We start from the raw sequence: 57,671 nt of genomic DNA, 5'->3' as shown, positions 1-57,671 counted from the left end.
GTGCTTCCGGGCAAGCGATTCAAAATATGAACCTGATGATGGGATGGGAGGAGAACCTCGGGCTGAACATGACACCGGTATATCCATAAGGGATTGGAATTTACGAGGAGCACTGGAACATTCGGTGTAAAGTGCTTTCTCGGAGTCAACTTAGGGAGAACGGATCAGGTTAAGCAGGCGATCATCAGCATATAGCTGAACGCATACGGGGGATATGATATGGGAACGAATGTGGAGCAACAAACTTTTACCGTGGTTGAGAACGGAACAATTGTAACCCCTGGGGGATTCACTGCTGGTGGACTTCACTGCGGATTGAAAAAGACATCACGCAATGACATCGGAGCGATCCGATGTGATGTACCAGCTACAGCTGCTGCTGTATACACAACAAACGTGTTTCAGGCAGCACCACTCAAAGTAACGCGCGAAAGCTTGAGCAACGGACGCCTTCAGGCTGTTATCGTTAACAGTGGTAATGCTAACGCATGTACAGGGCAACAAGGGGAAGAAGATGCTTATGCGATGCGTTCGGCCGCCGCGCGTGAGTTGGGTGTGGCAGAAGAAGACGTGGCTGTGGCATCCACAGGTGTCATTGGTGAATTGCTCAAAATGGATGCTGTACATTCAGGTATTACTGGTCTTCCAGCGCATATGGGCAAGGAGTCGAATGAGGCGGAGCAATTTTCACAAGCGATTCTGACAACGGATTTGGTGAAAAAGGAAGCCTGCGTCTCCGTTATGGTTAACGGTAAGACGGTTACGATTGCGGGAGCCGCCAAAGGCTCGGGTATGATTCATCCGAATATGGCGACAATGCTCGCTTTCATGACCTCTGACGCGGTCATTGGTGCAGAAGCGTTGCAGCGCCTGCTGCGCCAGGCAACGAATCATACATTCAACATGATTACAGTCGATGGGGATACAAGTACAAACGACATGCTGGTAGCCATGTCCAGTGGATATGCAGGCAATGAAGAGCTGACCACAGAGCATCCGGACTGGGACGCTTTTGCAGCTGGCTTCACCTATGTATGCCAAGTATTGGCCAAAGCCATTGCTCGCGATGGCGAAGGAGCAACCAAACTGGTTGAGGTAGAAGTTACAGGTGCGGTAAGTGATGAGTCCGCGCAAGCAATCGCGAAAACTGTCATCGGTTCCAGTCTGGTGAAATCCGCGATGTTTGGCGCTGACGCCAACTGGGGACGGATTATTGCAGCCGTAGGGCGTGCAGGACAACCGGTGAACCCGGATACCGTGGATATCCGTCTGGGAGAGATCTCGGTACTCGCGCAGTCACGCCCAGTCGTGTTTGACGAAGAAGCGGCATTGGCCTATTTGCAGACGGATACAGTTCGCATTGTGGTGGATCTGCACCACGGCGAAGGAACTGCAATAGCCTGGGGCTGTGACCTGACGTATGACTACGTCCGAATTAACGCCGCATACCGCACGTAATAAGAATAAGCATTTATTCTATTGAAGCTAACAGCTTCCCTATGAGAAGCTGTTTCGTAAATATATAGAAAATCTATAAGGATTGAACTTTATTTGGTCTTTGAGATAACTGGCGAAGGCAGTGGAGAAGACGGAATCGATTCTGTAGAAGCGAAGCGTTCGCCTTTGTCTCCGGGTTTTCCCTTTAAATAAGGGAATCAAAAAAACCTGGAGACAACAGCGATCAAAAGAACGATCCGGATTCGGAACGGTCTGCCACCGAATATCGCATCAATTAAGTGTTAAGCCTTTTAGAATATTTGAACGAAAGGAGCTTGCCCTCATGAATTCAACAATGCCAAACGAGAGTACCGCAACGGAAGCGAGCACAGAGAAACAGATGTTTGTCATGAAATGTGGAGGCAGCACGCTGGCAGCATTGCCCGAGTCTTTCTTTGCGGATCTGCGTGATTTGCAGTCTCAGGGCACGCAGCCAGTAATCGTGCATGGCGGAGGTCCTGCGATCTCAGATAACCTGGCGAAGCTTGGTATCGAAACCGAATTCGTTAATGGCCTGCGCAAAACGACTGAACCTGTGCTGGACGTAGTGGAGATGGTGCTCGCTGGAAGTATCAACAAGCAGATCGTGCGTCTGATTCAACGTGTGGGCGGCCGTGCACTAGGCTTGTCTGGTGTGGACGGTGGTCTGATTCAGGCTAAACCTGTTACAAACCACGCAGAGATCGGTTGGGTAGGCGATGTCACTGGTGTGAACGCAGAGATTATTCAAGGTATCGTGAACATGGGTTACATGCCGGTTATCGCACCAGTTGGCGTAGATGCAACAGGACAACGCTACAACATTAACGCAGATACAGCTGCGGGTGCAGTGGCATCTCATCTCGGCGTAAGCCGGATGATTGTCGTGACAGACGTTCCTGGCATCATGAAGAACGTAGGCGGCGAGAAAAAAGTACTGCCATCCGTATCTGTACAAGAGATTGAGGACATGATCCAGACCGGAGAAATCTATGGCGGCATGATTCCCAAAGTGCGTGCAGCTATCGCATGTATTCATGGCCAAGTACGTGAGGTCGTCATCGTAGACGGCAGCGAACCCCAAATCCTGAGCCGAGTGCTAGGCGGAGAAATCATCGGAACAAGAATCATCCGTATGCAATAATTTGCTCGATACGCTAGGGTCTTAATAGTCTTATTTAAATAAAAAAATATCTGCACGGCTTTTTTATATAAGAAATCTAATATTACACTCACAATAACGTAGGGTGCAGAACCAATCTGAAGAATAAAAATGCATAACGGAGAGGACAGAAATAACCTGAAGAAGCGGAGCGTGCGCCTTTATCACAGGATTTTCCCCATTGAAGGGGAATAAAAAAAATCCAGGGATAACAGCGATCGGAAGGTTGTTCTGTCATCGAAGTGGAGTATGCATACGTTCGGAAGATGGTTCCGCAATCGGAGTGATCTAGTGTAAATAAGAGCTCTTATATAATTGCCGTTGCACCAACCAATAAGGAGTGATATGGTCATGGAAAAAGGCAACGAACAGCCAGGTTCTGGCACAGCGGTAGCGGGCGCAACAGCAACAGGTGCAGCGGCACAGACGGAAAGCTCGCTTTTCCAAACGTATGCACGTTATCCAATCAGTCTGGTCAAAGGTAAAGGCAGCTGGTTATGGGACGATCAGGGGAACCGCTATCTCGATTTCATGTGCGGACTCGCTGTAACTAGCCTGGGCCATGCACCGGAGAAAGTTGGAGCCAAGCTGAAAGCTCAGATTGATGAGCTGTGGCATGTGTCCAACCTGTTCCAGATTCCGGGCCAGGAGAAGGCAGCAGCATTGCTGACAGCTAATACGTGCGCTGATGCAGTGTTCTTCTGCAACAGTGGTGCCGAAGCGAATGAAGCAGCTATCAAAGTTGCACGTCGTTATCACCAAAAGGTGAAAGGTACAGATCGCTATGAAGTAATCACATTTGCCCAGTCTTTCCATGGACGGACACTCGCTACACTGACAGCAACCGGACAGGATAAGGTGAAAGAAGGATTTTTGCCATTGCCAGCCGGATTTGTAACCGTACCTTTGCATGATATCCCTGCACTTGAAGCGGCAATTGGACCCAACACAGCAGCTATTATGCTGGAAATGGTTCAGGCCGAGGGTGGTGTATATCCGGTTGAACCGGAATTCGTCAAACATGTACGGAAATTGTGTGACGAGCACGGGTTGCTGTTGATTGTCGATGAAGTACAAACAGGAATGGGACGTACAGGTAAATTGTTTGCGCACGAACATTATGGCATTGAGCCAGACGTGTTCACCGTTGCCAAAGGAATCGGCAGTGGTTTCCCTGTAGGCGCGATGCTGGGTAAAGGGTTCCTGCGAGATGCATTCACGCCAGGTAGCCATGCGACGACATTTGGTGGAACACCACTTGCTTCATCCGTTGTAATTGCGACAATTGAAACGATGCTGGAAGATCGTTTGCCAGAGCGTGCAGCGGAGATGGGTGAATACCTGATGAGCTCCCTGCGGAATCGTTTGGCGGGTAACTCCTTTGTGAAGGAAGTACGTGGCTTGGGATTGTTAGTCGGTATTGAATGTGCTGAGCCAGTAGGTGATATTGTGCTTGCTGGGCAAAAACGCGGTATCTTGTTTGTCTCTGCAGGACCCAATGTGATTCGTTTGCTTCCGAACCTGTATGTGAGCAAAGAAGAGATCGACGAGGCGGTATCGCTGGTAGGCACATTGATCGAAGAGCACGTAGCGGCGAAAGCCTAATATAAAAATAGAGAACCTTTCTGTCTCGGGGCCATTACAGGCCTCGAAGCAGAATGAGATGATGAATCCCTGTAGCCGCGCGGTGAACTTGCGGAAGGTGGAAATGAATAAATTTGAGAAGCACGAAGCCAAAGTGTCAACGTTGCTATCTCTTCTGCCCATGCGGGTGCAGGGAACCGGAAATAAGGAGGACATTATACATGACAGCACAACAAACGGAAAAGATTCAGAAGATTGATTTGAGAGGCCGGGATTTTATCGAGTTCACGGACTACACGGCAGAGGAGATTCGTTATCTGCTTGATCTCGCAATTGAGATTAAAGGCAAACAAAAAAGCGGTGTACCTTTTCAACCGTTGAAAGGCAAAACGATCGGACTTATTTTTGAAAAATCATCCACACGTACGCGTGTATCCTTTGAAGTGGGTATGTTCCAATTGGGCGGACACGCGCTCTTCCTGAGCAAAAATGATATTCAGCTGGGTCGCGGGGAAACAACACATGATACAGCCAAAGTATTGTCGCGTTACCTGGACGGCATCATGATTCGTACCTTTGGACACCATAATGTAACTGAACTGGCAGAGCATGCGGATGTTCCGGTCATTAACGGCCTGAGCGATGCAGCGCATCCTTGTCAGGTACTGGCAGACTTCCAAACGGTGCTGGAGCACAAAGGCAAGCTGGCAGGTCTGAAAATGGCTTACATCGGAGATGGCAACAACATGGCGCATTCCCTGATGCTCGGTGCAGCGAAGATGGGTATGCATGTTGCTGTAGCAACGCCAGAAGGCTATGAGCCGGATAGTGCAGTTGTGGAGCAGGCACGCATTATCGCACAGGAGAGCGGTTCTGAAGTGACTGTAACGTACAGTGCACAGGAAGCAGCCAAAGATGCAGATATCGTGTACACGGATGTATGGGCTAGCATGGGCTTTGAAGAAGAGCAGAAGATTCGTGAGCAGGCATTTGCGGCATATCAAGTGGACGAGGAACTGATGAAAGGCGCGAAGCCGGACTACATGTTCTTGCACTGTCTGCCAGCACACCGCGGCGAAGAAGTGAGTGCCGGTGTAATTGACGGACCGAACTCTCTGATCTTTGATCAGGCGGAGAATCGCTTGCATGCACAGAAAGCATTAATGGCTGCATTAATGAGCGAATAGATGCTATTTGCCTTTATGGGTTGATTTTAGGCGCAGATTTCGCGATGATAGATTCATCTATAATGTACTTTAAAAAGTTAATTAAACAAGAAGCATACACAAAAACGAAGAGACAGAAAAAGCCTGAAGAAGCGAAGCGGTCGCCTTTATCCCCGGATTTTACCCTTTATCATAAAGGGATGAAAAAATCTGGGGATAACAGTGATCGGAAGGGTTTTCTGGCTCGTAGGATTCAGTGTATGAAGGCTCTGTTTAACTTAACTGATCTTGGGGAGGACCATTGAACATGGCTAAGGAAAAAATTGTACTCGCGTATTCAGGCGGGTTGGACACATCTGTAATTTTGAAATGGTTGAAAGAAACGTATGATGCAGAGATTATCGCGTTCACAGCGGATATTGGACAAAAGGATGAACTGGATGGCTTGGAGGAAAAAGCACTGGCAACAGGCGCTTCCAAAGTATACATTGACGATCTGCGCGATGAGTTCGCAAAAGATTTCATCTATCCGATGTTCCAGGCGGGTGCTCTTTATGAAGGACAATACCTGCTCGGTACAAGTATCGCTCGTCCACTGATCGCTAAACGCATGGTGGATATCGCTCGTGCAGAAGGTGCTACAGCCATCGCTCACGGCGCTACAGGTAAAGGAAATGACCAAGTTCGTTTTGAGCTGAACGCGGCTGCGCTGACACCAGACATTAACGTAATTGCACCTTGGCGTCTGGAAGAATTCCGTAACCAATTCCCGGGACGTGCCGAGATGATCGCTTACGCTGAAAAACATGGTATTCCGGTAACCGCATCAGCGGCTAAACCATACTCCACAGACCGTAACTTGCTGCATATTAGCTATGAGAGCGGTGTGCTCGAAGATCCTTGGTTCGATCCAAGCGCGGACGAGAACAAAGACATGTTCCTGCTGAGCAGTGCACCTGAAGATGCACCAGATCAAGCGGAATATGTTGAACTGGAATTCGAACAAGGTGACTGTGTTGCACTGAACGGTGAGCGCCTGAGCCCACTGCAAGTGATGGAGCAACTGAACGAGCTGGGTGGCAAACATGGTATTGGCCGTGTAGATATGGTTGAGAACCGTTTTGTTGGTATGAAGAGCCGTGGCGTATACGAAACACCAGGTGGAACAATCCTGTTCACCGCACATCGCAAAATGGAATCCATCACGATGGACCGTGAAGTGATGAACCTGCGTGATAGCCTGATCACACGTTACAGCACGCTCGTTTACAACGGCTTCTGGTTCGCACCGGAACGTCTGGCGCTGCAAGCATTGGTGACTGAAAGCCAGAAGAACGTTACAGGTACAGTTCGTGTGAAACTGTATAAAGGCAACATCATCGGCGCAGGCGTGAAAAGTCCTGTCAGCCTCTACAATCCGGACATCGCAACGATGGAAGCTGATCCAACGCAAGCCTACGATCAAGGTGATGCAACAGGCTTTATCCGCCTGAATGCACTGCGTTTGAAAGTAAACTCCGGCGTGGAGCAAAACAAAAACTAATTTCAACCTGCATCTATAGAGCTATATCAATATAAATGACAAGGCAGGCCGTTCTTGCACATCTGGCAGGAGCGGCTTTGTCCATGAGCGAAAGGGGAGTACTCACCGTGAGCAAGCTGTGGGGAGGACGTTTTACAAAACAAACCAATCATTTGGTTGAGGAATATACGGCATCGATCAATTTTGACAAGGCTTTGGCTGAGGAAGATATTCAAGGAAGTCTGGCTCATGTAACGATGCTGGGCAAATGCGGCATTCTGCCAGCGGAAGATGTAGAGACCATCAAAGAAGGATTGATCACCGTTCTGCACAAAATCCGTGCGGGCGAAGTGGAATTCTCCGTATCGGACGAAGACATCCACATGAATATTGAGAAAAACCTGATCGAGACGATTGGTCCTGTAGGCGGTAAATTACATACAGGCCGTAGCCGGAACGATCAAGTTGCAACGGATATGCACTTGTACCTGCGCGAGCGCGTGGTTGGGTTTGTGGGCATGCTGCACTCCTTGCAGGAAGCACTGATTGGACAAGCAAAAGATAACCTCGATACAATCGTACCGGGTTATACGCATCTTCAACGGGCACAGCCGATTCTGTTCGCCCATCACCTGATGGCGTATGTATCCATGTTCCAACGGGATGCTGAGCGTCTGATGGATAGCTACAAACGCATTAACATCCTGCCACTGGGCGCAGGTGCGCTCGCGGGCACAACATTCCCGATTGACCGTCATTTTGTCGCGGAACAACTGGGCTTTGATGGCGTGTACGAGAACAGTCTGGACGCAGTAAGCGACCGTGACTTTATCGTTGAGTTCCTGGCAGCCGCTTCGCTGATCATGACTCACTTGTCCCGTTTGAGCGAAGAGTTGGTACTGTGGAGCAGCACGGAGTTTGGTTTTGTGGAATTGGACGACGCATTCTGCACAGGCAGCAGCATCATGCCTCAGAAGAAAAATCCAGACGTTCCTGAACTCGTTCGTGGTAAAACAGGACGTGTGTACGGCAACCTGATCGGCTTGCTGACAGTACTGAAATCTCTTCCACTGGCATACAACAAAGACATGCAGGAAGACAAAGAAGGCATGTTTGACACGGTAGCGACGCTGGAGGGTGCACTGCAACTGTTTGCTCCAATGATCGCAACAATGACAGTGAACAAGGATCGGATGCGTCAAGCGGTCAACCAGGATTTCTCCAACGCTACGGATATTGCCGACTTCCTCGTGGGAGAAGGCTTGCCTTTCCGTCAGGCGCATGAAGTGATTGGTAAAACGGTACTGTACTGCATCCAGAACAGCAAGTACTTGCTGGATCTGACGATTGATGAATTCCGTCAGTTCTCACCACTGTTTGATGACCGGATCTATGATGTGCTGCAACCGGAAGCGGTAGTGAACGCTCGTAATGTTTACGGCGGAACTGCTTCGGGTCAAGTCGCTGAAGCCATCGGGCGCAGTGAGAAGGTACTGGAGATCACCGAGCAATGGATTACGAACCGCGGTTAATACCACCGCTACCATAAGGTACCCTTACAGATACAACAGTACAACAAAGAAGCAGGCCAGAGAACTTTGTTCTCAACGGCCTGCTTCTTTGTGTTTTACAGCGATTTAGATATATTCAACTCAACCACGAACGGAAGGTAGGTTTTTCTACTATCGGAGTACCAGTTTAGTTACTCGCGGTAGCTCCATTGCAATTCTCCACTAATCGCGCTTTTGTAAAGGCAACCATTTCAATACATCCTGAATCTTGGCATCCCAGTAGCCCCACTCATGTTCACCAGGCCCTTCCTCGTATGTCAATTCGAAGTTCGTTTGTTCACAGGCATGCCGGAAGGTTTGATTATCCTGATACAGGAAATCTTCCGTTCCGCAACATTGGTAGAGCAAAGGTCGAGGACTTTCGCTAGATTGATTTTCTTTTAACAGATGGATCAGATCGTTCTCTGTACCTGCCACCTCGGGTCCGAAAATCCGCTGTAACTCCGTCTGTTGTAATGCCGAGGATGCATTTCTATCCATATGTGCAGACATATCGAGTGCTCCGGACAAACTTGCAGCTGCAGCATATTGATCTGGTTTACGAAGGGCTAGCTTGAACGCACCATAACCACCCATGGATAATCCGGCAACGAAGTTGTCCTCCCGTTGATCTGACAGCGGGAAGAAAGAACGAGCAAGTGCCGGCAGTTCTTCACTGATAAAGCTCCAGTAACGTCCGCCTTCTACCATATCTGTATAGAAGCTGCGGTGTACCTGTGGCATAACAACGGCGATCCCGAGGTTGGCCACATAACGTTCGATGGAAGTCCGACGCAGCCAGATGGAATCATCATCAGACAGACCGTGCAGCAGGTACAGGGTTGGGTGCAGTCCTTTGCCAGTCACATTCTCCATACCGATCTGATTGTGGGTTTGTTGCGGCAGAATGACATGCATGCTGGTGCTAAGCCCGAGCGTATCCGAGTAAAAATCACATTTAATAAGTGCCATGAGTATAAGAAACCCCTTTCATAAGTTCGTTAACGACGTGTTCTGACATGAGACGATGGGATGAAAAATCGGATGCCTGAGCCTCCAAAGTGTTTATATGTAACAGGTTATACGCATTACTCTTCCATTGCAATAACAAGATCTACAGTAGAAAACAAAGAATTTCACACCAGTGGTTAAAGTGGAAATCTGTAATCTGATCATCGATTTTTCAATGTGGTTTACAACGTAACAATGTTATGTTACGCTCATTTCAATAAAAAGGGGGACCATATATGACGGATGATTTGATCTCCAAGAAAGAATTGTTGGACCTGACAGGAATCTCATACGGCCAGTTATACCGCTGGAAGCGGAAAAATCTCATTCCGGAAGAATGGTTCATTCGGAAGTCGTCCTACACCGGACAAGAGACCTTTTTTCCCAAACAACAGATTTTACTGCGCATTGACAAGATTCTCAATATGAAAGACGGATTATCGCTGGATGAGCTGGCAGACGTGTTCTCACCTACGTTGGGTGAAGTGGAGATGTCTGCAGAGCAATTGTTAGAGCGAAACATTGTTTCACAAATATCGCTGGATCTGTTAAAAGAAGCAGGTCGAGAACAATCGCTGTATGCTTTGGAGCAGATTATGATGCTCTACGTCCTTGATAAGCTGTTAATGAGCGGAGATATTACTCGGCAAGAGGGTGCGTTGCTGATCGAAGTGATGTCCGAACATTATTATCGTTTTACAGGCAAACCCAGCGAACTCGTGCTTATTCGTAAGATGGGTGTTCCTTCATTCATGCTGGTAACAGCAGGAACGGAGTTTTATTTTGACAATGGTGTGAAAGTGGTTCTTAGGCAGCCGATGGGAACATTTATGGAAGAATTAAAACTCAAATTGGGATAAGGAGAGGATCATCTATGGAAGAGCGGAATAAGCGGAATGATCTGAATGTGGCGGGCATAAGTCAAACGGCAGGCGGGAATTTTCACCGTGTATCTATTGATGGCATGGCTAAGGTGAACGGCAACCTGGACTGCACCTCTATGGAAGTGAATGGGACATTGAAGATGCACGGCGCTTTGACCTCCGAGAGTGCAGCGATTAACGGCATGTGCACGTTGAATGGACCTCTGACCAGTTCTCGTGTTCGGGTGGATGGTTTGACGACGATTAACGGAGATCTCCATAGCACTGAGCTTGAAGTGAACGGAAAGTGTACCGTACGTGGAAGAGTGGATGGGGAACGAATTGATATTGGCGGTGTGATCGATATTGAAGGGGATGTCCAATGTGAGTCCCTGAATGTACGGGGCAGTATTAAGATCAGCGGTTTACTGAATGCGGGAACAGTGGAGATCAGGCTGCATACATCTTCTTCGGCTAAAGAGATTGGCGGAGAGCGTATCGATATTCGTCGCAAGGAACAACAGAATGGCTTTTGGAAAAGTATTGGTCTGGGCGGGACCCCTTCATTTAAGACATCCTTAATTGAGGGTGATGAGATTGTGCTGGAAGATACCGAAGCTGACATTGTTCGGGGGAGTAACATTTTTATCGGTCGCGGCTGTAACATTAGGCTGGTCGAGTATTCAGGTGAACTTGAGGTAGATCAGGATGCCAAAGTGGGCAGCAGTCAGCGAATATAAAGTTTGGATATGGAGAGAAAGGGATGGGATGGACATGAATAACAATCCGGGGCGTTCATTGGACAAAAAAATGGATATCAGCATCGTTGGTGATGGCAGTTCTTCTGGTGGCGTGTACGGCAAGATCAAGGTTGCAAGGGACGCGTCCTTTAACGACAATCTATCTTGTGATCGATTCAAATGTACGGGTACATCGGTCATATACGGATCGCTTGAATCCACAGAGATTAAAATTACCGGAACCCTGACTCTGACAGAGCGAGAGGCCAGCAACGGTGGTGAGGATGGAATCCGGGCATCTGGCCTGCATGCCAAAGCTGAGCATATAAAAGTGGTCGGTGAACTTCATCTGTCAGGGGATTGTCAGGCGGAAAATATCAAGCTGAACGGCCGTTTGACGATAGCTGGGATGCTCAGCGCTGAACACATGACGCTCAAAATCATGGGTCCATCCGAGGTCAAGGAAATGGGCGGTTCCATCATCTCGGTGAAGAGTGGCCGGTTGAATGACTTGTTTACGGGGAATAAATCAATTCTCAAGGCACAGATTATTGAAGGTGATGACATTGAATTAGAGAATACGGAGGCCGAGATTGTCCGTGGCGATAAAATAAAAATCGGTCCTGGCTGCCGGATTGGTACAGTGGAATACCGTTCATCTCTGCAAATTCATCCGCAATCGGAAGTTTTGCTGCAAAGCAATCGGTCCTTGGACTGATTAACGCAGACTTCTTTTCGGATATACTAATGCAGTCATATGAATAGAGCGTGAATGGAGAGATTGAGTACAATGGTTGCACGTAAAAACAGTATTGGATTGGTGCTGGCAGGGTTACTGCTCAGCATATTAATGGCTTCGATGGATAATACCATCGTGGCAACAGCTATGGGGGATATTGTCGGGAAGCTGGGTGGGCTCGACAAGTTCGTCTGGGTTACCTCCGCGTACATGGTGGCTGAGATGGCAGGCATGCCGATCTTTGGTAAGTTATCCGATATGTATGGACGGAAGAAGTTTTTTGTATTTGGTATTATTGTGTTTATGCTTGGCTCAGCGCTGTGCGGAACGGCAACGTCTATTGTGGAATTGACGATGTACAGAGCGATTCAAGGTATTGGTGCGGGTGCCTTGGTGCCGATTGCCTTTACGATCATGTTTGATGTCGTTGCACCAGAATCACGTGGTAAATTGGGTGGATTGTTTGGAGCCGTCTTCGGCCTGTCCAGCGTATTTGGACCACTGCTCGGTGCTTACATTACCCAGTATGCGACATGGGAATGGGTATTCTATATCAACCTGCCGCTAGGCTTGATTGCATTTGTGTTCATTGCGTTCTTTTATAAAGAATCCCATCAGCATCAATCCCAACAGATCGACTGGCTGGGTGCTGTAACGCTGATCGGTGCTGTTGTCTGCCTGATCTTTGGTCTGGAACTTGGCGGCAAAACGTTTGCCTGGGGTTCGTGGCAGATTCTTGGCTTGTTTGCCGGATTTGTAGCATTGGCGCTGCTCTTCCTTTTTGCAGAAACAAAAGCCAAAGAACCAATCATCTCCTTCAGCATGTTCCGCAACCGGGTCTACTGGTCCAGTAACGTTATTGGTATGTTCAGTGGTGCGGCGTTCATTACAGCATCCGTGTACATTCCGATCTTCATACAGGGGGTACTCGGTGGCAAAGCGACCAACTCCGGTCTCGTACTATTGCCGATGATGCTTGGGTCCGTTGTGACGGCGTCCTTGGGCGGGGTGTTGATGACCAAAATCAAGTATCGTAATATCATGATTCCTACGTTGGCTTTACTTGTCATAGGACTTGGATTGTTGACTACGTTGGATGAGAACTCATCCCTTTGGACGATACGTATCTACATGGTGATGGTTGGTCTGGGTGTCGGTGCTTCGTTCTCCGTACTTAGCAATGCAGCCATGAATGCGTTTGAACCGCAAAGACGCGGTGCGGCAAGCTCCACACTTAACTTTTTGCGGTCCCTCGGTATGACGATGGGCATTACGATCTTTGGTATCGTACAGAGCCAGGTATTTACGCGTAAAATGAACGATGCTCTCGCTGGTTCAGCTGCGGAAGCAGGTGGTGCTTCAGCAGGTGGCGTGCCGCAGGGAGTGGATCTGACCGATCCACATGCGCTGCTCTCACCAGAACTTAGACAGGCGATTCCGCCTCAGGTGCTGGATACCATCACACATGCCTTGTCTTCTTCCATCGTGCAGTTATTTGCCTGGGCTGTGATTCCGGCTGCACTCGCGTTGGTCGCTTCCTTCTTCATGGGAAGAGAGAAGATGCTTGTAGGCGAAGAGCAAGGCGAATACACCGGCGGTCACTAAACCGTAATGCGGTAAACTAACTATAAGTTAAGGTAGTACAGCTGATCGTAGCTTGGTAAAACTCAATAACATATCTTAAACCATGAAAAGACACACTTCTCGCGTATCCTTAAAAGGGAAGGGAAGTGTGTCTTTTTGTTTTCGTAGGATCAGTTTATCCTAGAATGCATGAATTACGGATTGAACTCTTTTGGCTGCTTCAGAAAAGGAGCCTAAGGCTGTTTCGTATCGCTAATCCCGTCCTCGACCACAGAAGGCCCTTGCGGGTCTGGCAGGCTGCTATGACCGGAGCGGGCAATAAGACGATTCTGAGCTTTGTACGTATCCCGTGTAATCGTTTTGGATTCGACCACTTTGCCGTTTAGCCTCTTGGTTCGTACCGTCTCGACAATATATCCAGGCTGTCCGTCTTGCAGCACCTGCTGTGCACCATCAGGCAGTACCGTACTGGACACATACTTCACCGGAACACTTAATGTTTCAATGGTACGAGATTCAAGGGCATAGCTGACGTTCTCCGGGAAGGTGCCGAAAAATTTCACCATCAATTGGTGATTCTTTACCTCTGCATGAATGAGTAAGGATTTTCCAGTATTATTCTTGAAGCGAAAGTTGATGGCTCCCGAGGCAAAGGTGGCATCCAGTCCTTTCGGCAAATATTTGACCGGCAGGGAGTGGTTACGACGCTCAATAATATCAAGACCCGTCAATAGCGCTGCATTATACACTGTACTTGATACTTGGCAGATTCCCCCGCCAATTCCGGGGGTTAGTCTTCCATTAACAATGACCGGAGCCTCACGAAACCCATAATCTTTCTCAGCTTTACGGACGACCTTCTCATAATCGAATGTGGCATCCGGTGGCAAAATCATGCCGTTAATCGCTTCCGCCGCTGCACTGACATTATGTATCCGGCCTTCACTACTATTGCCCAGACCCGTGGAGAACTGGATGATCTTTCGGTCAATGCCTTCCTGGCGCAGCGAATCAAGAGTTACTTCAGGCTTCAGCGTATAGAGTGGTACCTGGATCAACAGTGGGGCGGGTTTCTCATCCGGGTTCAGTACACTGAAATCCCTGTGCAACTTCGTCTGAATGAGACTTGTGAGTGTATCCCAATCAATGCGGCGGACGCCTTTTTCCGGGATATACTGGACTTTGTCACTTGCGGTAATGCGGCGAACAGCGTCCGCAGGCGTACCGAAGGTTTCTTTTTCCCAGGCAGGGTTGAGACGTTCTTGAAGTGGTCTTGAGTTGTAGTTCATATCGAGAGAGAACTCTTTCGGAAAATGATAACGTGCATAAGCGCGTTCCCACAGGTTACCTTCCTCCAGTTGCTGTATCGCCGACTCAAAGCTGTTAACGTTGTAACTCACACCCACCTGAGCTGTGGTATACGTCATCGTCTTGGGGTCAGGTTCAGTCACTTCAAGAGTGACAGGCCAGTCCTCCAGCTTTTTAATCTTTTCATCCAATTCTTGTAATACGTTCTTGCGATTCTTCCCTTCCACCGACATACCGCCAACACGAACGTCTTTGGGTAGGGTAGGCTGATTCACGTACATATACAACAATCCGTAGGACGCGGAGCCGATCAAGAGGATGGAGAAGAGAACAATGACCGTCAAATGTATTTTTTTCATAACCGTACGCTCCTTTATACTTCTGTTGTTCCGCACTTTGTAACACTTTCTATATATATGATCCAATGCAGGAAAACTTTCGGGTACTCAATAGGTAACAAATTTGTTACAATAAACTTCATATGAATCCATGCTTCACCATCGAAATAGGATCGAAGTGGATTTTTCCTGATGAAATTCAGGTCTTTTTAAAGGAAATGCCGGGAATGTGTCGAAATGATAATGGCTAACTATGCGAGCAGGAAGTGATGATGTGATAGAAATGCAGGACGTGTGGAAGACCTACGCCAATGGGACCCACGCATTACAAGGGGTGTCGGTGAAGATCGACCGCAATGAATTTGTCTATATCGTCGGTCCGTCCGGCGCAGGTAAATCGACATTTATGAAATTGATGTACAGAGAAGAAGTTCCGACCAAAGGACAAATATCCATTAACGGATTTAATATTGGTAAGTTGAAGCCAAGAAAGATTCCTTATGTGCGTCGTAACATCGGCGTGGTGTTCCAGGATTTTCGTCTGCTGCCACGGATGACAGCATTTGAGAATGTGGCATTTGCCATGGAAGTTATTGAAGCACCGAAGCGTCATATCAAGAAACGAGTGATGGAAGTACTCGACTTGGTGGGACTGCGCAGTAAAGCAAATCGTGAACCTTCACAGCTCTCAGGTGGAGAACAGCAACGTATTGCCATTGCACGGGCTATCGTCAATAACCCCTCGGTTATTATCGCGGATGAGCCTACAGGTAACCTTGATCCGGAGACGTCATGGGGCATTATGCAACTGCTGGATGAGATTAATTTCCGGGGAACAACGATTGTTATGGCGACCCACAACAAAGATATCGTGAATACGATGCGTAAACGGGTAATCGCTATCGAAAGTGGACGGATTGTACGGGATCAGATGAGAGGGGAATACGGTTATGAATTTTAGTACTCTCTTGCGCCATCTGCGGGAGGGATTCAAAAACGTATTCCGCAACGGCTGGATGTCTGTGGCCTCCATCATGTCCATCATTGTGTCGCTGTTTATTCTTGGCGTGTTTATGCTACTGGTGCTCAATGTGAATTCCATGGCGAATCAGGTTGATAGCCAGGTGGAGATTAGCACGTTCCTCGAACTGAATGTGGACGAGAACCTGCGTAACACACTGGAGCAAGAAATCAGCGCGATGCCTGAAGTAAGTGAGATTCGTTTTGTTTCCAAGGAAGAAGGACTCAAGGAGTTCCGTGAGCGTCTTGGAGAGAGTGCAGATAACGTGCTTAGCGGTTTCGATGTGGACAACAACCCACTGCCGGAGACCATTGAAGTTGAGGTCATTGAACCGGAAACGGTCAATTTTGTGGCGCAAAAAATCGAAGCTTTGAACGAAAAACACCCGGAGAAGCCAATCATGAAAGTGAACTACGGCAAGGAAACGGTGGAAGTGTTGTTCAAATTTACGAAACTTGTTCGTAACATCGGATTTATTTTTGTCGGGGGACTGGGTCTGATGTCCATGTTCCTGATCTCGAATACGATTCGCGTAACGATTCTGGCACGTCGCCGGGAGATCGGAATTATGAAGCTGGTTGGCGCAACCAATACCTTTATTCGCTGGCCTTTCTTTATTGAAGGTGCACTCATTGGATTTATTGGCTCGGTCATTACGGTTGGTGTGCTGTTTGTTGGATACAGCCAGTTGATGAAGACGATTGGTCAGGATGTCTTCATGCAGATGCTTAACTTGATTCCGCTCGGCGAAATCTGGGGACTGTTTGGAACACTGTTGATCGGACTTGGTGTGCTGGTAGGTATTTTGGGAAGTACGCTGTCCATTCGGAAATCACTCAACGTTTAATTTTGTTTTCAACGATCGAATTGCAGAATATGTCGAAAAGAATGGTAAAGCAGGTTCATTAATGGACGCTGTTTGACGATATGTAGGAAAGACGGAGTCTTTTAAGATTGAAGAAAGCAAAGAACATGCTGTTCACCACCTGTGCAGGTTGCTTTCTTGTGAAATCATAGGATGGGGGATCATCATTTTGAAAAAAACCGCTTCGCTGCTGGCCTTTACGTTATTGGCCAGTTTGACGCTTCAACCTTCTGACGGATATGCCAAGAGTAGCATCAGCGATATTGACCAACAGATTCAGCAACTGGAGAGCAAGGCGGCTTCTGCCAAGCAGGAGCAAAAAAAAGCGGCTTCCAACAAAAAGGAAGCACAGCATTACAAGAACAAAACCAACGCTTATCTGAAGGTTGTCATGGAACAGATCAATGTCGTTAGTGATGAACTGGCGAGTGTATCCTTGCAGATCGAGAACACGGAGGAAGATCTCCGTACAACAAAAAAAGATCTGCAAGCGGCAGAAGAACGCATTGTTGCAAGGGAAAAATTGTTGGAGTCACGCGTACGCCTGATGTATACGGACGGTGCTGTATCCTATCTGGATGTATTGTTGTCCTCTACTAGCTTCACTGACTTCCTGACCCGTGCGGATTCACTCAAAACGATTGTGGATCAGGATCAGCATCTGCTGGATGAGCACAAAGCGGACAAGCAACTAGTCGTGGACAAAAAGGCAGAACTGGATGTGCAATATGCGGAAGCCAAGAGTCTGTATGCACAGAAGAAACAGCGCAAGTCCCAATTGAATGAAAAAGAAGCGGAAAAGCAAGTGCTTCTCGCTTCATATGATGCTAAAATTGAAGAGTCAGAAGAGCTGACACAAGAGCAGGAAGATGTATTAATGCAGATTGCCAGCAAACGTTCGGCACTTCTTCAAGAGAAAAATAAATTGCGTGAACAGCAGGCAGCTGCCGCAGCCAAAGCAAAAGCCGCAGCAGCGGCTCGGGCGAAAGCTGCAGCCAAGGCGCCTACTAGAGTGAGTTCGGATAGCAGCACGAGTGGTTCAACCAGTTCATATTCAGGCGGCAATGGCATATTTAGTATGCCTATCTCTGGTGGAAGGATTTCCTCGTCGTTTGGTCCACGTACACATCCGATTACCGGAGAAGTGGGCAAACTGCATGCTGGCGTTGACTTTGCTGTTCCGCAAGGAACGACAGTACGAGCGGCCTCCGGTGGTGTCGTGATTGTTGCTGAATGGATGAGCGGTTATGGTAATGCCGTAATTATCGATCATGGTGGAGGATTATGGACCTTATATGCTCATAACAGTAGTTTGAGTGTTAGTAAAGGCGATACAGTCTCACGTGGAGATAAGATCTCAGAATCAGGCAATACCGGTAATTCTACGGGACCGCACTTGCATTTCGAAGTACGTGAAAACGGGACTCCTGTCAATCCGATGAACTATCTGTAAAATCTGTTTAAGCACCGAATGGAAAAAACATATTCCGTACAAGCTAGACATATACTAAGCTGGCATGTTCAGGGAATGGATTCTGGCAACAATGGAATCGGACACGCTTCAAAACTAAAGGCGGTGACAAACGGATGATGAAGAAAAGATCGGCGCTACTGCTTGTCATTGTGGGTCTCCTGGGTGGTAGTTTGCTAACCCTGGTACTAATGACTTACCCGGGAATAGCAAACCAGACCACAGCGGGCGAAGGTTTGCTGGCTAGTGTAACCGGCAATACACAGCAGAAGAACGATTTGAAAAAGATTGAAACTGCGATGGATTTGATCTCCAGCAACTATTATAAAGACGTGGATCAGACCAAATTGATTGACGGTGCGATCAACGGCATGATGGAATCGCTTGGTGATCCGTACTCCAACTATATGGGGCAGGAAACAGCTGCTCAGTTTGAAGAGTCGATCGAAGGTTCATTTACCGGTATTGGCGCAGAGGTATCCTCACAGGATGGAAACGTCGTTGTTGTTTCCCCAATCAAAGGATCTCCTGCCGAGAAAGCGGGTATTCGTGCGAAAGACATGATTATGTCGGTCAACGGCGAATCCCTGCAAGGTTTGGAACTGAACAAGGCTGTTAACAAAATCAGAGGTCCCAAGGGCAGTGAAGCGAAGGTACAGGTCAAACGTGCCGGATCTTCCGAGCTGATTGAATTTGTCATTGTACGTGATGATATTGATCTGGAGACCGTATATGCTCACATGGAGGATGGCGGAATTGGCGTTATTGCCATTACTCAATTCTCTTTAAATACAGGCGATCGCTTCAAGGAAGAGTTGGCGAAGCTTGAGAAGCAGAACATGAAAGGTCTGGTCATCGACGTACGGAATGACCCAGGCGGTGTATTGCAAGTTGTTATTGATATTGCTGAACAGTTTGTTCCTAAAGGCAAGGTTATTGTGCAAGTCGAAGACAAGAACGGCAAAAAGGAACAAAGCAAGTCCAATGGATCAGCCAAAGCTTATCCAGTCACAGTCCTGATGAACAAAGGTAGCGCGAGTGCGTCGGAGATTTTGGCTGGTGCATTACAACAGTCAGCAGGTGCTAAGTTGATTGGTGAAAATTCCTTTGGTAAAGGAACCGTACAGACGAGTTATGACAAGCAGATGGGTGACGGCAGCTTGCTGAAGATCACCATTGCCAAATGGCTCACTCCGAACGGAGACTGGATTCATGAAAAAGGAATCAAACCGGATATTGCGGTAGACCAGCCGGATTATTTCTCGGTGGCACCGATTAACAAAGAGAAGTTACCACTGAAATATGACAGTAATAGCACGGATGTGAAAAGTGCGCAGACGATGCTGAGAGGACTCGATTTCAAACCGGATCGTGTGGATGGATACTACGACCAGAAGACGGAAGAAGCGGTCAAGGCATTCCAGAAGCAAAAAGGCATTCAGGCTACAGGCCAGATTGACGAGAAAACCGCTGAATCACTGGAAGCGGCTCTGATTGAACGTATTGCCAATCCTCAATATGATGCACAGCTGAAACGCGCGATCGAAAATGTCTCGAAGGATATTTCGTCCGCTGTGTCGAAGCCATAAAGAAGGCTGATTTTCAGCCTTCTTTTTTTCTGAACCGGCTGAAAGAGAGGGGTGACCGACCACAATGGAATGGGTATGGCCGTGGTTAACTACATTAGGGGAAGCTTTGTTGCAGTTGTTTATTCAACCGTTTTATTATATTGCGGTGATCCTGATTGCGCTGATCTATCATCGTCAGTTACTACAGGAGCGTAAATTGTTTCATGTCCGTTTGCAAAGCTCGATAACACAGACGATTCGTGCGGTGCTCGGAGGCATACTCATCGGTACCATTGTCTCAATCGTGTCCCTATTTCTCGGTGCACATCTTACGCTGGGAAGCCTGATATGCATATGGGCTGCAACGTTAGTTCTATCCTTGTTCCGTATCCGATATCTGTGCTTTGCCTACGCGGCAGGGTTGCTGGGTGTGGTGCAATTTGGTTTGAATCTGGCTTCAGGCTGGCAACCATCCGGTTGGATGGGGAGTATCACGGAGACGCTACGTGCTCTGGATATGCCTGCACTGCTTGTTTTGGCGGCCATCCTACATATGGGTGAAGCCCTGTTGGTACGTATGCAGGGAGTATCGATGGCATCACCGCTTCTCTTCGAGGGAAAACGTGGGAAACTGGTTGGTGGATATCAACTACAACAGTTCTGGGCCATTCCCCTACTGATTCTTGTTCCCGTCACAGGAGGTGGCGCGGAGCTGGCATGGAATCCACTGATGAATGCAGGTCATAGTTATATGCTGGTTGCGTTGCCGATTATGCTCGGATTTGGTGAGATAACGCAGAGTATGCTTCCGGGACAAAAGGTACAGATCTCATCAAAGCGGTTGATGATATACGGGGCAACTTTGCTTGTGTTCAGTTTGCTTGCTGCATGGTGGTCTCCACTCATGGTGGTTGCTGCGCTGATCGCATTTATTGGACATGAATTTCTGGTATGGTACAGCGCGTTTGAAGAGCAAAACCGTAGTCCGGTATTTGTTCATCCGCAGCATGGGTTGAAGGTATTGGCTGTTATTCCGGAGAGTCCTGCTGCAGATTTGGGGATTGAAGCAGGAGAGACGTTGTATAAGGTGAATGGTAAGTTGGTTCATTCACCGGAAGAGTTGCATCGCGCTCTGCGGATGAACCCGGCTTTTTGCAAGCTTGAGGTGCGAAATCACCAAGGAGAAAGCAAGTTCATGCAACGGGCGATCTATGAAGGGGAGCATCATCAGCTTGGGATCATTATGGCACCGGACAATCACGAGGTCTGGGCGATTCGCTTACGTCCACTGACGTTGTTCCATATCATTAATCTCAAATTGTTTGCCCGTCTGAAAAAACCACAAAGGGACGAAGCTCCATTGGCGTTACCGCCAGCCCCAGTTACCAGTGACAAAGGGTCTATTGAGATGTAACTAAGCATACGTGATGAAGTATGTTGCATAAATCAAGCAATGAAAAAAGGTATTTCCGAACGCCGTCGCAGGCAAGGGAAATACCTTTTTTTGTTATTGTTTTAACATAAAGATGGCGATTTGGGTTCGATCACGCAAGCTCAGCTTGCCGAGAATATCCGTGACGTAGTTTTTGACCGTGCCTTCACTGAGGAACAGTTTGGCGGCAATTTCCTTATTGGACAACCCCTCCGATATGGCCTCGGCAACCGCCAGCTCCATACGTGTCAGTTCATAGGCTTCGATTGGATTCTGTGTCAGGGGAATTGCAGCGGGACGAAGAAGGCCTGCCAATTTGCGGGCAATATCCGGATGAATTAACATATCACCGTTATGTACGGTCTTGATGCCTTGAATGATCCGCTCGGGTGGAACATTTTTGAGCAAATAACCGCTTGCTCCATTCTGTAATGCCTGAATAATATACTCATCGTCGTCAAACGTAGTTAGCATGAGCACTTGGATTTCAGGAAAACGTGCCTTGATGCGTTTGGTACCTTCAACTCCGTCACATTCCGGCATCCGAATATCCATCAACACCACGTCCGCAGGCGTTCCTGCTTCAAGCAATGCCAACGCTTCCTGTCCATTTGAGGCTGTGCCTGTAACGCGAATGCCGGAGCCGAGTCCGAGCAGCACTTTCAGGCTCTCACGAATGAAGTAATCATCGTCTGCGAGAATCAGCCGAATAAGTGGGAGTTGGGCTGAATCATTGTTTTGGTTCACATCATTCCGTTTGGACATGAGAACATTCACTTCCTTTTTCAGAGTATATCCATCTGGTTCGTTAATGGAATGCGTGTAATCACTGTATACGGATAAGTCGATTGAATCTCCAGGACTCCTCCCACCATTTGTGTGCGCAGAAGCATGCCTTCCTGTCCTATGCCATTTCGCTTGGAAGAAGGAGGATTGATTTTGCCATCATTACTCACACTCATACACACTTCTTGATCCCCGAATACCAACTCCACTGTGATCGAAGAAGCATTTCCATGTCGCAGGGCATTGGTCAGGGCTTCTTTGGCATTTTTGTATAAAACGATCTGTATGCTGGGATACAGCACATGAGATGGGCCATGAACTTAATAATTTGTCTTCACGCCGGTATCTCTACCCACTTCCTCTAGGAGACGATCCAGGGCGTAGGCTTCGGATGCATAGGATTTAGGTTGCAGTTTGTGCAGTGTGCTGCGCATATCATCCATACTATCGGCCAATTGATCGCGAATCTGTCTCACCATTTCCGTTCCTTGTTCCATATTCAGGGGAAGGGTCAGCAGGGTGGCTTCCGACATCATTTTGGTGCGAATCAGTCGATGCCCGATATCGTCATGAAGCTGTCTGGAGATACGGGTACGTTCCTCTGCCTGAGCCACTCCTTCAAGTTGCTTTGTAAATAACAGCAGCTGCGCACGAGCTTCTTGTAGTTCGTAATGTTTGCTGCGGAGCTCGTCATAGACTTGTTCCAGTTGTCCGCGGCTGCTCGCCGTTCTTGATCCCTGCCAAGACAGAGCCGCTGTGATGAGCAGAAGCAGGTTGCCAAGAACCATCGCAATTGTCCCTGTGGAGAGTAATGAAGTGGCGGTTGTATTTAGTGTGGTTAACCCTGGTTGCGATGCCTGTGGGACAGAATAATGCCAATGCAAAGCGACATTGTTAGCAACGAGCTGAATCGCAAACATCAACCATCTCCGACTTCCCACCAGTCTGTATATATACACGTAGAGCACGGATAGAGAGAGGAAAAACATAAATGGTCCATACGAAGCAATCAGCCAGCAGCTCCAGAGTATTTCGGCCAGCAGCAACAGCCATTGCTGTGTACTTGAACGGTTAAAATCTTTCCACACGGAGAGTCCAAGCGCGATGATGATATACAAGGTGTAGACGGCTTCATTTTCCAAGGGCAGCATCAACAGGTACAGTACTGCTGGAACGATAATTAATCCGTATTGCAGAAACCGCATCGGCATATGTAAATGACATCCTTTATATAAAAAGTGGAGTACAAAATCTCTTGGTAATGCGCCCTTGATTATACCATAAGCAGCATTCGAATCAGGAGATGACTTAAGTCACCTTCGATTCATGACTTTGTGTACCTTCGCTACAGATTGCGATCCGTTACAATAAAATTATGAAATCCAGCGGCGAAGGCCGAAACGGAAAAGGGGCGTAAAAGGGATGGGCATACTTGAAGTAGATCATGTAGTAAAACGATACGGCAGCAAGCTGTCCGTGGATCATTTGAACCTTAGTGTTGGCAAAGGCGAGATTTTTGGATTGCTCGGTCCCAATGGAGCAGGAAAAAGTACCACCATCAGCATGATTGCAGGGCTCCTGAATATGGATCAGGGTGAAATTAGATTAGATGGGATCTCGGTCAAGGAGCGACCGCTAGAAGTAAAGCGCAAGATCGGACTCGTTCCGCAGGATCTGGCTTTATACGAAACCATGTCTGCTGCGGAGAATGTGACCTTTTTTGCCAGACTGTATGGACTGCGTGGTAAGTTGCTTAAGGAAAGAGTGCAGGAGTCTCTTGAATTTGTAGGGTTGCAGGATAAAGCAAAGGATGCCCCCTCGACCTTCTCTGGCGGTATGAAACGCAGGTTAAACATCGCATGTGCGATTACACATCGCCCGGATCTCATTATTATGGATGAACCTACAGTTGGCATTGATCCGCAATCTCGGAATCATATTCTTGAATCGGTACGGACACTCAACAAGATGGGTTCAACGATCATATATACAAGTCATTACATGGAGGAAGTGGCGGCGATTAGTCACCGGGTTGCGATTATGGATCAGGGGCGAATTATTGCCTGTGGGACTGAAGCAGAGCTGAGAGAACGGGTAGCATCGGAGGAAAAAGTAGTGCTCTCCACTTCCGGTATCGGTGCCGACGTCGTGGAAGAACTGAAACTTCACCCCCGTGTGCGGATGGTAGACGTTTCAGAGAATACACTGACCATTACGCTGCCTTCGGCACAGCAGGATCTCCAGGATCTGCTCTTCATTTGCAGCAAACATGAAGTATCCATTCAGTCGCTCAAGGTCGAAGAGCCGGATCTGGAAACGTTGTTCCTCAATCTGACCGGGCGTACGCTTCGGGACTAGGGGGAACAAGAGATGAATATATGGTATATTTGCATCTTTGAATTAAGGCGTATTCTTAAGATTCGATCTGTAGTGTTAAACCTGTTTATTTTGCCGTTATTACTGATTTTTATATTGGGCACGGCACTTTCCAGTACGATGGGGACGGCGGATGACGTTATTCCGGATACTGTACGTGTGGGAATCATCCATTTGAGCACTGAATCTGGTGGAGGATCAAGTACGCTTAATCAAGCGCTGGATACATTCGTTAAATCCCCGGAAGTGGCTGAGATGCTCAAGGTGCAGAACTTTACGACTGAAGAAGAGGCAGTCCATTCGCTGCGTACCGGCAAGCTAGACTTTGCTGTAATGATTCCTTCGGATTTTGAGCAAAACGTGATGACGGGGAAAGAGGCCAGGTTACAGTGGATACGAGGAAAGGACAACACACTTAATACCTTGGGTGAAACTTTGTTCACACGTTTTACGGATGAATGGAACCGACATATGGCGATTACCAAAGTGCTCGGTCCGGAAGTGACTGCTGCCATGGCCTCTGCTTCGGAGTCTGGTACGGCGAATTCCACCTCTATTGCTGTCACTAATCCCGGTAAGACAGGTACGGCGTATAGTGCCTCCCAATACTATGCAGCTTCCATGCTGGCGATGTTCATGTTGTACTCAGGCATGACAACAAGTACCAGCCTTTTTGGAGAGCGTGATAACAAAACGTTAATTCGCCTTCAGGCTGCGCCTATAGGCAATGGAGTTATTTTCGCTGGCAAAATTGCAGGTAATAGTCTGCTCGCTTTCTTACAAGCAACAACGATCATACTTATGACGTATTGGTTCTATGGTGTAGATTGGGGAACGCATCCTTGGTATATTGTGCTCACTTGTGTATGTATCACATTGGCATCCATGACCCTTGGCGTGATCGTCGCACTGGTATGCAAAAGCACAGCATCGGCCAGCGCAACCATCCAAGGTATCATCGTTGCCATGACATTCATCAGCGGTGGGTTCATGCCCATTCCGATTGATTTTGTACAACGGCTTAGCCAATTTACGGTTAACCACTGGGCGCTCCAGAGCTTTCTGAGAATGATGCTGGATGCACCTGTAGCAGAGATTGTGTATAACATTCTAATGTTAGGCGTGGTATGCGCTGTATTACTGCTCATCTCAGGAATGATCTATAGAAAGGCAGGATACCGATATGAATAGTCTACACATCGCCTGGTTGATGATTAGACGTACACTTGGCCGTAAAATGGGCTTCATTACGTTTCTGCTTCTGCCTTGCCTGGTGGTTACAGGAGCGGTTGCTCTTTTTGGAAGCGAGCAGATTGCACGTACTGTTATTCCCTATGTAAATGAGGATGGAGGGGTGGCAGGGACATGGATGATTCATGAACTTGCTGGCAAAGAGGAGTATCTGCTCAAGCCTTTGAACAACGAAGAAGAAGTCAAGGAAGCCATCGCTCAGCAAAAAGGAAGTTCTGGCATCATCATTCCGGCGAATTATACGGAGGACCTGTTACAGGGCAAGACAACCGAAATTCAATTAGTGGAACTGCGTATAAGTGAAAGTTCCTATACACTACGAGCAGCAGTTGAAGGTTTAACGAGCGGATTGTTACAATCCGCTTCAGCTGTTAAGGTGGCGGCAGGTCCTGTCTCAAGTGAGACTGATATACTATCTAGTACACAGAAGCCATTTGAACAGCTTTTACAGGAGATAGGAAAACATCAGGTTGCTGGTGAAGTCACCGAACTGCAGATCTATCCCAAGCCAGGCCTGAACAATGTGACCGGATTTACGATTATGTTTATGATGGGGCTGCTGACCAGTGCAGTGGCTGTGATAATGGAAGATCGCAGTAAACGTACGATGGCCAGAGTATATACGGCACCCGTCCGTGCATATGAGATTGCGCTTGGTAACTTCATCGGCAGCTTTGTCATTGGCTTGATTCAGATTGTTCTGGTTTTGGGAGTCAGCAGGTGGCTACTGCATTATGATGCCGGTATTCCTTTTGGCATTCATTTCATCATCTTGGCCGCATTCATGCTGGTCTCCATGGGGATCGCAAGTACCGTGGCAGGATTAATCCGTAATCCCAAAAATGCCAACATGCTGAATTCACTTGTCATTATGCCAACTTGCATGATAGGTGGTTGTTTCTGGCCGATCTCGTTGATGCCGGATTATATGCAAAAGCTCGCCAACTTTGTTCCACAGAAATGGGCGATTCAGGCAGTGGAGACGATCTCTGCTGGTGGTACATTGTCGGATATCACATTGCCACTATTGATTCTGTTTGGCATGGCTGCCATTTTGCTGACTGTTGGCTCTGCGATTCTACGCCCTAGTCAGCCAGGAGTAGAGGCATAAGGTAATACGACATAAAAGAAAGCACGCTCTGCTGAATTGAATTCAGTTAGAACGTGCTTTATTTGCATAAGGAATGATGCATTATGTGAGATATTGATGATTAAGGTTGGAGTTGACGCAGGACCGTTATTTCGACCCGACGGTTCTTTTGTCTTCCGGCGGCTGTAGTGTTGTCACCCGTTGGGCGAGTATCCGCATATCCGGCATACTGGAAGCCGTCCGGGTTAAGTTTCTCTGTATCCAAAAAGAATCGTAATACAGATAGTGCGCGTTCCCCGGAAAGCTGCCAGTTATCGGTATAGGTGGAGTTTGCCCCCACAGGAACATTATCGGTGTGACCCTCAATGCTGACAACGGTGTTCAGATCACGGAACAGGCTGGCAAGTTTACTGAGCGTTGGTGCTGCACCGTCCTTTAGAGCGGCCTGTCCCTGATCAAACAGGAAGCGGTCACTAAGTGTAATGGATAGGCCCTGTGGCTTGTCCGCAACAAAAATCTGATTTTCCAGTTTATTATCCTCGATATATTGGGTAATCACATTGAACAGATTTTGCAATTCCTGCTCCTGTGATCTGAACTGTTCTTCCCGTTCTGTGAGGGGCTTGTTGTCATTATCTGGTGTTGCAGTCCCGGAATCGGAAGGGTTTCCTTCACCATCTGAAGGATCTTCACCCTGCACCTCGGATGGTGGAGTCTCTGTAATCGTTTGACCGGGTTTCTCACCGAGTCCCTCACCAAGCTCAAGGATCGAGTCGGACGCATTAAATGTATTTTGTAACGATTGAGTAACGACGTCATATTTACCGGAATCCAGATTGCTCATGGCATACATGATGACAAAAAAGATCAAAAGCAGAGTTATGAGATCGGCATAAGTAATCATCCAGCGATCCCGATGATCGATAGTTTCACGTTTTCCGCGCCGTTTACTGCGCCGACTCATCCAATCCCTCCTTTGCTAGGGGGCGTATATGCTGACGATGCGTGAGGGTGAAGGACTCCAGTCTTTTGCGTACAAGCTGGGGATTCTCACCGTTCTGAATGGCAAGTACACCTTCGAGAAGCATTTCCATGGTCTGCACTTCATCAGCACCTCTGGATTTGATCTTGGAGGCAATGGGCAAAAAGATAAGATTGGCACTGGCGACCCCATACAGGGTTGCGGTAAAGGCAACAGCAATCGCAGGCCCGAGTCCGGTTGGATCGGTCAAACTGCCAAGTACCTGAATAAGTCCCATCACGGTTCCGATGATCCCCATGGTTGGAGCGTACCCACCAGCGGATTCGAATATTTTGGCGTAACCCTCATGTTTTTGTTCAATTGAATCAATCTCCATCTCCAGGATCTGGCGAACCACATCCTGATCGGTACCATCAACAACCATCTGAATACCGTCTTGCAAAAATGGATGCGGATGATCCATAACCTTGCGTTCCAATGCAAGTACACCTGAGCGGCGTGCGATAGAAGACATCTCCACCAGTTCTTCAACCCACAAGCCTGAATCATTATTGTTACGTCCAAAAGCCATACGCAAGGCAGCTGGAATCGTACGAAGGCGGTGCGCCGGGAAACTGGCAACCACAGCAGCAATCGTTCCACCGAATACAATTAAAGCAGCCGTTTTTTGCAGGAGACCAGACAATTGGCCGCCTTCCCACAAAAAACCGCTAATGACTGCGGCAATTCCGGCAATAATACCGATAAGTGTCGCAATATCCATAAATTAACCCACTCCTATCTTCATTTCACGTTTGCATCACTAAAACGAACGAGGTATAATTAAACGGGAACAAATATTCCTATTACTATAAGTTTTCCCATATGAAAATTCGGGGAACTTCGACAATATATAGTGACTATTATTTTAGACGATAGGGTGAGATACGGCAATGAGCGATATTATAATGAGCGACAAAACGTTCGAAATCGAGTCAGAGTTTTCTCCCCAAGGTGATCAGCCTGCAGCCATTAAAGAACTGGTGAAGGGTGTTCAGGAGGGGAAGAGGTACCAGACACTGCTGGGTGCAACGGGTACGGGTAAGACATTTACGATAGCCCAGACGATAGCCCAACTGCAACGTCCTACGCTGATTATTGCACACAACAAAACGTTGGCAGCGCAGCTTGCAAGTGAGTTCAAAGATTTTTTCCCTAATAACATGGTTGAGTATTTCGTCAGTTATTACGATTATTTTCAGCCAGAAGCATATATCCCGTCCTCCGATACGTATATCGAGAAGGATTCAAGTATTAATGAAGAGATAGACAAACTGCGGCACGCAGCGACAAGTTCGTTGTTTGAGCGTAGGGACGTCATCATTGTAGCGAGTGTTTCCTGCATTTATGGTTTGGGTTCACCGCACTCGTATTCAAGCATGTTGCTGTCACTCCGGGTAGGCATGGAGAAACCGCGCAATCAGATTTTGTCCCGTCTGGTAGAGATCCAGTATCAACGGAACGATATTAACTTTGTGCGGGGTACGTTCCGTGTTCGTGGGGATGTTGTTGAGATTTTCCCTGCCTCCAAGGGTGAACATGCAATTCGGGTTGAATTGTTCGGTGATGAGATCGAGAAAATTACGGAGATTGATGTGTTAACCGGAGAACTGATTGGCGAACGTGAACATATTGCCATCTTCCCGGCGTCTCACTTCGTAACGCAAGAAGAGACGATGAAGGTTGCGCTGGTGAACATTGAGCGTGAACTGGAAGAGCGTCTTGAAGCGTTGCGTGAACAGGGGAAACTGCTGGAGGCTCAGCGACTGGAGCAGCGCACACGGTACGATATCGAGATGATGAAGGAAGTTGGATTCTGTTCGGGGATTGAGAACTATTCCGGTCCACTGACTTTCCGCGAACGCGGGGATACCCCATATACATTGATGGATTACTTCCCGGATGACATGTTGATTGTGGTCGATGAGTCTCACGTGACTCTGCCACAGATCCGTGCGATGTATAATGGTGACCAAGCGCGGAAGACGGTATTGGTTGAGCATGGTTTCCGTCTGCCGTCAGCGCTGGATAATCGTCCACTCAAATTCGAAGAGTTCGAAGGCAAGATGGATCAGATCATCTATGTATCGGCCACACCGGGCCCGTATGAGATCGAGCATACCGATACGATGGTGCAACAGATTATCCGTCCAACCGGACTGCTTGATCCAATCATTGAACTGCGTCCAACAAAGGGGCAGATCGATGACTTGATTGGTGAGATTAACGACCGGATTGCCAAAGACGAGCGTGTGTTGATTACAACATTAACGAAGAAAATGTCCGAGGACCTGACGGATTATCTGAAGGAAGTTGGAATCAAAGTTCGTTATCTGCACTCCGAGATCAAGACGTTGGAACGGATGGCGATTTTACGTGATTTAAGGTTGGGCGTGTTCCATGTCCTGATCGGAATCAACTTGCTCCGGGAAGGTCTCGATCTGCCCGAAGTATCCCTCGTCGCTATTTTGGATGCCGATAAGGAAGGATTCCTGCGTTCCGAACGCTCACTGATCCAAACGATTGGTCGTGCGGCACGGAACAGCGAGGGTCGCGTAATTCTATACGGTGACAAAGTGACGGATTCGATGGATAAAGCGATTAAGGAAACCGAACGCCGTCGTGAAATTCAGATCGCGTACAACGAGAAGCACGGAATTACACCACAAACGATTCGCAAAAAAGTGCGTGATGTGATTGAGGCAACCAAAGTTGCCGAATCCAAGAAAGACTATCTCACAGGCGCAGCCGAGAAGATGTCGAAGAAAGATCGCCAGGCGCTTATTCAGCGCCTAGAGGTAGAGATGAAAGATGCAGCCAAAAACCTGCAGTTTGAGCGTGCTGCCGAGCTTCGCGATGCGTTGCTGGAACTTCGCGCTGAATAAGATATTGCTCATTCATATGCTCCAGTAAAGGATTTGTAACAAGGGAACGGCCAATTGGCCGTTCTCTTGTTGAGTAAGGAAATCGTTGATATCTACCGATAATAAGAGATGTTGAAATCTTGAATTCGGGTCTATACTGATAGAAATGTTGAAATTGGTTAAAAGGTTTATAGGAAAGCAATTGGGAGTCGAGAGCGCCCCAGTGTTGACCTCGGAGCCAAGCCAAAGGCAATGGCGACCTGTCGCGATCAAGGCGAAGCCGAGAGCGTCCCGGTGTTGACCTTGGAGCCGAGCCAAAGGCAATGGCGACCTGTCGCGACCAAGGCGAAGCGGAGAGCGTCCGGGTGTTGACCTCGGAGCCGAGCCGAAGGCAATGGCGACCTAACCGCGACCAAGGCGAAGCGGAGAGCGTCCCGGTGTTGACCTTGGAGCCGAGCCAAAGGCAATGGCGACCTGCCGCGATCAAGGCAAAGCCGAGAGCGTCCCGGTGTTGACCTTGGAGCCGGCCGAAGGCAATGGCGACCTGCCGCGAACGTGGCGAAGCCGAGAGCGTCCCCTCGCAGTAGAGCGGCCACATAAGGCTCCGGCAATGAGCTGGAACCTTATGTGGAGCCGCGGGCACACGACAACCCTTCACATAGCCAGACCCGACCCCTCACCGTTGCACCGCTTGTTTCGGGTGTCCAGAGGGCTACGCCCTCTGGGGCCCTCCCTTGGAAGGGAGGGTTTGGGAGGGATCGAAAAGCCTTTTAAAAGGTTGGATTAGTAAATTTGAGAGGATGAATACTATTGGCGAGCGATAACATTGTCATTAAAGGCGCGCGAGCGCATAACCTGAAAAATATCGACATTACCATCCCGCGTGACCGCTTTGTTGTATTGACCGGTCTGAGTGGCTCAGGCAAGTCCTCGCTGGCTTTTGACACGATCTATGCCGAAGGACAGCGGCGTTATGTAGAATCATTGTCAGCTTACGCACGGCAGTTTCTGGGACAGATGGAGAAACCGGATGTGGATTCCATCGAAGGATTATCTCCTGCCATTTCAATAGATCAGAAAACGACAAGTCGTAACCCACGTTCCACGGTAGGAACTGTGACTGAAATTTATGATTACCTGCGCCTGTTATTTGCACGTGTGGGCCATCCACATTGTCCGGACCATGGCGTGGAGATCAGCTCCCAAACTGTAGAACAAATGGTTGATCGTATTATACAATACCCTGAGCGCACCCGGTTACAAATACTGGCACCTATTATCTCGGGCCGTAAGGGCGAGCACAAAAGTGTGTTTGCTGATGTGTCGAAGCAGGGTTTTGTCCGTGTACGGGTGAACGGGGAATTGCGTGATCTGTCAGAAGATATTCAATTGGAGAAAAATAAAAAGCATACGATTGAAGTGGTTGTTGACCGGATCGTTGTTAAAGATGATGTACAGGCGCGTCTGGCCGACTCTATTGAAACAGCACTTAATTTGTCCGGTGGACAACTACTGGTGGACATTATGGGCGAAGAAGAGCTGCGCTTTAGTTCCAACTTTGCCTGCCCGGTGTGTGGATTCAGTATTGAAGAACTTGCACCACGGATGTTCTCATTTAACAGTCCTTTCGGGGCTTGCCCGGATTGTGATGGGTTAGGTGTCAAGATGATCGTTGACCCTGATCTGCTCGTACCGGATCGGACTAAGACCATCGAAGATGGAGCTTTTGATGCTTGGACAGGTGGCACATCCACCTATTATCCGCAGTTCCTGAAGTCAGTATGTGAGCACTTCAACATTCCGCAAAATGTACCTGTCGAAGATCTGCCAGCTGAGCAGATGAACAAGTTGTTGCAGGGTACAGGTACGGAGAAAATCCGTTTCCGCTATGAGAATGATTTTGGACAACGTAAGGAAGCGCTGGTTACCTTTGAAGGCATCGTAAATAACCTGGAGCGTCGTTATCGTGATACAGCATCTGAAGGTATCCGTGAATTTATTGAAGGTTACATGAGTGCGAAGCCTTGTGGTACGTGTAAAGGTCAGCGTCTGAAACGCGAGAGTCTTGCGGTAACGATTAATGATCACAACATGGCCTATGTGACTAGTTTGTCCATTGGTGAAGCTGGCCGATTCTTTGATACATTGGAATTGTCGGAGAAAGAGCAGACGATTGCCAAGCTTATTCTGAAAGAAATCAACAGTCGTCTCGGCTTCTTGGTGAATGTTGGTCTGGATTATCTTACACTGAGTCGTGCTGCCGGAACATTGTCCGGTGGGGAAGCCCAACGGATCAGACTGGCTACACAGATTGGTTCCAGCCTGATGGGTGTGCTGTATATTCTCGATGAGCCAAGTATTGGCTTGCATCAACGGGATAATGACCGTCTGATCTCAACGCTTGCGCATATGCGCGACATTGGTAATACCTTGATCGTGGTTGAACATGATGAGGATACGATGATGGCTGCCGACTATATCATTGATATTGGTCCAGGTGCAGGTATCCACGGAGGTACCATCATGTCACAGGGTACACCGGAGGAGATCATGAACGATGAGAACTCCTTAACCGGTCAATATCTGAGTGGACGCAAGTTCATTCCGATTCGTGCAGAACGTAGAAGTGTAGGAGACCGTTGGTTGGAAGTACGTGGAGCCAAAGAAAATAACCTGAAGAATCTGAATGTGAAGATTCCTGTAGGTGTATTTACTGCGGTAACGGGTGTGTCCGGATCAGGTAAATCCACACTGATTAATGAGATCCTCTACAAAACGCTGGCACGTGATCTGAACCGTGCTCGGGTTCGTCCGGGTCAACATAAAGAGATTCGTGGTTTGGAGCATATCGATAAAGTTATCGATATTGACCAATCACCGATCGGGCGGACACCACGTTCCAACCCGGCTACGTATACCGGTGTCTTTGATGATATCCGGGATCTGTTTGCTCAGACGAACGAAGCCAAGGTACGTGGATACAAGAAAGGCCGGTTCAGTTTTAATATCAAAGGTGGACGTTGTGAAGCCTGCCGTGGAGACGGTATTATCAAAATCGAGATGCACTTCTTGCCGGACGTTTATGTCCCTTGTGAAGTCTGCAAAGGCAAACGATACAACCGGGAAACACTTGAAGTGAAATATAAAAACAGAAATATTTCCGATGTGTTGGAGATGACGGTTGAAGATGCAACCCAATTCTTCGAGAACATTCCGAAGATCCATCGCAAAATGCAGACACTGATGGATGTGGGTCTGGGCTATATTAACCTAGGTCAACCTGCAACCACATTGTCTGGTGGTGAAGCCCAGCGTGTGAAGCTCGCTTCCGAGCTCTATCGCCGTAGTACGGGGAAAACCATCTACATCCTCGATGAGCCGACGACCGGTTTGCATGTCGATGATATCGACCGTTTGCTGAACGTATTACACCGTCTGGTTGATTCCGGGGAATCGGTGTTAGTGATCGAGCATAACCTGGATGTTATCAAAACGGCAGACTATGTTGTTGATCTGGGTCCAGAAGGTGGTAGCGGTGGAGGTACCATTGTTGCAACCGGAACACCTGAGGATATCGTTAAAGTGGAAGCTTCCTATACAGGCAAGTACTTGAAGCCGGTTCTGGAGCGGGATACCGAGCGCAGCAAGGCACTGCAATTGGTGGACTAAGGTCCTCTAACCAGTAGTTATATCAATATGAAGTGGCAGTATTGGCCCTTCTTTTCGAAAAGGTAGAGACGTTGGATAACGATCTGATGTGCTCTGCTTCCGAGAAGAAGGGCTTTTCATTTTGAGTGATGCACGGTGTTTCCTTCGGACTAAGGTTATTTTGTGAAAGTGTTTACATATGCATTATGACGAGCATTACAGGAATATTCGGCCAAATTGGCTTTTTTTCATTTTTATGGATGATAGGGCTTGCATTACAAGCAGGGTACAGATAACATAGAGGAAGATATTAGGGTATGCGTTAGCTGTTCAACTATGGTAAGGAGGTCTGTCTATCCATGCTGTTTGCAGAAGCTGCCACGGCGAGTACATCGAATTTTAATGCATTTGATATTTTTGTCATCTTATTTACGATCCTGATTTTCATCGGAGTTGTTCGGCTTCTTCGAGCACCGAAGAAAAATCTGTTTGCGATCGGATTTGCAGTAGTCAGCCTACTGGTATTTCTGATGACAGACTATGCGATGATAACGGGTTGGTTTGCTCAGTAGGAATGCCGCAGAATTTAAATGTAATTTAAGCTAAAAGAGGTACAGACGAACACTTTCCAGAGAGACATGGAGGGTGTTTTTTTCGTTTATATCGAGCGATTGAACAAGATTCTACCTTCTCTACTAAAATAGGACTTAAAACAATTGTATATCCAGATTCTGTATGATACATTGAGGGATACCGGAATTGCAGATGAGAGAAAGAGAGAATAGATTCAGCGATGAATCAGATGTCGAGTCGCGCAAGAAGGATGTATAGAGAGGGTCAGGTGAGAATATGAGCGTGTTGGGTAAAAAGGGGATAGCCATACTGATGGCTGCTGTACTCTCGATTAGTGTAGCGGCAACGGCCGGTGCAGCTGAATCCAAAGCGGCGATGCAAGCGAAAGTGGTAGACGGTCAAGTCTATGTGAACACCAAGGATCTGCTCAAGGCAGTTGGTGGAAGTGGACAATATGATGCCAAATCAGGAACGTACACGTACAAGGGAAGTGAAGCCATTCCCAAAGTGATCGAAAAGGTATCTCCTTCGGTCGTAGGTATTATTGGGAAATCTACCGAAGTGCAGGACGGTGCAACATCAGACGACCGTTATAATCTTGCACATGGTACAGGTGTCATTATCCGGTCCAATGGATGGATTGTAACGAATGCACATGTGGTCGACGGATTAACGAATCCGGTTGTCGTAACGACGGATGGCAATACATACAAAATTACGAAAACATACAGTGATGCACTCAGTGATCTGGCGCTAATCAAAATCAATGCTAAATCACTCAAACCGGCGAGCTTTGCCAAAGCCTCACAAACCACTGTTGGAGAAACCGTGATTGCCTTGGGTACGCCGATTTCCTTTTCTCTGCGCAACTCGGCAACGGTAGGGGTAATTAGCGGCTTGAATCGTGGTGTTGAGGCGACCTACCGGTTGATTCAGACCGACACGGCCATTAACCCAGGAAATAGCGGAGGACCGCTGGTCAATCTGAAGGGTGAAGTGGTTGGTATCAATTCCATGAAATTTTCTGCGGTCGGCGTAGAGAGTTTGGGATTTTCGATTCCCGTGGATACCGTTCAATATATCATCGATCAGTTTTTTAAATATGGCAAAATAAAACGTGCAAGTCTGGGGCTACAGCTGGAGGAAAGTTGGTCTGCGATTGTGGGCCTGCCTACAGATGATCCCTTAACGATTACGGGCGTACTGTCTCCAGAAGCCAAGAAAGCCAAAATCAAAGAGGGCGATGTCCTATACAGTGTCGCGGGCACACGTGTCTCTTCAGTAGTGGATATCAATGAGTTGCTCAAAAAGTATCTGCCTGGGCAAAAGGTAAAGTTGTTGATGCAATCGGATGGCGATATCGTCACCCGCACGTTGGTGCTTGCTGATCGCGCAGACATCGTAGACGAGGAAGATGAAGCGTTCCTTGCAGATGAAGAACAATAAGCCCGGCGATCAGCCCGGATGGAGAGAGGACGAAAGAACGGAATGAAAAAGTCATGGATACGTGTGCTAAGCACAGGTGTATTAACCGGGATGCTGACCATTGGCGCGGCATTGCCTGTATGGGCATCTGATCTGACGACAAGTGAACTACGGGTGAAAGCGGGGAGCACGAGCGCCTACATCAACGGCGATAAGCAGGCCATAGCCAAACCTTACAAGTTCAAGGGTGTTACGATGGTGCCTGTGGGAGTGTTCAAGAAAGCATTTGGCAGTGAAATCCGGCTGGAGAAAAATGATGTTGTCAAAATCAAGGAAGGCCCGCACACCGTGACTCTAACGATTGGCAGTTCAATTGCCTGGGTGGATGGTGTAAAACATGAGATGGGTGCCGCTCCCAAGATGGTGAATGGCGTACTTATGGTTCCACTTCGTCCGGTTGCTGCCGGTATCGGAGCAACACTAGCTCCAACCAGCTCCGGAGAAATGGTCATTCGTCTGTTGCAAACCGATGATTCGGTGAATGACGAGGATGGCCTTCATCCGGATGAAGGCAAAACCAGAATTGGCAACAGTTTTTATGGTTGGTCCATTAACTACCCGGCAGACCTTATAGTTTTCCAGACCGGTGAGCAGGAGCGCATGATGACTTTTGGCGCTGCGGACAACAGTTATTATCTTGAAGTGTATGTTAGCGATCAGGATGTGGCTCTGGATGCGGATGATTTGTTGCAGCAACTTGTCCAGGAGGCCAAACAATCGGGAGATACAGTGCTGGATCGTGAAGCGGTGTCGAAAGGCAAAACGCCTTATGCACGGATTATCGTGAAAGATGTAGACGGCATGTTATGGGAGATGCGTCAGTATCTGAGTGAAGGTCGTCAATATGATGTGTACCTCGCGGATTACGAAGCCCTGAATTATAAAGATCTGGGCAAACGTGCAGCGCTACTCAATTCATTCCAGCCAACCTATGCAGAGTCGGATCGAACGATTAAGGATCTATCCACCGTAGATAATGGCATGCGCTCCGCGTGGAACGATGACTATGGTATTGAATTGAAGATTCCAGCCGGCTGGTCGATGGATAACAATCAGATGACCTATGAAGCCAAGGATGGTGCGTATCTGCAATGGCGTGTCACTTCGGCGAAAGCAGGTACAACGGTAAAAGACTGGAGCGGCCAACTGGATAAGTGGATGCGCGAGACATTTACACCAGAGAGTTACGAGCCAATTGGTTCATATACGATGGATATCTCGGGAGAAACTGCCGAGGTGAATGAATTCCGTTATAACTTTGGCGGGGGCTGGCAGACCGAGTTCGATGTTCTTTTGCAGAAGAATGGGTATCGGTATTATGCAGAGTATACGTTCCCTGAGGAGCAAAGTGCAGATCGGGCATGGTTTGAACGGATTATGAAGAGTGTGGAGATTGATTTTGATACGGTTGCCGATAATTTCGGTCAGCTGGATGAAGATCCTTATTTGACAGACAAAACGAAGACACTTACACGTACGTCCAAACGTTATAAATACAGTGTAGATATTCCGCGTTACTGGACGCCGTATAGTGATCGATTCGAATATTCACCTGTGGTGTACACCTTTACTGGCGGAGAATTCTCCATTGCGGCGAGCGAAGACAAGTCGATCGAGATGACGGTCAGCCAATTGAGAGAAGCCTATGCCGAAGCCACCAAAACCCGTAAGAACTTCAAGTTGCTTGGCAGTGAAGAGCTGACGTTTGCGGGTGTGCCTGCATTTTCCTTTACGTATCATGAACTGGACAAAGGTGTGCCATATGCGGGTCGTCAGATCGTGTTTGAAAAGGACGGAACAACCTATACGATCACAAGTGGGCTGAATGATGCCAACAAGACAGAAGTTCAGGCGGCAGCCTTGGAAAAAGCAGTGAACTCATTTACTTTTATTAAATGAAAGTGATAGAAGCCGGAGGGTCAAAAGACCTTTCGGCTTATTTGTTTTCTGTATAATATAAATTAAATATTTACACTGGGACGAAGAGTGCAGGACCGATCTGAAGAAGCGAAGCGTGCGCGTTTATCACCAGATTTTTCCCCCGTTAGAAAAGGAAATAAAAAAAATTTGGGGGTAACAGCGATCGGAAGATGGTACTGCAATCGGAGTGTCTAGTGTAAATCTTAATGGAAATGAAAATGGTAAACGGTTTTTTCAGGAAAACGTAGAAGAGTCGGTGCAGAAGTGGTACACTATACTAGTTCAGGAGTTATGACTACTGATCTGATGAATAGGATGACTGTAAGCTTGGAGTTCAGGCAATACAGACATAATAGATAGATATTGTAATACCGTGACAATGCAGGTGTACCCGATAAGGTGCAGTCTTAGGCTTTTTATGTTCAGGCGGTTAAGGATATAGGGATTAAATCCGGCGGATAGCCGGTTATGGGGAGGATCTACATGAAAACAGCAACAATACGAAGAGAAGACGTTGAACTTCTGGCACCGGCTGGTGACTGGGATTGTATGCGTTCGGCGGTAGCCAATGGCGCAGATGCAATTTTCTTCGGAGTCGAAAAGTTTAATGCACGGGCACGGGCGAACAATTTCCGCATGGACGAGCTGCCGGAGATTATGGCGTTTTTGCACAGTTATGGCGTAAAAGGTTTTTTGACCTTTAATATATTGATTTTTGAAAATGAATTGACGGATGCCAAAGAACTGATTGACGCTTGTGTCGATGCAGGTGTGGACGCTGTAATTGTTCAGGATTTGGGTTTGGTGAAGATGATCCGCGAGATCTCGCCGGATTTCCCGATTCACGGTTCAACACAGATGACAATTACGTCTCCGGAAGCGGTCGAGTTTACGAAGCCGTTTGATATGGAACGTGTCGTTCTGGGACGGGAGAACAACCTGAAGCAGATCCAGAAGATCGGTGAGCAGGCAAAACTTCCAATGGAAGTATTTGTGCATGGTGCGCTGTGTGTATCCTACTCGGGGCAGTGTCTGACTTCCGAAATGTGGGGAGGACGTTCGGCGAACCGCGGAGAGTGCGCACAAGCTTGTCGTCTTCCATACGATCTGATGGTGGATGGGGTGCACAAACCGATGGGTGATGTAGCCTATCTGTTGTCTCCGAAGGATCTGGCAGCGATTGATCTGATGCCGGAACTGATCGAAGCAGGAGTAACTTCTTTCAAAATTGAAGGACGTCTCAAAACGCCAGAATACGTAGCCAACGTAGTAAGCAAATATCGTAAAGCGATTGACCGTTATTTTGATGGAGATAACACACCGCCAAGCAAGGAAGAAGTTCGCGAATTGCAGCAAAGCTTCTCCCGTGGATTCACGCATGGCTTCCTGAGCGGTACAAACAACAAAGAACTGGTGGATGGAACGTTCCCGAAAAGCCGTGGTGTCTACCTCGGTCGTGTGGATCAAGTGTTGCGCGATGGTGTGGTCCTCAAGCTGGATGCACCTGTGAAACGTGGAGACGGAATTGTATTTGACGCCGGAGACCCGACTCAGAAGGAAGAGGGCGGACGTGTATACGATGTACGTCGCAAAGGCGTAAAACTCGAAGGCGAAGCCGAAGAGGGTTGGATCGTTGATGTCGTGCCAGGCCGCAGTGACGTGGATCTGCGACGCGTGAAAGTTGGCGACAAAGTGTGGAAAACGAATGACCCGGCGCTGGACAAACGTCTGCGTCAAAGCTTCGAGACCGAGAAGCCGTACCGTGTATTCCCGGTGAAGGTGAAGGTCATCGGCAGCCCGGGGCAGCCGCTTAGCACATGGTGGACAGACGTACAGAAAGGCACGACCGTCCGTATTGATTCCGAGATGGAACTGGACATCGCGCAGAAACGTCCAATGACACATGAATTGCTCGAAGAGCAGTTCGGACGTCTGGGAGGCACCGTGTTCCAGTTGGAAGGAATGGACGTCAACTTGCACGGTGACGTCATCATCCCAATGCGCGAGTTGAATAACATTCGCCGTCAGGCGGTAGAACAACTCGCGGGCGAACGCCCTAAACCACCCGTCTACGTGAAACGGGCGGTAGATGTGTACGGCGATTCGGTTAAACCGGCATCGCCAGTCGCTCGCGGTCAAGCAGAACTGACCGCACTCTGCCGTAGCCTGCCACAAGTGGAGGCAGCGATTGAAGCAGGAATCGGCATGATCTATGCCGACTTCGAGTTTATCAAGCAGTTCCCGGCAGCCGTGGAAGCTGTGCATGCCGCTGGTCGCAAGATCGCGCTGGCAACACCGCGTATTCATATGCCAGGGGAGAACGGATATCATAACAACATCCTGCGTCTGAAGCCGGATGCGGTATTGGTACGTAATACAGGCGCACTGTACTTCTACCTGCGTCACCGGATGGAAAACCCGGATGCGAAGCACCCGGAATTGATCGGCGACTTCTCATTGAATATTGCCAATCACAAAGCAGTTGAATTGTTCCTGGAAGCCGGATGTGACTGGATTACGCCATCCTATGACCTGAACATTCAACAAATGGTTGATTTGCTGGGCCACTCCCGTACAAGTCAGACCGAAGTGGTTATCCACCAGCATCTGCCGATGTTCCACACCGAGCACTGTGTGTATTGTACGTTCATGAGTGAAGGAACGGACTTCACGAACTGTGGCCGTCCTTGTGAGGAACAGCGTGCATCCCTGCAAGACCGGATCGGCATGTCCCACCCAGTACGTGTGGATGAAGGTTGCCGTAATACGGTATACAACGCAGTGGAACAGTCAGGTGCCGAGTATCTGACCAACTTTATGGATCTGGGTGTATCCCGTTACCGTGTGGAATTCCTGGAGGAGACACCGGAGCAGGTACGCGAAGTTATCGATCTGTACAACCGTGCACTGCGCGGCGAGATCAGTGGTACACAAGTTTGGAAAACACTCAAAGCAACAAACCAACTGGGCGTTACACGTGGTCAATTGGTGAAATAACGATTGTATGGTACACAACAGTTACAAGTATGAAGGAACCCCAAACTCTGCTTCAAGGAGCTCTTGGGGTTTTTTTACATCATGATACAGGAGGCGAAGAAGCGTGGCGCCATTCACAATTATGGATATCAAATTGCTGTGCGGGGTCACGGCATTCAAGCGCGGAGAAGATTATAACCTATCTGGCAGGGTGACCAATCTGGTGGTCGGTGAGGATCAGCTTCATTATGAAGCACAGGTTCGGGGATCGGAGCGTTATCAGGTTACGGTGGATGTAGATGGATCAGGTGAGATTGTGGCAGGCTGCAGTTGTCCGGGTGACGGTAGGCATTATGACTATTGCAAACATGTCGCTGCTGTCCTGTTGGCTATTCACGAATGGGGTGAGCAGCAGGAGCGTAATGCCACGATTGCTTCGGGGAAGCCTCCTCAACCTGCTCCAGGCCAAGGAGCCAATACCAGTTCCAGTTCAGGTTCCAAGTCCAGGGTTGGGACGTTGGTCGAAGAAAACATATGGGAGCGACCACAGTCCGCTTCACAACGAGAGCAACTGAATGATGCCCCAGAGCGTCCGCCCGTTCACTTTGCCCAAGCAGGTCGTCCAAGCTCAGCTTCGGGGTGGGGCCGCTCGGCAGATAAACCTTCTTACCGTACGGCGGATCAGATTCTGTCCATGTTTGCCAAGGATCGGAGACCGCTGCATGGAAATGATCGTAAATACACTGCCCCTGTCAGCCGTTCCTCCCTGCGGGAAGAATTGCAGGTTCAGTTTATATGTAAGCTGATACAGGTTCACAAGGGTGGTGGGAAACTTGCTCTTGAACTGAAAGTGGGTAACAAACGTCTGTATGTGGTGCAGAAAGTGAAACAATTCCTGAACTGCATCGAAAAGGGCGAGCCGATGTCATTTACCAAGTTGTTCCACTACGATCCACTGATGCATGTTTTCACTCCGCAGGATCAGGCCATTCTCTCGATGCTTATTCGAATGAGACAGAGTGAGGAGGCCTATCGCCAATCCATCTCCGGTTATCTGGGAGCTTCGGACGGACGGGATATATTGATTGCTCCTCTCGTATGGAAGCCATTGCTGGAATTGCTGCTAAAGGCTGACAGCCGGATGGAGGGCACGGGATTTGCCAATGGACCACTCACACTGGGTGAGGGGGTACTTCCTTTATTTTACCGGATCGCCCAGGGAGCGAATGAAGGATATCAGCTTGAAATTTCCGGACTGCGTGAGCTGATTCTTCTCCCTGCTTATGATGCCGCTGTGGTGGAAGGGCAGTTGCATATGTTGGAGCCGATGCAGATGCGAAGTCTGGAGGACTTGAGCGGGGCGCTCACGTCGTATGGGATTAAGGAAAGCATCGATATTTCGACCCAGCAGGTGGATGAGTTTGTTCAGCATGTCGTGCCAGAACTGCGTACGCTCGGACATCTGTCCATTGATTCACAGGTGCGTGAACAGATCGCGGAACCGGAACTTTCACCGAAGCTGTACATCGACTTCTATCGTGAACGTATTACAGCGCGTCTGGAATTCGACTATGAGGTCATGGTTATTAATCCGCTTGCAGAGTATTTAATAGATGAAGAAGAGAAAAAGGTTATTTTGGTGCGTGATCGATACAAAGAACGGAATCTCATTGAACGGCTCGATCGTTCTTTCCTGGAACGTGATGGTAGTGTCTGGGCGAGCGAACGGGAAGATGCGATCTATGATGTTATGTATCATCTGTTGCCTGAGCTTGAAAAACAGGTAGACATCTATATGCCAAACGCCGTGAAGGCCATGGTGCAATCCTATCCAACACCGCCGAAAGTACGAGCAGATTTGGGGAGAGGACTGGACTGGCTGGAGATTTCATTCGAGATGGAAGGTGTGGACGAGCAGGAGCTTCAAGAACTCATGCGTCGCATCGTGGAAAAGAAACCGTATTTCCGTCTCAAGAGCGGTGTCTTTCTGTCGCTTGAAAATGAAGGTGCAGACAGTTTCGCTCACATGGCCGATTCACTTGGGCTGGGTGCAGATGACATCAAAAGCAGCCATATCCGGCTGCCAGCTGTTCGGGCATTGCAATTGCCAGGCAGGGACGAAGTTTCCGGTCATGTGAAGTGGGGAGGTTCTCTGAAACGTTTCCTCGATGATCTCCGAGATCCTGAGCGGATGGATTTTGGATTACCAAAAACATTGACCCCCATCCTGCGGGATTATCAGAACAGCGGATACCAGTGGCTGCGTACTCTAGCCTATTATCGTTTTGGCGGCATTCTGGCGGATGATATGGGACTTGGCAAAACGTTGCAAAGCATCGCCTATATCACAGCGGTTCTTCAGGAGAAGCCTGAGTACAACATGGACCCTACGGGCGGTGATAAATACCGGGAGAGCGGATCATTACGGGGCGGTGAAACGTTGGCGACTTCCGATATCGATCCCAAAACTGGGCTTCCATTGGATAAGATGGCTTCAGAGAATACGGATGGCTTATGGTCTACGATGGAGCAGGATGGATTGACGATCCGAACGAGGGTCATTCATCCTCCGGTACTTGTCGTGGCTCCTGCCTCGCTGACCTACAACTGGGCTAATGAGTTTGCACGGTTCGCCCCGCATCTGAAGGTCCTTATCGCAGCCGGTCAGAAAGAAGAGAGAGCCAATATGCTTTCTGGTATGGATGAGGCAGATGTAATTGTGACGTCGTATCCTCTGTTGCGACGGGATTTGGACACCTACCTGGGCCGAACCTTCCATACGCTCATTTTGGATGAAGCTCAGGCGATCAAAAATGCTTCTTCCCAGACCGCGCAGGCAGTGAAACAAATTCAGGCCCCGCGTCGTTTTGCACTCACAGGTACACCTGTGGAGAACTCGCTGGATGAATTGTGGTCTATTTTTGAAGCCGTATTCCCTGGGTTATTTCCAAGTTACAGAAGATTCCGCGACCTTCCTCCGGAACGGATCTCGCGGATGGTGCGTCCGTTTATTCTGCGCCGCCTGAAGAAGGATGTGTTGGAAGAATTGCCTGATCGCATTGAAACGGTACAGCGGTCAGAGCTTACGGTTGAACAGAAGAAACTGTACGCCGCATACCTTTCCCAGCTTCAGGATGAAGCATCGAAGGACATGGAGGATAACGGATTCCAGAAGAATCGCATCAAAATTCTGGCCGGCATCACGCGTTTGCGTCAGTTGTGTTGTCATCCGGCCCTCTTTGTTGAAGGATATCAAGGCGATTCTGGGAAAATGGAACAGTTGCTTGAAACGGTCGAGGATTGTTTGGCTTCAGGCAAACGAATTCTTATCTTCTCCCAATTTGCGAGCATGTTGAACCTGATTCGTCAGACCCTTGCGGCACAGGGAAGGAATCTGTTCTACCTCGATGGTCAGACCCCTGCACAGAGCCGGGTCGAGATGTGTCACAGATTTAATGAGGGCGAAGCTGAACTGTTCTTAATCTCTCTGAAAGCTGGCGGTACCGGATTAAACTTAACAGGGGCAGATACCGTTATATTATATGATCTATGGTGGAACCCCGCGGTGGAAGAACAGGCGATTGGCCGTGCACATCGTATGGGACAGAAACAAGTGGTGCAAGTCATCCGCTTGGTTACCGAGGGTACGATCGAAGAGAAGATTTTGGAACTCCAGCAGCGCAAGAAGGACTTGATTGCCGAAGTGATCGAACCGGGAGACGGGGGCTCGACGACCTTATCCGAACAGGATATCCGCGAATTATTGATGGTATAATGAAGTCCAAGCATCGTAGCAATAAGAATCATTAAATATATGAATCTATACAAGTTGAACTAATCATTTACACGAGAAACGTAGAGGACAGAAAAAAGCTGGAGAAGCGTAGCGTTCGCCTAAAAGCTTTCTGAAAGAAAGCTGCATCGGAAGCATACGCTATCACCAGATTTCCCCTTTAAAAAAGGGAATGAAAAAAATCTGGGGATAACAGCGATTGGAAGGTTGTTCTGTCATCGTAGTGTCAGTGTAAATAATCTTTAGTTCAACTTATATAGCAAAAGGAGTGGGTTCGTGTGCGTATTCGCAAAGCGATTATTCCAGCCGCAGGGCTGGGTACCCGGTTTCTGCCTGCCACCAAGGCGATGCCTAAGGAAATGCTGCCCATCGTGGACAAGCCAACGATCCAGTACATTATTGAAGAAGCCGTAGCTTCAGGCATTGAAGATATCATTATTGTGACAGGTAAAGGGAAGCGGGCCATTGAAGATCACTTCGATTATTCATTTGAGCTGGAGCAGAATCTGGCGGACAAACAGAAGTGGGACTTGCTTAACGAAGTACGCAAACCCTCCGAGATGGCAGATATTCATTATATCCGTCAAAAGGAACCGAAGGGACTTGGTCACGCCATTTGGTGTGCCCGCAAGTTTATCGGCAACGAGCCTTTTGCCGTCCTGTTAGGGGATGACATTGTGGAAGCGGACCATCCCTGCCTGAAGCAGATGATCGATGTCTACGATGAACTGCAATCTCCGATTGTTGGTGTACAGCCTGTTGATTGGAGCGAGGTGTCCCGCTACGGAATTGTGGACGGAGAGTTGCTGACCCCTACCGATGAACGTGTTTTTCGTGCCCGCCGCTTAATTGAGAAACCAAAGACCGAAGACTCTCCCTCCAACTTGGCTATTATGGGACGTTACATTCTTACACCGGATATCTTTGAGATACTAGGTCAACAATCTGCTGGTGTTGGGGGAGAAATTCAGCTTACGGATGCGTTGTCCCGATTGAATGAACAGCGGCAGATTCTTGCTTATCACTTTGACGGACTGCGTCATGATGTTGGTGAGAAGTTGGGCTTTATTGAGACATCGATTCACTACGCATTGCAACGCCCGGATCTACGGAAAGATCTCTTAAAGTATTTGGAACAGGTCGTAAAGGATCAATAAATGGTTTTCCGCATGCCCTTGAAGTCCAGCCGAAGAATGATATCGCGGCTGGGCTTTAATTTATTTTATGGAAGAGTAAATATGAGGGTTATACAGGCCAATGAACAAACACATACCCGACACTTTACATATACATAGTCAATATGAAGAAATGATGTCAACAGCAAAACGGAGGGATGTCATGAAGGTACTTCCGCTGTTTATGCATGGCGCTGCCATATTGGAACCCAAGGTTTATGGTGATCACCGTGGATATTTTATGGAGAGTTATAATGAGCAGGTTCTGCATGAACAGGGGATACGACACGTCTTTATTCAGGACAATCAATCCTTGTCGGCTGAAGCAGGTGTTCTGCGTGGGCTTCATTATCAGCTTCAGCCCAAAGCACAGACTAAATTGGTGAGGGTTATATCTGGGGCTATATATGATGTGATTGTTGATGTCCGCACCTCATCCCCTACATTTGGCCAATGGAAAAGTGTCATTCTAAGTGAGTACAACCAGCGGCAACTGCTTGTTCCTCAAGGATTTGCTCATGGATTTTGTACACTGGTGCCTAATTCCCGGGTAACTTATAAGGTAGACGCCTATTATTCGCCTGAACATGATCGTGGAATTCTGTGGAACGATCCGGCGCTCGCCATTGATTGGCCTGTGACGAAACCTATATTATCGGAGAAGGATCAGAAGCATCCTTTACTGAAAGATGCTGAACTGAATTTCGACTAATTAATCAGACTTTTCAGATACTTCTGTATCTGGAGGCAGAGGGAGAGAGACAGCATGAAACTACTGGTTACGGGTGGGGCCGGATTTATCGGCAGCAACTTTGTGTTATATATGCTTCGTGAACATCCAAGTTATGAAATTATCAATGTGGATGCATTAACGTATGCAGGGAACTTGGAGAACTTGCATACGGTAGAGTCCAATCCCCGATATACCTTCATCAAGGCAGATATTGCAGATGTACAACAGATGGAAGCTGTTTTTTCCCAAGGCATCGATATGGTTGTGAATTTTGCTGCCGAGTCTCATGTGGATCGAAGTATTCTGTCCCCGGATATCTTTGTGCGTACCAATGTGCTGGGTACTCAGGTTCTGCTGGATGCGGCAAAGAAGTATCAAGTCACCAAATTTGTTCAGGTATCGACGGATGAGGTATATGGATCATTGGGTGCAACAGGGTTATTTACTGAAGATACACCTCTGATGCCAAACAGTCCTTACTCTGCAAGTAAAGCTGGCGGGGATCTGCTCGTAAGAGCCTATCATGAGACCTTTGGACTGCCTGTAAATATTACACGTTGCTCCAATAACTACGGGCCTTTTCAATTCCCGGAGAAACTGATTCCGCTGATTATATCCCGTGCTTTAAATGATGAAGCCATTCCAGTATATGGTGACGGCCTCAATATTCGTGACTGGCTTTATGTCGAGGATCACTGCAGCGCGATTGATTTGGTGATTCATAATGGACAATCTGGAGAGGTATACAACATTGGTGGTAATAATGAACGTACTAATATTTACATTGTGGAGAGCGTATTGGAGCAACTGGGTAAACCAGCGAGTTTGATTCAATATGTACAGGATCGATTGGGACATGACCGACGTTATGGTATAGATCCGACCAAGATACGTACAGAGCTCGGATGGCAACCTGCACACAATTTTGAGACAGGGATCAAGGAGACGATCGAGTGGTATCTGAAACATCAAGATTGGTGGACGAGAATTCAATCAGGCACATATCAGGACTATGTTCAGCTTCAGTACGGTAAGCGGATGGGTGATTCGTCCAAATGAACTATAGAGTTATGGTGACTGGCGCGGCAGGACAGCTGGGTTATGATGTGGTGAAGACCTTCGAAACAGAGGGTCATCAGGTATTGGCCTGTGACAAAAACCAGATGGATATTACCGATCAACAGCAGTGCACAGATATGATTACAACCTTCCAGCCTCACATCATTATTCACTGCGCTGCTTACACGGCGGTCGATCAGGCTGAGGTAGATGAGGATACAGCATACGTAATTAATGCATCAGGTACTAGAAATATCGCGGTTGCCGCCGAGAAAGTGAAAGCAAAACTGGTATATATCAGTACCGATTATGTATTTGATGGGAGCGGGAGTACACCTTACCGCGAGTACGATGTAACGAATCCGCAGAGTGTATATGGCAAGTCGAAGCTTGCTGGGGAACGTCTGGTTCAAAGTTTTTGTACGCAATGGTTTATCATTCGAACATCATGGGTGTTTGGCGTGTATGGCAGTAATTTTGTCAAAACCATGCTGGAACTTATGGAGAAACGTCCACAACTGCAAGTTGTTCATGACCAACAAGGTTCACCTACCTATACGGTGGATCTTGCCCGATTCATTCATATCCTTTCCATAAGTGAAAAGTATGGCATCTATCATGCCTCCAATTCAGGGACTTGCACATGGTACGAGTTTGCAGAGGCAATAAAAGAAGAAGCCAATAAGCGGAGTGGGTTCGAGCCTGCAGCCGAACTTACGCCATGCACAACCGATCAGTTTCCGCGTCCAGCCCCTCGTCCTGCATACTCGGTGATGGATCATCTGGCGATTCGAACGAACGGTCTGGAACCTCTGAGACCTTGGCGTGAGGCACTGATTGCGTTTTTGAAAGAGTTGAGTGTACAGCAAAAAGACTGAACATGTGGAGAGTCCCTGCTTTATTCCCAAAGTTTACCCACCATTTAACAGCCGCCTCGGGCGGCTATTTTGTTTTGCACCTCATCAATTCGGGTAGTTAGCTATCAAAAAGGTACTGAGGATGTGAATGTGATATGAAACGCATTGCCGCCGTGTTAATACTACTGATCGTTACCGTGGGCACACTCTTTTTCGCCTATGAAAGCGAGAGTGAGGAACAACGGGACGGATTTACCGCTTATAGATTAATCGCCCATGCGATGGGCAGTATTCGTGATCAACCATATACCAACGCCTATGAAGCGATGATTGCCAATTACGAGAAAGGCACACGTGTATTTGAGATCGACTTTATGTTAACATCGGATCGCAAAGCCGTAGCCAGACATGAATGGACCGCTAATATGAGCAAAATGCTAGGACAAGACGAAGAGCTTCCGGAGGATAAACAAGCCGGGGCACTGACACATGATGAATTTATGAATACGCCTATCTTAGGCATGTATCAACCCATGGATGCCGATGGCATTATAGATGTACTGGCTAAGTACCCGGATATGTATATCGTAACCGACACCAAGGAACAGAAGGATGAGGATATTCAGCAGGTGTTAAGATCCCTCGTGGATGCAGCCAAAGAACATGACCCATCCGTGCTGGACCGGGTGGTTGTACAGATCTATAACGAACCGATGCTCGAAACGGTGAAAGAAGTCTATTCATTCCCTTCCATTATCTATACGTTATATGCCACACAGGATACAGAAGATCAGGTTGTTGATTTTGTGCAAAAAAATGATATTGATGCCGTGACTATGCCGGAATATAAAGTAAACCAGAATTTCGTGGCCAAGCTGAATAGTGCAGGCTCAGTCACCTACGTGCATACTATCAACGATACTGAACAGGTGGCTAACTATGAGAAGTGGGGCGTGTACGGGGTCTACTCGGACGTGCTGACGGAGCAGGAACTGGATGAGATGAATACACGTTTTGCCTGGAAACCGTAAAAATTCATGTTTTCCTGTTCCCCTTTTTATACGAACATTGACACTCACTGTCTGCTGACTTAGACTTAGTTTACAAGCTTTCTAGGATGCAGAAGAACCTCTGGAGGAATGTTCGTTGATAGACATGATTAAGCAGTGGAGACATGTATTTAAGCTTGACCCGGACCGGGAGATTACGGACGAAGAACTCGATCTGGTCTGCATGTCGGGGACAGATGCAATTATCGTTGGCGGATCTTCCGGAATTACCTATGATAACACGGTAGACCTGATGTCCCGAGTGCGTCGTTATGAATTGCCATGTGTGTTTGAAGTATCCGATCTGGAGGCTGTTGTTCCCGGGTTTGACGGATATTTGATCCCAATGGTCCTGAATGCAACGGACAGCAAATGGATGATAGGGCACCACCAGCAAGCTATAGAGCGTTACGGTTATCTTATCCCATGGGATCTGCTGATTGCCGAGGGTTATATTGTGCTTAATGCAAACTCTACGGTAGCGCGGTTGACTGGTGCAGATACGGATCTGACGACAGGAGCTGCGGTGGCATATGCCCAGGCAGCGGAGCGTCTGCTCAATCTTCCAATTGTATACATGGAGTACAGCGGAACGTTCGGAGATATGGAGCTTGTTGGTGAGACACACAGACAATTGGAGCGGGCACACCTCATCTACGGCGGCGGAATTGATGATTCGGAGAAAGCCGCGCAAGCTGCCCAGGTGGCAGATACTGTCGTGGTAGGTAACATTGTGTACAGCGATTTGACTAAGGCACTTGAGACGGTGTTGGCTGTAAAAGGAACCATTTAATCGGTTTAGTTTACCATTCCCCCATTTTCCCCTTATGATCTGTTAAAATAGAACTTTGCCCTTACTAAATAAAGAAGTTATATGAGCATAATGTCGTTTACACGAGAATGAAGAGGAGAGAAGTGAGCTGGAGAAACGAAATGCTCGTTAAAAGCTTTCTGTAAGAAAGCTAAATCCTAAGCATACTTCTATTACCTGATTTTGTTCTTTTTTCACTAAGAAATTCGTATACAGGGACTATGTTTACACGGAAACGTAGAGTGCAGAAGCAATCTGAAGAAACGAAGTGTTCTCTCTTGTATTTTTACTACCTTTAAATATAAGCTAAACTAATTTTTACACGAGAACGAAGAGGACAGAAATAAGCTGGAGAAGCGGAGCGTTCGCCTGTATTACCGGATTTTTACCTTTAAAAAAGTAGATCGAAAAATCCGGGAATAACAGCGATCGGAAGATTATTCTGTCATCGGAGTGGCAAGTGTAACCTATTAATTTTGCTTTATAGACCAACCAACGAAAGGAGCATGCATGCATGCAACCTGTAAATATACATGATGCCGTTGCACGGCTTAACACCCCTCAACGGCAAGCCGTCGAGGCGACGGATGGCCCGCTGCTGATTATGGCCGGAGCGGGCTCTGGCAAGACGCGGGTGCTGACACACCGGATTGCCTACCTTATTGCAACACGGAAGGCACCTCCGTGGGGCATTTTAGCGATTACCTTTACGAACAAAGCCGCTCGTGAGATGCAAGACCGGGTATCTCAACTCGTAGGTGGCTCCCAGGGCCGCGACATTTGGGTATCCACATTCCACTCCATGTGCGTGCGTATTTTGCGCCGTGACATTGAACGTATTGGTTTTACCTCCAACTTCAGTATTTTGGACTCATCGGACCAATTATCTGTAATTCGTAGCTGTATGAAAGATCAGAATATCGATACCAAGAAATTCGAACCCAAAGCAGTTCAATCGATGATGAGCACGGCGAAGAATGAACTGATCAGTCCGGAGCAATATGAGAAGCAGTCGGGAGACTATTTCGAGGGTATTGTGGCGAAGGTATATAAGATGTACCAGAAACGGTTAAGAGCCAACAACTCACTTGATTTCGACGATCTCATTATGCAGACCATTCAACTGTTCAAAGAAGTGCCGGAAGTCCTCGACTTTTACCAAAAGAAATTCCAATACATTCACGTGGACGAGTATCAGGATACGAACCGTGCACAGTACATGCTGTGCCGCATGCTCGCTGACAGTCACCATAACATCTGCGTTGTAGGGGATAGTGACCAGTCGATCTATCGCTGGCGTGGGGCGGATATCAGCAATATCCTGAACTTTGAGAAAGATTACCCTGAAGCAAACACGATTTTGCTGGAGCAGAACTATCGTTCAACTTCCAATATCCTGAATGCAGCCAATGAAGTGATCGGCCTGAATACAGGGCGTAAACCGAAGAAACTGTGGACGGACAAAGAGGGTGGTTCGAAGATCAAGGTGTACCGTGCGGATTCCGAGCATGATGAGGGGTATTTTGTTACCTCTGAGATTAGTAAAAATGTGAAGAACGGCAAATCCTATCAGAACCATGCCATTTTGTACCGTACCAACGCTCAGTCCCGGGTTATAGAGGAAATTCTGATCAAGTCTGATATTCCGTATCAGATTGTTGGCGGCATCAAGTTCTATGATCGTAAAGAGATCAAGGACATTCTGGCGTATCTGCGCCTGTTATCCAACCCCGACGATGATATCAGTCTTACCCGGATCATTAATGTACCGAAACGTAGCATTGGTGATACAACGGTAGCGAAGCTTGCGGCTGCCGCAGGAGAGCGTGGAATTTCTATTTTCCGTGTACTTCAGGTCGTAGATGATCTTGGTTTTGCTGGCCGTACGCGGAATGCGCTGGTGGAGTTCTATGACATGATCGCTGCGTTGCATCAGATGGTAGAGTATCTGTCTGTCACTGAACTGACTGAGAAGATTCTTGAGATGAGTCAATACCGTCTTGAGATGCAAAATGAAAACACACTCGAATCTCGCGCACGGCTGGAGAACATTGATGAGTTCCTGTCGGTAACGATGGAATTTGAGAAAAATAATGAAGACAAAACGCTCGTGTCGTTCCTCACCGATCTGGCATTGATTGCTGACATCGACAGCATGAACGATGATGAAGAGGATCAGAGCGACGCTGTTACCCTGATGACCATGCACAGCGCCAAAGGTCTGGAGTTCCCGGTTGTCTTTATCGTAGGTATGGAGGAAGGAGTCTTCCCGCATAGCCGTGCCTTTATGGACAATGAAGAATTGGAAGAAGAACGCCGACTTGCTTATGTAGGAATCACGCGTGCGGAAGAGCAACTGTTCCTGTCCTGTGCCCAGATGCGTACCTTGTTTGGACGTACAACAGCGAACCCGCCTTCCCGCTTCCTGGATGAAATTCCGGATGAGCTGAAGGAAGACACCTCGATGGCTCGTGATCGTTACCGCCGAGGCAGTAGCGGAGGCGGCTCATATGGTGGACGCGGACTAGGTTCTAGTGGAGGAAGTAACTTCGGTGGTGGCACCAAGCTATTCGATCACCAAAGTAAAAGCGGTTCATCTGCTACCTCATCCACGCCAACTTCGCGTGTGACCACAAGTGTCTCCCGCCCAACATATTCTACGCCATCATCTGCTTCCAAGCCGGTAGCTTCTGATGGTGAAGTAGGATTCAAGGCAGGAGATAAAGTGCAGCATGGTAAATGGGGGACAGGCACCATTGTTGCGGTCAAAGGGACAGGTAATGATACCGAACTGCAGATTGCCTTCCCGGCTCCGGTGGGTGTGAAACGTTTGCTTGCCGGATTTGCCCCAATTACGAAAGTAGAATAAGAACGAAACCTCCTTTTGCACGATAACAGAGAGAGCAGAAATAACTTGAAGAAGCATAGCGTTCGCCTTTATCCCCGGATTTCCACCTTTTAAAATGGATTAAAAGAAATCCGGAGATAACAGCGATCGGAAAGTTATTCTGTTATCGGAGTGTCAGTGTGGATATTCATTCATTGAAATTATGTAGTGATATCAACGATGGAACGTTTTTCTGTTATCGCAGTTCAGTGCAATAGGAGTGTTCGTTCTACATAGATCAAATTAACGGAGGGATGGCCCTGTATGGACCCGATGCACCGGATGGAGCAACTCGTTACCGAACTGAACCAGCATAATTATCAGTACTACACGATGGATCAGCCACAGATCAGCGATAAGGAGTATGATCTTCTGTACGATGAACTGGTTACGCTGGAACAGGAAAGCGGCATGGTTCTGCCTGATTCTCCAACACAGCGTGTGGGTGGCGAACTGCTAAAGGGGTTTACCCCGCATCGCCACTTATCCTCCTTATGGAGTCTGGACAAAGCACAGAATATTGAGCAACTTCGGAGCTGGAATACCCGTGTACTAAAACTGATTAATGACTATAACAGTAAAAATCCCGATACGCCTTTACCGGAACCAGGTTATGTCATTGAGTTGAAGTTTGACGGATTGACGCTGAACCTGACATACACCAACGGTGAGTTGGTGCAAGCCTCTACACGAGGGAACGGTACCGTAGGTGAAGGTATTTTGGCACAGGTAAGAACGATCCGATCCGTTCCGCTCAAAATTCCTTACACAAGCGGTACGATTGAAGTACAGGGTGAAGGCATCATGAATCTGTCTGTCTTGGACCGATACAATGAGACAGCGGCAGAGCCACTCAAGAATGCGCGTAATGCAGCAGCAGGAGCGCTCCGCAACCTGAATCCGAAGGCGACGGCTGAGCGTCGGTTGAATGCTTATTTTTATAATGTAGGTTATTCGGATGACATTCAGTTTGCCAATCATCAGCAGATGATGGATTTCCTGCGTGAGAACCGCTTCAAAGTTAATCCATCGATTACTTATTTCCATGAGTTTGATGATGTGATGGAACAACTGGCCGCGATTCAGGAGAACCGAGGGCAGCTAGACTATCTGATCGATGGAGCTGTTATCAAAATTACGGACATGCGCACCCGCGAGGTGTTGGGTTATACCGATAAATTCCCTCGCTGGGCGGTGGCATATAAATTCGAGGCTGAAGAGACCACGACGGTTCTTAACGCTGTGGTATGGAATGTGGGCCGTACTGGCAAAGTAACTCCGCTGGCACGCGTAGAACCGGTTGAACTTGCCGGGGTAACGGTACAGAACTGTACGCTGAACAATGTCGGCGATATTGAGCGCAAAAATCTGAAGTTTGCTCTGGGCACACGGGTCTTTATCCGTCGCTCCAACGACGTCATTCCTGAGATTCTGGGTAAAGTGACGGAGGAGAGTGATGGTGAGGAGATCGTCTTCCCTGAGCAGTGTCCTGCATGTGGATTCCCACTGGAGCAACGCGGAGCGCATCTGTTCTGTAACAATAGACTTGCGTGTAAACCACAAACGGTGGCACGTATTTCCCATTTTGCTTCCCGTGATGCTATGGACATCGAGACGTTCAGTGAGAAAACAGCGATTCAGTTGTATGATGAATTGAACGTACGTGAGCCTGCTGACCTGTATACGTTACAGTTTGATGATCTGGTGAAGCTGGAGCGATTTGGGGAAAAGAAAGCGAACAACCTTATCGCTGCGCTTGAGCTTAGTAAAGATAGAGACTTGGCTTCCTTCTTATACTCACTGGGTATTCCGAACACAGGTAAATCGACAACGCGCATGCTCGCTGATCATTATCGAGATCTGCACGCCATTATGAATGCAACCGTGGAAGAACTGGTTGAACTACCCGACGTCGGTGGTATTGTGGCAGAGAGCATCGTAAACTTTTTTGCAGATCCGTTTACACAGGCTGCAATTGAGAAAATGCTCAACTTGGGTGTGAAAGCTCAGGCACCTGAGGCACCAGCCGTTGCTGTTGTGGAAGATTCCTTCTTCAGTGGTAAAACGGTCGTCTTGACCGGAACGCTGCATCAATTGACGCGGGAAGAGGCAACGCAAAGACTGGAAGCGCTCGGAGCGAAGGTAACTGGCAGTGTGTCGAAAAAGACAGATTTGGTTATTGCCGGAGAGAAGGCAGGTAGTAAACTAACCAAAGCCCATGATCTCGGTATTCCAACGATTGAGGATGAGGACGAACTTGTGCGTCTCTTGAACCCACAGGGTTAAAGGATGAATTAACAAAAGAGTTCATATAAGAAAGCCCCCGAAGACACGAATATGTGATCGGGGGCTTTTGCTATTTATTGAATCACTTTTACAACGAATGAACGCTCACCAATCTTATCTTATCTCATCATGATCCACTTAAATTGTTAGGGATGCGCTGAGATGCGTCTGTAAGCCAAGCATCCTTATCATATCCTCGTTCTTCCCAGTAACCGATATGTTCGCTGTCGATGAGTTCAATGCGATTCAACCATTTTACCGATTTATAGGCATACATCTGAGGAATAACGAGCCGTACCGGACCGCCAAGATCAGCAGGGATAGGTTTGCCATCATGCATGACAGCGACCATAATATCATCCATTTGCGCTTGATCCATCGTAAGGGCATCCGTATACACACCATCACCGGAATAAAATTTCACACTGTGAGCTTCCGGTTTAACCCCGGCTTGTTTCAAAAGCTGTGCAAGAGAGATACCTTCCCAGGTATTCTTATATACAGACCAGCCCGTTACACAGTGAAAATCACTAACCTGTACGGTGCGCGTCAGCTTCACGAATTGTTCCCAATTCCAAACCTTTGCCCGTTCAACCAGTCCATCAATTCGGAAAGACCAGTTAGCATTGGAGAAGGACGGTATAGGCGTAACCGTATATACGCGGAAATGACCTTCAGCTCCGCCTCCAATGGGAGGTGAAGAGGCAGACAGTGGTTGTGGCAGAGGAACCATACGGTTAGGGTCGTTCTCCAGCATGCTATCAATACTGCTATCGATCTTGAGATTTCGTCCTACCCAGGATATAAAAGTAGGACCAAGAGTCACGGCGAGACCAACCCCCACAGCAGAACGGATGAAAGCTCGTCGTGTATACAAAGGTTGAGGTCGCTCCTCTGATTTGAGGGGATCTCTCTCGGAACTGCGATCAAACTGGGAAGAAGATATAGCAGCCGGAGTTTCTTTTTCATCCGATATTGAATCAGATGGATCAGCTGTATTTTGAGTTCGTGTTGAAGTTGTAGTGGTTTTAACCGCACGACGTGCAGGATCCTTTAACCATTTGGTCCGAGTGATGGAGTGATAGATAATATAAGGTAGGCCCACCCAAGTCAGCAGGTCATGGATCAAAAGTGCAGCATTCGACCATCGAGGTCCAGCTAGCTTGAACTGCCATAATACAATACCCGAGAGTAGCCAGCCTACCAGCAGCGCAAGAACAAAGATGGTGTTCACCCTTTGCCAAGGCCTATTACGAAGCTGTTTCCAGTGCTTTCCGGCCAAAATTAAGTAATATAATACGGGTGCCAGCATAGCTAGCCCAACGATGATATGTAGCCATTTTAACCAGACACGTCCAATTCCGAGTATCTCTCGCCAAAAACCTCCTATCAGCATAAGACCTGATATAGCTAGGATCACAACAATCCAGGCATTCCAAGCATGGATGGAAACCAACTTTTTGCCGTAACCTTTGCGTCTGTTCTTTAACCATTGCTTCAAGTGCGATCACCCCATATAGGTTAGTAATGAGTTTATTCAGAACTTTGGATATGTAATAGCTAGCTGTGAATGGAGTACGTGATCTGTGTAAAGGTGCAATGCGAGATGGTTATACAATTGTTCATAGGCT

Annotated in this window: 42 protein-coding genes (1 of these 42 cut by a window edge); 34 read left to right on the top strand and 8 right to left on the bottom strand. The window is 47.9% G+C overall.

The window, feature by feature from the left end; translation table 11 throughout:
• The 7 genes from argC to argH form a co-directional block, all read left to right on the top strand.
• Positions 1-89 carry the 3' portion of an N-acetyl-gamma-glutamyl-phosphate reductase gene (gene argC / locus BS614_RS30695; protein ID WP_036667729.1) on the top strand. Its footprint begins 961 nt before the window's first position, so the window shows 89 of its 1,050 coding nt (coding positions 962-1,050); its start codon lies off the left edge, out of view; it ends in the stop codon at positions 87-89.
• Positions 90-219: 130 nt separating this feature from the next.
• Positions 220-1,458 carry a bifunctional glutamate N-acetyltransferase/amino-acid acetyltransferase ArgJ gene (argJ, locus tag BS614_RS30690; RefSeq protein WP_074096603.1) on the top strand — a complete coding sequence of 413 codons (1,239 nt, stop codon included), beginning with the start codon at positions 220-222 and terminating at the stop codon, positions 1,456-1,458.
• Between the two features lie 322 nt (positions 1,459-1,780).
• On the top strand, positions 1,781-2,620 hold the full coding sequence (argB, locus tag BS614_RS30685; RefSeq protein WP_017692001.1) for an acetylglutamate kinase: 840 nt from the start codon (positions 1,781-1,783) through the stop codon (positions 2,618-2,620).
• Positions 2,621-2,989: 369 nt separating this feature from the next.
• Entirely contained in the window at positions 2,990-4,243 is a 1,254-nt protein-coding gene (locus BS614_RS30680) for an aspartate aminotransferase family protein (protein ID WP_074096602.1), read from the top strand.
• Positions 4,244-4,443: 200 nt separating this feature from the next.
• Positions 4,444-5,409 (top strand): ornithine carbamoyltransferase, encoded by a 966-nt coding sequence (argF, locus tag BS614_RS30675; RefSeq protein WP_047840650.1) that lies wholly within the window; start codon positions 4,444-4,446, stop codon positions 5,407-5,409.
• Between the two features lie 286 nt (positions 5,410-5,695).
• A complete protein-coding gene (locus BS614_RS30665; RefSeq protein ID WP_017692004.1) occupies positions 5,696-6,931 on the top strand; it encodes an argininosuccinate synthase in 1,236 nt (411 codons plus the stop codon).
• Between the two features lie 107 nt (positions 6,932-7,038).
• Positions 7,039-8,442: an argininosuccinate lyase gene (gene argH / locus BS614_RS30660; protein ID WP_036612430.1), complete on the top strand. Its 1,404-nt coding sequence runs from the start codon at positions 7,039-7,041 to the stop codon at positions 8,440-8,442.
• Positions 8,443-8,643: 201 nt separating this feature from the next.
• On the opposite strand, the gene BS614_RS30655 is transcribed toward argH, so the two are convergent.
• Entirely contained in the window at positions 8,644-9,432 is a 789-nt protein-coding gene (locus tag BS614_RS30655; protein WP_074096601.1) for an alpha/beta hydrolase, read from the bottom strand.
• Between the two features lie 275 nt (positions 9,433-9,707).
• Here BS614_RS30655 and BS614_RS30650 point away from each other — a divergent pair, with 275 nt between their 5' ends.
• The 4 genes from BS614_RS30650 to BS614_RS30635 all read left to right on the top strand — a co-directional run bounded on the left by BS614_RS30650 (position 9,708) and on the right by BS614_RS30635 (position 13,418).
• Positions 9,708-10,331, top strand: coding sequence for a YhbD family protein (locus BS614_RS30650; RefSeq protein WP_074096600.1), 624 nt, complete (start codon positions 9,708-9,710; stop codon positions 10,329-10,331).
• 14 nt (positions 10,332-10,345) lie between these two features.
• On the top strand, positions 10,346-11,074 hold the full coding sequence (locus tag BS614_RS30645; protein WP_074096599.1) for a polymer-forming cytoskeletal protein: 729 nt from the start codon (positions 10,346-10,348) through the stop codon (positions 11,072-11,074).
• 34 nt (positions 11,075-11,108) lie between these two features.
• A complete protein-coding gene (locus BS614_RS30640; protein WP_157116260.1) occupies positions 11,109-11,792 on the top strand; it encodes a hypothetical protein in 684 nt (227 codons plus the stop codon).
• A 72-nt stretch (positions 11,793-11,864) separates the two neighbouring features.
• Entirely contained in the window at positions 11,865-13,418 is a 1,554-nt protein-coding gene (locus BS614_RS30635; RefSeq protein WP_074096597.1) for an MDR family MFS transporter, read from the top strand.
• A gap of 212 nt (positions 13,419-13,630) precedes the next feature.
• Here the strand turns inward: BS614_RS30635 and BS614_RS30630 are convergent, their stop codons facing one another.
• Positions 13,631-15,064 carry a VanW family protein gene (locus BS614_RS30630; protein ID WP_074096596.1) on the bottom strand — a complete coding sequence of 478 codons (1,434 nt, stop codon included), beginning with the start codon at positions 15,062-15,064 and terminating at the stop codon, positions 13,631-13,633.
• A 253-nt stretch (positions 15,065-15,317) separates the two neighbouring features.
• On the opposite strand from BS614_RS30630, the gene ftsE reads away from it, so the two are divergent.
• The 5 genes from ftsE to BS614_RS30605 all read left to right on the top strand — a co-directional run bounded on the left by ftsE (position 15,318) and on the right by BS614_RS30605 (position 21,382).
• Positions 15,318-16,004 carry a cell division ATP-binding protein FtsE gene (gene ftsE, locus BS614_RS30625; protein ID WP_026081444.1) on the top strand — a complete coding sequence of 229 codons (687 nt, stop codon included), beginning with the start codon at positions 15,318-15,320 and terminating at the stop codon, positions 16,002-16,004.
• Positions 15,994-16,911 (top strand): permease-like cell division protein FtsX, encoded by a 918-nt coding sequence (ftsX, locus tag BS614_RS30620; protein ID WP_074096595.1) that lies wholly within the window; start codon positions 15,994-15,996, stop codon positions 16,909-16,911. The genes ftsE and ftsX overlap by 11 nt, the downstream gene beginning before the upstream one ends.
• 187 nt (positions 16,912-17,098) lie before the next feature.
• Positions 17,099-18,382 carry a murein hydrolase activator EnvC family protein gene (locus BS614_RS30615; protein ID WP_074096594.1) on the top strand — a complete coding sequence of 428 codons (1,284 nt, stop codon included), beginning with the start codon at positions 17,099-17,101 and terminating at the stop codon, positions 18,380-18,382.
• 134 nt (positions 18,383-18,516) lie between these two features.
• Positions 18,517-19,989: a S41 family peptidase gene (locus BS614_RS30610; protein ID WP_074096593.1), complete on the top strand. Its 1,473-nt coding sequence runs from the start codon at positions 18,517-18,519 to the stop codon at positions 19,987-19,989.
• 64 nt (positions 19,990-20,053) lie between these two features.
• Entirely contained in the window at positions 20,054-21,382 is a 1,329-nt protein-coding gene (locus BS614_RS30605) for a PDZ domain-containing protein (RefSeq protein WP_074096592.1), read from the top strand.
• A gap of 93 nt (positions 21,383-21,475) precedes the next feature.
• Here the strand turns inward: BS614_RS30605 and BS614_RS30600 are convergent, their stop codons facing one another.
• The 3 genes from BS614_RS30600 to BS614_RS30590 form a co-directional block, all read right to left on the bottom strand.
• The gene (locus BS614_RS30600) at positions 21,476-22,165 is read right to left on the bottom strand and encodes a response regulator transcription factor (RefSeq protein ID WP_074096591.1); all 690 of its coding nucleotides are present in this window, start codon (positions 22,163-22,165) and stop codon (positions 21,476-21,478) included.
• 20 nt (positions 22,166-22,185) lie between these two features.
• Entirely contained in the window at positions 22,186-22,362 is a 177-nt protein-coding gene (locus BS614_RS31900; protein WP_167544435.1) for a sensor histidine kinase, read from the bottom strand.
• A gap of 144 nt (positions 22,363-22,506) precedes the next feature.
• The gene (locus BS614_RS30590) at positions 22,507-23,397 is read right to left on the bottom strand and encodes a sensor histidine kinase (RefSeq protein WP_074096589.1); all 891 of its coding nucleotides are present in this window, start codon (positions 23,395-23,397) and stop codon (positions 22,507-22,509) included.
• Between the two features lie 211 nt (positions 23,398-23,608).
• Here BS614_RS30590 and BS614_RS30585 point away from each other — a divergent pair, with 211 nt between their 5' ends.
• From BS614_RS30585 to BS614_RS30575, 3 genes are read left to right on the top strand one after another with little or no spacing between them, the layout of a single operon-like run.
• Positions 23,609-24,544, top strand: coding sequence for an ABC transporter ATP-binding protein (locus BS614_RS30585; protein ID WP_074096588.1), 936 nt, complete (start codon positions 23,609-23,611; stop codon positions 24,542-24,544).
• Between the two features lie 12 nt (positions 24,545-24,556).
• Positions 24,557-25,753, top strand: coding sequence for an ABC transporter permease (locus tag BS614_RS30580; protein ID WP_074096587.1), 1,197 nt, complete (start codon positions 24,557-24,559; stop codon positions 25,751-25,753).
• Positions 25,746-26,924, top strand: a complete 1,179-nt coding sequence (locus BS614_RS30575) for an ABC transporter permease (protein ID WP_074096586.1) — start codon at positions 25,746-25,748, stop codon at positions 26,922-26,924. The genes BS614_RS30580 and BS614_RS30575 overlap by 8 nt, the downstream gene beginning before the upstream one ends.
• A gap of 100 nt (positions 26,925-27,024) precedes the next feature.
• Here the strand turns inward: BS614_RS30575 and BS614_RS30570 are convergent, their stop codons facing one another.
• Both BS614_RS30570 and BS614_RS30565 read right to left on the bottom strand, forming a co-directional pair.
• Complete coding sequence (locus BS614_RS30570; protein WP_074096585.1) at positions 27,025-27,867, bottom strand: flagellar motor protein MotB; 843 nt, start codon at positions 27,865-27,867, stop codon at positions 27,025-27,027.
• A complete protein-coding gene (locus tag BS614_RS30565; RefSeq protein ID WP_036612388.1) occupies positions 27,851-28,648 on the bottom strand; it encodes a flagellar motor protein in 798 nt (265 codons plus the stop codon). Before BS614_RS30565 ends, BS614_RS30570 begins: the two co-directional genes overlap by 17 nt.
• Before the next feature lie 169 nt (positions 28,649-28,817).
• On the opposite strand from BS614_RS30565, the gene uvrB reads away from it, so the two are divergent.
• The 15 genes from uvrB to ligA all read left to right on the top strand — a co-directional run bounded on the left by uvrB (position 28,818) and on the right by ligA (position 56,040).
• Entirely contained in the window at positions 28,818-30,809 is a 1,992-nt protein-coding gene (gene uvrB, locus BS614_RS30560; protein WP_074096584.1) for an excinuclease ABC subunit UvrB, read from the top strand.
• Positions 30,810-31,598: 789 nt separating this feature from the next.
• A complete protein-coding gene (gene uvrA, locus BS614_RS30555) occupies positions 31,599-34,457 on the top strand; it encodes an excinuclease ABC subunit UvrA (protein WP_074096583.1) in 2,859 nt (952 codons plus the stop codon).
• Positions 34,458-34,795: 338 nt separating this feature from the next.
• Positions 34,796-35,008 (top strand): hypothetical protein, encoded by a 213-nt coding sequence (locus tag BS614_RS30550; protein WP_017692026.1) that lies wholly within the window; start codon positions 34,796-34,798, stop codon positions 35,006-35,008.
• Positions 35,009-35,285: 277 nt separating this feature from the next.
• Positions 35,286-36,455 (top strand): S1C family serine protease, encoded by a 1,170-nt coding sequence (locus BS614_RS30545; protein WP_047840633.1) that lies wholly within the window; start codon positions 35,286-35,288, stop codon positions 36,453-36,455.
• 42 nt (positions 36,456-36,497) lie between these two features.
• Positions 36,498-38,393, top strand: coding sequence for a stalk domain-containing protein (locus BS614_RS30540; RefSeq protein ID WP_157116258.1), 1,896 nt, complete (start codon positions 36,498-36,500; stop codon positions 38,391-38,393).
• Positions 38,394-38,897: 504 nt separating this feature from the next.
• Positions 38,898-41,411 carry a U32 family peptidase gene (locus tag BS614_RS30535; RefSeq protein WP_017692029.1) on the top strand — a complete coding sequence of 838 codons (2,514 nt, stop codon included), beginning with the start codon at positions 38,898-38,900 and terminating at the stop codon, positions 41,409-41,411.
• A gap of 103 nt (positions 41,412-41,514) precedes the next feature.
• Positions 41,515-45,165, top strand: a complete 3,651-nt coding sequence (locus tag BS614_RS30530) for a DEAD/DEAH box helicase (protein ID WP_074096581.1) — start codon at positions 41,515-41,517, stop codon at positions 45,163-45,165.
• 296 nt (positions 45,166-45,461) lie between these two features.
• A complete protein-coding gene (gene galU, locus BS614_RS30525; protein WP_074096580.1) occupies positions 45,462-46,340 on the top strand; it encodes a UTP--glucose-1-phosphate uridylyltransferase GalU in 879 nt (292 codons plus the stop codon).
• Positions 46,341-46,521: 181 nt separating this feature from the next.
• Complete coding sequence (gene rfbC, locus BS614_RS30520; protein ID WP_074096579.1) at positions 46,522-47,070, top strand: dTDP-4-dehydrorhamnose 3,5-epimerase; 549 nt, start codon at positions 46,522-46,524, stop codon at positions 47,068-47,070.
• A 54-nt stretch (positions 47,071-47,124) separates the two neighbouring features.
• A complete protein-coding gene (gene rfbB / locus BS614_RS30515; protein WP_074096578.1) occupies positions 47,125-48,150 on the top strand; it encodes a dTDP-glucose 4,6-dehydratase in 1,026 nt (341 codons plus the stop codon).
• A complete protein-coding gene (gene rfbD / locus BS614_RS30510; RefSeq protein WP_074096577.1) occupies positions 48,147-49,028 on the top strand; it encodes a dTDP-4-dehydrorhamnose reductase in 882 nt (293 codons plus the stop codon). The genes rfbB and rfbD overlap by 4 nt, the downstream gene beginning before the upstream one ends.
• A gap of 134 nt (positions 49,029-49,162) precedes the next feature.
• The gene (locus BS614_RS30505; RefSeq protein WP_074096576.1) at positions 49,163-50,038 is read left to right on the top strand and encodes a phosphatidylinositol-specific phospholipase C/glycerophosphodiester phosphodiesterase family protein; all 876 of its coding nucleotides are present in this window, start codon (positions 49,163-49,165) and stop codon (positions 50,036-50,038) included.
• A gap of 115 nt (positions 50,039-50,153) precedes the next feature.
• The gene (pcrB, locus tag BS614_RS30500) at positions 50,154-50,849 is read left to right on the top strand and encodes a heptaprenylglyceryl phosphate synthase (protein WP_074096575.1); all 696 of its coding nucleotides are present in this window, start codon (positions 50,154-50,156) and stop codon (positions 50,847-50,849) included.
• Positions 50,850-51,381: 532 nt separating this feature from the next.
• Complete coding sequence (gene pcrA, locus BS614_RS30495) at positions 51,382-53,736, top strand: DNA helicase PcrA (RefSeq protein WP_074096574.1); 2,355 nt, start codon at positions 51,382-51,384, stop codon at positions 53,734-53,736.
• Between the two features lie 282 nt (positions 53,737-54,018).
• A complete protein-coding gene (gene ligA / locus BS614_RS30490) occupies positions 54,019-56,040 on the top strand; it encodes an NAD-dependent DNA ligase LigA (protein WP_047840609.1) in 2,022 nt (673 codons plus the stop codon).
• A 127-nt stretch (positions 56,041-56,167) separates the two neighbouring features.
• Here the strand turns inward: ligA and BS614_RS30485 are convergent, their stop codons facing one another.
• Positions 56,168-57,541, bottom strand: coding sequence for a molybdopterin-dependent oxidoreductase (locus BS614_RS30485; protein WP_074096573.1), 1,374 nt, complete (start codon positions 57,539-57,541; stop codon positions 56,168-56,170).
• Positions 57,542-57,671 lie beyond the last annotated feature (130 nt).

The organism is Paenibacillus xylanexedens (assembly GCF_001908275.1).
Lineage (GTDB): Bacteria > Bacillota > Bacilli > Paenibacillales > Paenibacillaceae > Paenibacillus > Paenibacillus xylanexedens_A.
The sequence above is the reverse complement of the archived record's forward strand: the minus strand, read 5'-3'. Positions and strand labels throughout refer to the sequence as shown.

Bases quoted from the DNA above. Each gene is read 5' to 3' on its own strand.
- BS614_RS30585 (WP_074096588.1), top strand. From the start codon at position 23,609: ATGGGCATACTTGAAGTAGATCATGTAGTAAAACGATACGGCAGCAAG.
- pcrA (WP_074096574.1), top strand. From the start codon at position 51,382: ATGCAACCTGTAAATATACATGATGCCGTTGCACGGCTTAACACCCCT.
- BS614_RS30650 (WP_074096600.1), top strand. From the start codon at position 9,708: ATGACGGATGATTTGATCTCCAAGAAAGAATTGTTGGACCTGACAGGA.
- BS614_RS30640 (WP_157116260.1), top strand. From the start codon at position 11,109: ATGAATAACAATCCGGGGCGTTCATTGGACAAAAAAATGGATATCAGC.
- BS614_RS30600 (WP_074096591.1), bottom strand. From the start codon at position 22,165: ATGTCCAAACGGAATGATGTGAACCAAAACAATGATTCAGCCCAACTC.
- BS614_RS30505 (WP_074096576.1), top strand. From the start codon at position 49,163: ATGAAACGCATTGCCGCCGTGTTAATACTACTGATCGTTACCGTGGGC.
- ftsX (WP_074096595.1), top strand. From the start codon at position 15,994: ATGAATTTTAGTACTCTCTTGCGCCATCTGCGGGAGGGATTCAAAAAC.
- BS614_RS30635 (WP_074096597.1), top strand. From the start codon at position 11,865: ATGGTTGCACGTAAAAACAGTATTGGATTGGTGCTGGCAGGGTTACTG.
- BS614_RS30645 (WP_074096599.1), top strand. From the start codon at position 10,346: ATGGAAGAGCGGAATAAGCGGAATGATCTGAATGTGGCGGGCATAAGT.
- BS614_RS30540 (WP_157116258.1), top strand. From the start codon at position 36,498: ATGAAAAAGTCATGGATACGTGTGCTAAGCACAGGTGTATTAACCGGG.
- argJ (WP_074096603.1), top strand. From the start codon at position 220: ATGGGAACGAATGTGGAGCAACAAACTTTTACCGTGGTTGAGAACGGA.
- ligA (WP_047840609.1), top strand. From the start codon at position 54,019: ATGGACCCGATGCACCGGATGGAGCAACTCGTTACCGAACTGAACCAG.
- BS614_RS30665 (WP_017692004.1), top strand. From the start codon at position 5,696: ATGGCTAAGGAAAAAATTGTACTCGCGTATTCAGGCGGGTTGGACACA.
- BS614_RS30630 (WP_074096596.1), bottom strand. From the start codon at position 15,064: ATGAAAAAAATACATTTGACGGTCATTGTTCTCTTCTCCATCCTCTTG.
- argB (WP_017692001.1), top strand. From the start codon at position 1,781: ATGAATTCAACAATGCCAAACGAGAGTACCGCAACGGAAGCGAGCACA.
- BS614_RS30610 (WP_074096593.1), top strand. From the start codon at position 18,517: ATGATGAAGAAAAGATCGGCGCTACTGCTTGTCATTGTGGGTCTCCTG.
- BS614_RS30605 (WP_074096592.1), top strand. From the start codon at position 20,054: ATGGAATGGGTATGGCCGTGGTTAACTACATTAGGGGAAGCTTTGTTG.
- BS614_RS30565 (WP_036612388.1), bottom strand. From the start codon at position 28,648: ATGGATATTGCGACACTTATCGGTATTATTGCCGGAATTGCCGCAGTC.
- BS614_RS30655 (WP_074096601.1), bottom strand. From the start codon at position 9,432: ATGGCACTTATTAAATGTGATTTTTACTCGGATACGCTCGGGCTTAGC.
- BS614_RS30590 (WP_074096589.1), bottom strand. From the start codon at position 23,397: ATGCCGATGCGGTTTCTGCAATACGGATTAATTATCGTTCCAGCAGTA.
- rfbC (WP_074096579.1), top strand. From the start codon at position 46,522: ATGAAGGTACTTCCGCTGTTTATGCATGGCGCTGCCATATTGGAACCC.
- argF (WP_047840650.1), top strand. From the start codon at position 4,444: ATGACAGCACAACAAACGGAAAAGATTCAGAAGATTGATTTGAGAGGC.
- rfbD (WP_074096577.1), top strand. From the start codon at position 48,147: ATGAACTATAGAGTTATGGTGACTGGCGCGGCAGGACAGCTGGGTTAT.
- BS614_RS30550 (WP_017692026.1), top strand. From the start codon at position 34,796: ATGCTGTTTGCAGAAGCTGCCACGGCGAGTACATCGAATTTTAATGCA.
- BS614_RS30570 (WP_074096585.1), bottom strand. From the start codon at position 27,867: ATGAGTCGGCGCAGTAAACGGCGCGGAAAACGTGAAACTATCGATCAT.
- BS614_RS30680 (WP_074096602.1), top strand. From the start codon at position 2,990: ATGGAAAAAGGCAACGAACAGCCAGGTTCTGGCACAGCGGTAGCGGGC.
- rfbB (WP_074096578.1), top strand. From the start codon at position 47,125: ATGAAACTACTGGTTACGGGTGGGGCCGGATTTATCGGCAGCAACTTT.
- BS614_RS30575 (WP_074096586.1), top strand. From the start codon at position 25,746: ATGAATAGTCTACACATCGCCTGGTTGATGATTAGACGTACACTTGGC.
- BS614_RS30535 (WP_017692029.1), top strand. From the start codon at position 38,898: ATGAAAACAGCAACAATACGAAGAGAAGACGTTGAACTTCTGGCACCG.
- BS614_RS30580 (WP_074096587.1), top strand. From the start codon at position 24,557: ATGAATATATGGTATATTTGCATCTTTGAATTAAGGCGTATTCTTAAG.
- BS614_RS30545 (WP_047840633.1), top strand. From the start codon at position 35,286: ATGAGCGTGTTGGGTAAAAAGGGGATAGCCATACTGATGGCTGCTGTA.
- uvrB (WP_074096584.1), top strand. From the start codon at position 28,818: ATGAGCGATATTATAATGAGCGACAAAACGTTCGAAATCGAGTCAGAG.
- BS614_RS31900 (WP_167544435.1), bottom strand. From the start codon at position 22,362: ATGAGTGTGAGTAATGATGGCAAAATCAATCCTCCTTCTTCCAAGCGA.